We start from the raw sequence: 56,589 nt of genomic DNA on the forward strand, positions 1-56,589 counted from the left end.
AGGGCACCCGGCGTGCCGATCCGGTCAACCAGCCACGAGGCGTGGAAGTGCCGGAGGTCGTAGAACCTCACGGACGACGGCAAGCTTGCGCTGATACGGAGGTTCGCCCAGTAGCGCATCGTGAACCAGCCGTGGCGTAGCGGCCGGTCGAACTCAAGCCAGTCGACGTCCGTACCGATCTTGCGCTGGCGTTGCCCGCGCTTGAACTCCCCCACCCCAGCGATCAAGGGGAGGAGGTCGGGGTTCGTGGGCATGCGGGCGGGCTGCGCCTTGAAGAACACGTCTGCCCGGGCCTGCTGCGTTCGAAGATGAGCCCGCAACGCGTCGGCGGTGTAGTCGTCTAGGTCGATGGTTCGCCGCGACCTTCGCGTCTTCGGCATGTCCTCGTAGATCCAGCGTTCGTCCTCGCGCTTGGCCTGGCGGTTCTTGACCAGCACTCGCCGCACCGTGATCTGGTCGCCGTCGGGCGACACGTCACCGAGTTGCAGCGCGCAGAGCTCTTCTGGCCGCATCCCGGTCGCAGCAGCGATCCGGATATAGATGCCCCACGGCTCAGGCGTTGCCGCGACCAGCGCGTGCACCTGCTCGACGGTTGGAATGATCCGCTCCGCCTGCTGCGCGTTCACGTCGCGCTGTTCGGGCATGTCGAGTCCGGTGGTCGGGTCGCGCAGAATGAGGCCGTTGGCGAGCGCGTACCGGATCACCTTGCGGAACGTGTAGAAGTTGTGGCGCACGGTGCTCGGACTACGTCGGCTCGTGACGTCCTTGAGCCATGCCGCGACCTCGCCGTGGCTGATGTCGCCGATCCTGCGGTGCCCAAAGCTTGTGCGCACGAGCGACCGCTCTCCCCTGGTGATCCGCGCATGCTGGTCGTACCCGCTGACCTTGCCGCTCTTGGTCCGGTACGTCGCCAGCCATTCCTCGGCAACCTCTTGGAACAGCCGATCGCCGCGCACCGGATCGGCCCACGGCTGATTGGCGTTGTGCTTGGCCGCTGGGCTGTCCTCATCCCGCCAGCGCTCGGCGTCACCCTTGCTCGTGAAGCCGCCCTTGGTCCGCTTCTTAAGTGGTGGGTCGGCGTGCGGGTCCTCATACAGAACCTCCCAACGGCGCTTGCTCGTAGGTAGATCCTTGGTGCGGTGGCTCACGCGCACCCACGCGCGCGGCCCTGTCTTCCTTCTGGCCATCAGTCGTCCTCCTTCTTGGGCTTGCGCCCGAGCACTTGCGTCGGGTTGAACTCATGACGTAGCGGGTAGCCGAGGATCTTCTTCCGGTCTCCGAGTGGGATGGGAGAGGGCTGGTGCGTGCTCCTGCTCCGGGCATCGCCCTTGCGCCTGGCCTTGATCGCACGGTCGTACTCGTCGGGATCCCAAGGAGGCAGGGCACTCATGCCGCGCTCCGCTTGCAGATGCGCTCAACCGTGGACGGGTACCACCGCACCCCACCCCCAGGAGTAGGGGTACTTCGGTCGAGTGCGCGTGCGATCGCGGCGAACGTCGCACCCTTGGCCCGGAGCCGGAGGATGTGCTTGACCGTTGCAGCGTCGGCCTGTTGCTGGAATCCGAACGCCTCACCCTTGGCGCGCTTGGCGGCGTGGATCGCCTTCATGCCCGCACTCGTGCGCTCACTGTTCATGCGGGACTCCCAGCGAGCAACAGCGCCGAGGATGTGAGCGACCAACTCACCGTTGGCGGTTGTGGTGTTCAGGTCGAAGTCGAGCGCGACGATGCCCCAGCGATCCTCGGCGTCCTCGATGAGGACTGCCAGATCCTTAAGCGAGCGCGTCAGCCGGTCGAGCCGCGACACCACGAGGGCATCGGGTCGGTTCCGCTTGGCGAGCATCGCTCGTGCCCGTTGGAGTGCTGGGCGCTCGTCGTTGCGGCCGGTGTAGCCGTCGTCCTCGAAGACCTCGAACAGTTCCCAGCCGCGTGCCGAGCAAGCTTGCTCGATGGCCTTGCGTTGCGTGTCGAGCGAAAGCCCGTCCGTGCTCTGTTCCGAGTCGCTGATCCGCGTGTAGCCGATCACCCTCATGAGTCCTCCAATGTTTGGCATAACCTCAACCTCGCTTGAGGTTCGGAGCGGGCGGCGACCCTACTCCTGTAGCGCGCGGCTCGCTGCGGGCTACGGAAACCCGCACGTCACTTGGGTTTGCGGCCCTCGTCGCCGTGGGGGTGCGGCCCGGCCCAGCGCTCGGCCCGGCCGCACCCTCAGGTGTGTTTGCGGTCGCCGTAGGGCCACGTCGTCGGGTGTCGGTCGTGCTCGCTCGGCACGCCTCGGGTATCCGGAGGCGGAGGCAAGATGCTGTCCTGCACGACCTCGCCGTGCACCGTGTTGCCGTCGTACGGGTTGAGGCGCGTTGTGTAGGGCTTCTCGTCCTCGGCGTCGTACTCCGCCCACGATTCGATCTGAGCGTCCTGCTGGAACTGGTCGACGTCCTCCCATGTGTGATCCCCGCCCCCACCGGAAGGGAGGGCAGCAGGTCCATCCATGTCGCGGTCGAGTGGCACCGCCTTCATGCCCTCCATCAACTCGTCCCACTTGCTCACGCCGATGTCGATCTTCTGTCCTGGTCCGTGGCCGGTCCTGTCGAGAATCCCCAACGCCGCGCGGACCTTGGTCGAGTCGTCGGCGTCGGGATCGGTCAGAACCTTGTGCAAGCTTGCGAGCGCCGGGTCGAGTAGTTCTAGGAGCCGTTCCTTGGCCGACCTCTTGACCTGCGGCGCTGCCCCGCCGTGGACCCGGCAGACCTGACTCCCTTTGATCGCGGGGGCTTTGCAACGTTCACCTGTGCGGTGGGCCGTTGCAGAGCAGCGCCGCGAGTCGTTCACAGACCCAGGCATGCCCGGTTTTGCCGGCTGTTCGGTTCGTGCGCCTCGCGCCGCTTTCCGTGCGCTCGCTGCTGCCCGGTCGCGTTTCGGCTTTGTCGGCAGTGCCTCTGAGAGGTCCTTGACCGATTCCTCAGCCGCAGAGGGCTTCTTCTTGTTGGCCATCACGGCCTCCCTTCACCCCGTCCCGGTAACGGGTAGTAACGGGTCTACGGGGGATCAACACGTAACTCCCCCTAACTAACTAGGTTCACTTCATTAGGGGGTAACAAAAGGCGATACCTCCGTTCCTCGGGTAGCCGTTACCAGCCGTTACCACCGCACGCACGTGTGCGGTCTCAGCGCGCATCGGGATCAACCGCCGTCTCGTCGGCTCCCAGATACCTGAGCCACACCTCAGCGAGCCCGACGTCTTCACCGTGTTGGTTGCGCCGGTAGCCGCGTCGCCGCTCACCCTTCACATTCACCAGGCGGGGGTGGAGGCCGTACTGGCGCAGCAGGTCGGCAATGTCCTTCGCCTCCAGGCCCCGGCCGTAGTACGTCGACCACGGTGATTCCTCGAACCCATGCAGGCGGTCGATCAGGGCATCGGTGCTCATGAAGCGACGCGCCTTGCCGGTGCGTCGGTACTCGACCGCGAAGATCAGCCGAAGGTCTGTTAGGAGCCGCATCCGCATCGTCTGCTGAGCGTCGAGGCGGTCTCCGGTGAGGATCTCTTCGAGCGCCTTGCGCAGATCCTCACCGGCGCCCAGGAGATCGGCGATCGAGAACAGCGAGAAGCACCCTTCCTTCATGTGGTCGCTGATCGACTCGGGGATGCCGGTCGGTCTGGTCGTGGCTGCGGTCTCGCCGTGCTCATCGACCCACGCGCCGATCCGAGCTTGAAGCGCTTCTGCGTCCGGCTCGACGTCGATCAGGATGAACTCATCCACGGGCTCATCCGGTGCGCGCCGCTTGAGACTGATCGGGATGGATCGGCGCGACAACGTGTCGGGCAGAGTGCCGATGCCCGCAAACACCTTCGGGCAATAGACCCGGAACTCGGTGACCTTGTCCCCGATGAACCTCGGCACCCGACCGTGGCGCCGGTGGCCCTGGTCGAGCATCCCGCGTTGCTCCTCGTGGAACTGTGCCGACTTGGGCGCGAACACGGCGTCGATCTCATCCCAAAGGAGTGTTGGCATGTCGGCATGAACCTTGCGGAACAGCACCGCGTCGGACGGATTGACGATCATCCAAGGCCGCACTACCAGCAGTTCCAGCACTTCCATCAGCCGCGACTTGCCACACTCGGGCTCCGGGCTGTGAATGAAGATGTACGGCGTCTGCTGGCAGTACTGGGCGATGTGGGTATGCATCACGTACGTCGCGAGCACGACCTTCTGGGCTTCCGTCATCACCACGTAACTCCCAATGAACCGCATCAGGTCCGGGATCAAGTCGTGATCAGTGCGTCTCGTCTTCTTCTTGGCCATTGGCCTGCTCCTTCACTGCTTGGCCCGGCTCAGAGGGGCGACGGGAGCCGGGCCAGACACCGCCACCCCTCTGAGGTTCATTGCGGCTCGTGTAAGCCGCTGGGTGCCTCATGGCGGACTACTCGGTTTCCGGAGGGGCGGGGGACGCGTACGCCGCGTACCTCACTGCCCTCGTGGCCGTGTAGCGCGCTGCGCAGGCTTCGAGGCGGTCGAGCCGCACGACCCGCACGGCATCGAGCGAGCCCGTCGCCTCGATGACGTCAGTGACGTCTTTGTGGAGAGGCGACCGTGGCGCGATCACCGTGATTCGTCGCGGGTCCACCCCCACCCGAATCAGGGCCGTGTACCGCTCCCAGCCCCACCAGCCGCCGTGCTCGTCTTGGTCGCAGACGACGATGACCTCGGACTGCGAGCGGTATCGCGTGAACCAGCGCGCTTGGTCGTCCCAGAGGTCACTCGGGTTAGGCGTGGTGGTCGCTGTGAGGCCGAGCGCGATCAGGGATTCTGTGTCCTTCTCGCCCTCGCACCACCAGACCGTCGCATCGACACGCAAGGCGGCCACGACTTCGGGAAGCTTGTAGAGCGCCCGGATCCAGAGGTTGAACTTCTCATCAGGAACCCCATCGCGGTAGTGCCAAACGCCCTTGCTGTCTTGCCAGCAGGCGCACCGCATCTGGAACCGCTTGCCCTCGCGGCGAATCTTGCGGAAGGTCGGGTTGCCCTTGCTGTCTGTGTAGTCGTACCGAGCAACGATGCGGCCCATGTCAGGCCACCAGCGGGAGGCGGCGGGTCATGAACTCGGTGACGTCGACCAGATCGGTCACGTGGTCCCACGGCAGCGTGACGATCCAGCCCTCTTGGCCGGCCTCGGTGATGCTCAGGGTGAAGGACCCGTTACCGGTTCCGATCACCCAGCCGAGCAGATCTTGTCCACTGCTGGTCTCGACACGGACCATCAGGTCAATCGGCGAACTAGGCTTAGCGTGCGACATTGGAATTCCTTTCGCAGAGGGTTGTGTCGCTGTAGACAGCGCGGGTGAGGCGGCTCGCATCGACGACGGTGACCCCACCCGCGCTGCGGATCTTGGTCAGCCCTCTCCGGGCTGGTACTGCCTCCCCAGCCAGCGCTCGACACTCGCCGGGTTGACGCGGATCTTGCCGAGCTTGATGGCCTCGACCTCGCCCTCCGTCACCAGACGGCGCACCGTCCGGAACGGCAGTCGGTAGTCGTCGGCGACCTCTTGAATGGAGGGCCAGAACGCTGCATCGCGGGCGATCTGCTTCATGTCAGGCATGGCTAGCTCCGGTCTGTAGCAGGGACTCCGGGTTCAGTTCTTCGACGCACGCCCAGCACAGGACGAGCGGCACGAGGTTGCGCGGCACCGCGACCACTGCAACGCCGGCCAGCGTGGTCACACATCGGCACCGGTCGCACTCACCTCCGGTGGGAGCGGTGTTGAGAGCCGTCGCGGTGATGACCATCGAATTGGCGAGAGGCAACTCGACCATCCGACCGTGTCCCCACAGCAGGTAGCACCGGTCAGCGCGCATGCCCTCCCACGTGTCACCGAGCCGCTCGAGAACCACGCGCTCGCACTCGCTGTCGGCTATTAGGGCCTCGTTGTAGGGCCACTCGCGCTCGACGTCACGGATCAGGGCGACGACCTGGTCAACGTGGGCGGTTTCACCAACCGTCAGATCGCGGCGCATCAGCCGACACCCGCGAACTGCGTCGGAGCGGTGTACGTCCCGCTGGCCGTGACCTGCAGGACCGCAGCCGCGCCACGGTGCCGGACACCGGTTCCGAAGCCGCGCACGTAGAACGAGTTGGTCAGCGGGTAGTCACCGTTCTCCCCACCGACGATTCGAAGGCCGCGCAGGTTCTGGGTCGAGTGCTCCCGGAAGCCCACGGGATTGAACGACGAGTTGGCCCCACCGCTCGCCACGCAGAGCACGTAGCCAGCGGGGATCAGGGAGTTCTCCCCGACCCATGCCGGTCCGTACGCGCCGATGAGCGGCTGGTCACCGACCTCGGCCGGGGGCGTGTCGCCGACCACCGACTCATTCGTGATGCGTGCCGGAGCACCCGCACCCGGGATGAAGTCGTAGGAGCCGTTGATACCGGAGCGGAAGCCGCGGATGACGTTGCCCTGTGCTCGGTTCACGAGCAACACCAGCTGTCCGCCGTTGCCCTCGCCGTACCCGTGCTCTAGGACGAGTTCCATCAGCGCGTCCACGCTGATCTGAGTCAGTGCGGCGTTGCCGGTGGTCACGTAGTGGTTGTGGCTCGGCCCGAAGGTCTTGCTGTTGTACTCGGGCGACACCATCGCGTCGCCGTTCCAGAGCGGCAGAACCGGCTGACCCTCCTTGTTCGTACGCTGGGCGTTGTTGAAGAGTGCGCCCATCACCGACTGGAACACCTGCTTGTTGTCGGCTTCCATGACCGAGTTGGTCACGGCGTCGGTCTGCTCTTTGGTGGCGTCTGCAAGGAACTGCCAGGTAAATCTGGTCGCCGCGTCACGCCACCGGAACATGTAGCCGAGAGCGGCGTTCGTCACCGCAGGGCGCGAGCCGACCGGCTGGCCGTACTCGGACGCATCCTCGAAGTCAGCGCCGGTGAACGACTGGAGCACCGCATCGACTGCGAGGGTGGTCTTGAACGAGAGAAGACCTACGAGCGTGTCGCGGCGGGCGTTGTACTCCGCGACAGCATCGCTGTAGTCATTCCATAGCTTGTTGAGATCGGTGCCGTCGGCGAGTGCGGTTAGCAGGTCACCAGCGGCGTTGTAGCCACGAGGCATGACGTCCCCTTCCGGGAGTGAGTGAACTTTCAACCAACGACGCTAGGTTGCGCGACCGACCTGTCTGTGCGCGTTTGTGCGCCCTGTGCGAGGCATGGGCCTCTGTTGAGTTGTCAAAGAGCGACGCGATACGGAGCGCTGCGGCTCACTGATCTGTGCTGACCACCCCCACCGGCGAGTGAGCCGCATGGCGCCAGGAGAGAGTGCTGATCAGTGGTTCAGGCCGGAGCCTTCGTGCGAGGCGCGCGACCGGCCTTCTTGCCCGGTGGAACCTTGGCCTTCTCCATGAGAGAGTCAAGGTCGGCAGTCTTGAAGAAGCACGGCCCGGTCGGGCCACCGGGATAGAAGCGATTCAGACGCCCTTCGTAGGACCAGCGCTTGATTTGTCGTTCGGAGATGCCATACACGGCTGGAACGTCTTGCTTGCGGATGAAGAGCGGGCTGGACATCGGTCTCCCCAATGGGTGTGGGCAGGCGTCAGCCGAGCGAGAAGCGCTCAAACGCAAGAAGACCGCCAGCCCGACCGACTCCCACCCGAAGCGGATGGAGTCTGAGCGGGTTATGGCGGCTGCCTAGGGAGATGTCGCGCGCTAGACGAGCCGCTTCACCTACATGCCCTACACGGAACCTGCTACGAGCATTGGCTCGTGCCCTCCGGTGCCCGTTCGCTCGTACACCGGTGATTCGGCGCCAACTGTACGCCAGCCCACGAGGTCGCGCTGCCGATGCGCGGTCGTTTTCGACTGCATCCGACCGCGGTGGACCGGCGTGCGCCCGGCGTAATGCCGGAGCGCGAGAGGAGCGCCGAACTTGTGCGCCGGATGGGCTCTGCCAGCCTCTCCCCGCGTTTTTGCAGGTAGGGATGGGAACGCTGAGTGCCCCGGGTGGGGGTCGAACCCACACTGAACGGCTTTTAAGGCCGCTTCCTCTGCCGGTTGGGATACCGGGGCGCACCGGTCCGCCCGACTATAGGTAGGTCCTGCGGGGATGTACGGCGCGCGCGTCCGCGACCCGGTCGAGGAAGAGCAGTCCGTCGCAGTGGTCCAGCTCGTGCTGGAGGGCGCGAGCCTCGAACGCGTTGGCCTCGAGCACGACGTGCTCCCCCGTGCCCGGCAGCTGGCCGCGGACGACGACCCGCGTCGCCCGCTTCACGTCACCGGTGAAGTCCGGGACGCTCATGCAGCCCTCGCGGGCCCTCTCGTTGCGGCTGGCGTCGACGACCTCGGCGTTGCACAGCACGAACGTGCCGTGGTGGTCGCGGGTCTTGGGGTGGCCGGAGACGTCGACGCAGAAGACCCGGTCGCTCACGCCGACCTGGGGCGCGGCCAGCCCGACGCAGCCCGGCGACACGCGCATGGTGGCGACCAGGTCGGCGGCGAGCCGTACGACGTGTGGCGAGGCCGGGTCGACGAGCGCGGCGGGGGCCGACAGCACTGGAGCGGGGGCGCGGACGACGTCGAGCACTTGGCCCTCCCCGCCCAGCTCGGTCGCGCTCCACGCGACCAGCCGGTGGTTGAGCGTCACAGGTCATCGACCTCGGTCGGGTGCAGGGTGGCCCCCACTCCGAGCTCGTCGGCGGCCCGGGCCAGTGCGCCGCGCAGGGCCTCCACATCGGCGGCGGCGGGCAGCTCGACCTCGGCCACGACGAGGTAGAGGTCGCCGGCGAGCCGGGTGGTGAGGTCGGTGATGTTCCCGCCGACGCGCGCGATCTCGCCGACGAGGGTGGACACGATGCCCGGCCGGTCACCCCCGTGCACGGACAGCACCCAGGAGCTGCCCTCGCCGGCCGTCTCGTGCTCGTCGGCCACTTCGCGGACGGTCACGGTCAGGCTGCCGTCGGCGGTGAGCGCTGCCAGTGCATCCTCGATCTCGGCGCCCGACGCGGGGCCGGCGCAGATCAGGGTCATCGCGAAGTGCCCGCGCAGCAGCGTCATCGAGGAGTCCTCGAGGTTGAGCCCGAGCCCGGCGAGCCGGCCGGTGGTCTCGGCGATGATGCCGGGTCGGTCGTGGCCGAGGACGGTGATGGCGTGAAGGGTCACCGACTCATCCTGCCAGCGCCCGCGCCCGTCCCAGGACGTCGTCCAGCATCGCCGGGGTCAGCCGGCCGGTGAAGGTGTTGTGCTGGCTGGGGTGGTAGCAGCCGATCAGGGTGACGTGACCGATCGGGACCTCGACGCCGTGGCCGAACCGGGGCTTCGGTCGCGGCACCTCAAGGCCGGCCCCGGCCAGCGCGCGCAGGGCACCGTCCCAGCCGTAGGCCCCCAGCGCCACGACGGCGCGCAGTCCGGGCGCCAGCAGCCCGACCTCGCGGTTGATCCAGGGCGCACACGCGTCGCGCTCGTCCGGGGTGGGCTTGTTGGCGGGCGGCGCGCAGCGCACGGTGGCGACCATCCGCGCTCCCACCAGGCGCTGGCCGTCGCCGGCGTGCACGCTCGTCGGCTGGGTGGCCAGGCCGACCCGGTGGAGGCTCGCGAAGAGCCAGTCGCCGCTGCTGTCGCCGGTGAACACCCGTCCCGTCCGGTTGCCGCCGTTGGCGGCCGGCGCCAGGCCGACCACCAGCACCCGCGGGTCGGCGGCTCCCCAGCCGGCGATCGGCCGACCCCAGTAGGGCTGGTCGGCGAACGACGCCCGCTTGTCCCGCGCGACGTCCTCGCGCCAGCGCACCAGCCGCGGGCAGGCCGAGCACACGCTGACCCGGGCGTCGAGCTCGGCGAGGTCCGGGGTGGCCGCCAGCCGTCGTACGCCGGCTGCCGTGCGGGCCACCGGGGTGCCGGGGGCGGCCGGGTCCTCGGGCCAGCCCGTGCCGGGCGGCACCGGCGAGCCGAAGAGCTGTCCCGTGATCGGGTGGGGCAGGTCGACGGTCATCGGCCGAGGTGCGCGACGTACAGGACCGGCGGGCGGGGTTGCGTCTGCTGGCACCCGTCCTTGGTAGCAGGTGGCAGCCCCCGCTCGCACATGTAACGGTGCGGCGGGGAGGTGGTGGGCCGGCGTCAGCCGCTGATCGACCAGGCGATGCCGTCGAGGATGTCGGCCTCGGAGACGACCAACGTCGGCACGCGGGTACGCCGCAGCACCCGGTCGAGCACCAGGGCGCCCGCGTCGATCACGTCGGCGCGGCCAGGGTGCATCCACGGCAGTGCCAGGCGCTCGGCCACCGGCATCGCCACCAGCCGGGCGACGAAGGCGTGCACCTCGGCCACCGGCAGCTCCGTCTGGTCGACCGCCTCCACGGAGTACGCCGGCAGGTCGAGCACACCGGCCGCGACCGAGGTCACGGTGCCGGCGACGCCGACGACCGCGTCGGCGGAGCCAAGGTCGACACCGGCCGCACGCGCCGCGTCGAGGGCCGCGTCGATGTCGGCGACACAGGCCGCGACCTCGGCCGCGGTCGCGGGGTCGGAGTGCAGCCGGCGCTCGTGCAGTCGCACCGACCCGACGTCCATCGAGTACGCCGCCTCGGGCGCACCGGCCCCGAGGATCAGCTCGGTCGAGCCGCCCCCGATGTCGACGACCAGCACCCGCCCGGTGAGCGGGGCGCGCAGGTTGCGGACGGCGCCGTCGTAGGACAGCGCGGCCTCCTCCTCACCCGTCAGCACCTCGGGCCACACGCCGAGCCGCGCGTGCACCCCCTCGGCGAACTCCTGCGCGTTGGCACTGTCGCGCGTCGCCGAGGTGGCGCAGAACCTGAGCCGGGTCACGGGGTGGGCGGCGATCAGGACGGCGTAGTCGTCGATGGCGGCGAAGGCCCGCGCGAGCGCGTCGTCGGCCAGCCGGCCGGTCGCGTCGACACCCTGGCCGAGCCGCACCATCCGGGTCTCGCGCACGGCGACCTCCGGGAGGTCGCCGATGAGCAGCTTGATGGTGTTGGTGCCGCAGTCGATCGCGGCGATCATGCGTCGGGTGGGGTCACGCACGGCCCCTCGGCCCACCACTCGCCCAGCAGGTCGAGGACCTCGTCGCCGAGCGGGTTGACGCCGCGGCCCTGGGCGAGCGCCTGGCCGGCCAGCACGTGCAGGCACTTGACCCGGTCGGGCATGCCCCCGGCGGAGATGCCGTCGATCTCGGGCACATCGCCAAGCTCGGCCCGCGCCGCGAGATAGCGCTCGTGCGCCCCGCGGTAGGCGGCGGCGAGATCGGCGTCCTCGCCGAGCCGGGCCTGCATCTGCTTCATCGTCCCGCCGCCCTCGAGGGTGCCGATGAGCGACGCTGCGCGGGGGCAGGTGAGGTAGTAGGTGGTGGGGAACGGCGTGCCGTCGGGCAGCCGCGGCTCGGTGGTGACGACGTCGGGGAGGCCGCAGGGGCAGCGGTGGCCGACCGCGTGGACGGCCCGCGGCGCCCGGCCGAGCTGTGCTTCGATCGCCGCCTCGTCGGCGGGGTCGATCACCCGCGTCCGCCGATCTTGTCGGCGGGCCCGTCGGTCGGGTCGGGCGGGTGCCCGGCCAGCTCCATCGACGCCCACCCGTCGTCCCACCAGGCCTTCGGCTCGATCTTCACGACCTCGTCGGGGTCGCTCAGCTCGGCGCCGGAGTCGAGCGGGTTGCCATGGGCGTCGAGCACGACGAAGCCGGTCTCCCCCGGCATCAGGTAGCCGAAGTGCGCGCGCGCCTGCGTCTCGACGTACGCCGGGTCCTGCCAGCGCCGCTTCTCGCGCTCGAGGTCGTTGATGCTCGTCTCGCGCTCGGCGATGTCGGACTTGAGCTCGCTGATGTGCGCGCGCTGCTGGAGGTAGGCGCGCATCGAGGACGCGTAGGACACCGTGAGCACGGCCAGCACCAGCACCAGCACGGCCGCCCGACCGGTCAGCCGCGGCCGTCTGCCTGTCGGCCGGGCGGTCGGACCCGAAGCCTGGGCCGAGGTCGGGTCGGCCGACGGGCTCGCCGCAGGCCCGGCGCTCGCGGGAGCAGCGGCACGGGCGCGCGGGTTGCCCCGCTGCCCGGGTCGCCTGCTGCCGCCGGGGCCGCCGCGGGGAGTACGTCGTTGCTGTGCCATGTCAGGTCAAGGATGACCGACTCAGCGGGTGAATCGCGGGAAGGCGCCTGCTCCGGCGTAGCGCGCCGCGTCGCCGAGGGTGTCCTCGATGCGCAGCAGCTGGTTGTACTTCGCGACCCGGTCGGAGCGCGCGGGCGCCCCGGACTTGATCTGCCCGCAGTTGGTCGCGACGGCCAGGTCGGCGATCGTCGTGTCCTCGGTCTCTCCCGAACGGTGGCTCATCATGCAGGTGAAGCCGCTCCGCTGGGCCAGCGCGACGGAGTCGAGGGTCTCGGTCAGGGTGCCGATCTGGTTGACCTTCACCAGCAGCGAGTTGGCCTGGCCGCCGGAGATGCCGCGCTGCAGCCGCTCGACGTTGGTGACGAAGAGGTCGTCGCCGACGAGCTGGGTGGCACCGCCGAGCCGCTCCGTGATCGTCTTCCAGCCGTCCCAGTCGTCCTCGTCGAGGGGGTCCTCGATGGAGACGATCGGGTACGCCGAGACGAGCTCGGCGTAGTAGTCGATCATCTCGGCCGAGGTCTTCTTCTTGCCCTCGAACGCGTACTTCTTCTTGTCGTGGAACTCCGACGCCGCCACGTCGAGCGCGAAGACGATGTCCTTGCCGACGGTGAGCCCGGCACCCTTCACGGCCTGGGAGATCAGGTCGAGGGCGTCGCGGTTGGAGGGCAGGTCGGGGGCGAAGCCGCCCTCGTCGCCGACCCCGGTGGAGAGGCCCTTCTTCTTCAGGACCGACTTCAGCGAGTGGTAGACCTCGGCGCCCTGCTGCAGCGCCTCGCCGAACGTCGCGGCGCCGATCGGCGCGATCATGAACTCCTGCACGTCGACGTTGGTGTCGGCGTGCGCGCCGCCGTTGAGGATGTTGAGCATCGGCACGGGCAGCACGTGGGCGTTGGGGCCACCGACGTAGCGGAAGAGCGGCAGGCCGGCCGACTCGGCGGCCGCCTTCGCGACGGCGAGCGAGACCCCCAGGATCGCGTTGGCGCCGAGCCTGGCCTTGTTGGGCGTCGCGTCGAGGTCGAGCATCGCCTGGTCGACCAGGCGCTGGTCGTCTGCCTCGATGCCGAGCAGCGCGGGGCCGATCTTCTCGACGACGCCGGCGACGGCCTTGGCGACGCCCTTGCCGGCGTACCGCTTGCCCCCGTCACGCAGCTCGACGGCCTCGAACGCGCCCGTGGAGGCGCCCGAGGGCACCGCGGCCCGGCCGAACGCGCCGTCGTCGAGCAGCACCTCGACCTCGACGGTGGGGTTGCCGCGCGAGTCGAGGATCTCGCGTGCGCCGACTGCTTCGATGGATGCCACGGTGTGCTCCTGGGGGTTCACGGGATGTCACGGACGAGCCCAGCCAGCCTATCGGCCGGTCGGCTCCCGCTTCCGCGGGGAGGTCGTGCGGCCCGCCGCCGGACCGCGCCGGCACGACGTCCGGGAGACGACGGGCGTTCACGCAGGGATCACCGATCGGCCACCCGCTGCCGGCACTGTGCCCCCGACCTTGCTCGTCTCGGGTCCACCCGTCGAAAGGCCGTCCGTGTCCGCACGATCCCTGCGCGGGGTGGCGATGCTCGCCACTGCCGCACTGCCCCTCTCCCTCCTGGCCGTCTCCGGCCCGACCGCCGGCGCGGTCGACGCCGGAGCCGCCGGCGGCTTCGAGCGACTGGCGACCTACCCCGTCTTCCAGAACGTCCCGGCCGGTGTCGACCCGGCGGAGCCGACGGTCGCCGAGATCTCGGCGGTCACCGAGGACGGCCGGACCGTGGTCTACACCGACGCCCTGGGCAAGCGGGTCGGCTTCGTGGACATCAGCGACCCGGGCAACCCGCGCGGCACCGGCACGATCGACCTGGCGGAGGTCGGCGACGCCGACGACCAGCCCACCTCGGTCGCCGTCGTGGGCGACCACCTTCTCGTCGTCGTCGACACCAGTGGCGGCGACTTCGCCAACCCCTCGGGCCGGCTCGACGTCTTCCGGCTCGCCGACCGCACCCGCGTCGCCTCGATCGACCTCGGCGGCCAGCCCGACTCGATCGCGATCAGCAAGGACCGGGCGTACGCCGCCATCGCGATGGAGAACCAGCGCGACGAGGACGCCGCGCCGCCGGGCGGCGACGACGGCGACCTGCCGCAGCTCCCGGCCGGCTTCGTTCAGCTGGTGGACCTCGCCGGCACGCCCGGCGCCTGGGCCGCGGAGCCGCTGCTGCTGACGAACCCCGACGGCTCAGCTCTTCAGTCGCTCGTCGACGCCGGCCTGGACACCCCGGTCGATCCCGAGCCGGAGTACGTCGCCTTCAACGACGACAACCAGCTCGCCCTCACGCTCCAGGAGAACAACGGCATCGCGATCATCGACGTGCCGACCGCCACGATCACCCACGTGTTCTCGGCCGGCTCGCCGACCATCACCGACGTCGACACCACCGACGACGGGATCTTCAACCCAACCGACTCGGTGACCGGACCGCGCGAGCCCGACGCCATCGCCTGGGTCGACGGCACCCACGTCGCCACGGCCAACGAGGGCGACTGGAAGGGCGGCTCCCGCGGCTGGACGGTCTTCGACGCCACGAGCGGCTCGGTCGTCTGGGACGCCGGCAGCTCCTTCGAGGACATCGCCACCGCTCACGGGCTCTTCAACGACGACCGGGCGGACAACAAGGGCGCCGAGCCCGAGGGCATCTCCGTCGCCACGATCGGCGGCAGGCGCCGGGCCTTCATCGGCTCCGAGCGCAGCAACTTCGTCGCGGTCTACGACCTCACCGACCCGGCCGACCCACGCTTCGAGCAGGTGCTGCCGGCGACCAACGGTCCCGAGGGTCTGCTGCCCGTCCCTGGCACCGACCTGTTCGTCGTGTCGTCGGAGGAGGACGACGCCGGGGTCGGCGTGCGCGCCTCGGTCGGGATCTACCGGTGGCAGGCCACCCAGCCGGCATTCCCGTCGGTGGTCTCGCAGGAGGAGTCGTCGGGCCGCCCCATCGGCTGGGGCGCCCTCGGCGCCCTGAGCGCCGTGCCGGGAGTCAGCGGCCAGCTCTGGGCCGCAAGCGACGCGGCGTACAAGACGGGCCGGATCTACCGCCTCGACACCACGGGTGCTCCCGCAGTGATCCGGCAGGTCATCGAGGTCACCGGCTCCAGCGGCGCCAAGCCCGCGGTGGACATCGAAGGTCTCTTCGCCCGGCCGGAGGGTGGCTTCTGGGCTGCCGTCGAGGGCAGCACCGGCGCCGGCAACCAGCTGCTGCGCCTCAGCGACGCCGGACGCATCCAGGAGACCGTCGGCCTGCCCGCCGGCGTCACCGCGCACATCGGCAAGTGGGGCCTCGAGGGCGTCACGGCGACCGGGGCGGGCGCCAGCGAGGTCGTGTACGTCGCGGTGCAGCGCCCGCTGTGGACCAACCCCGCCAACCAGGGCGGCGGCATGGTCGACGGCACCGACGTGACCCGCATCGGCCGCTACCAGGTGGCGACCGGCACCTGGACCTGGTTCGGCTACCAGCTGGAGCCGACGGCCGCACCCGGTGACTGGATGGGCCTCTCGGAGATCGCCGCCGTCGACGACGACACCCTCGCGGTGATCGAGCGCGACAAGCTCAACGGGACCGCAGCCCGCGTCAAGCGCGTCTACACCGTCGACGTGCCCGCGACGGGCGGCGTCACCGCACCGGTGATGCTGACGAAGAAGCTCGCCGTCGACGTGCTGCCGGCACTCCGAGCGACGCACGGCTGGACGCAGGAGAAGCTGGAGGGGCTGACGATCGGCGCCGACCGGCAGGTCTACGCCGTCACCGACAACGACGGGCTCAGCGACGCCACGGGCGAGACCGTGCTCCTTCGGCTCGGCTCCGCCTCCGGGCTGTTCGGCGGACCGGTCACGCCGCCGACGCAGCCCACCACGCCGGTGCCGCCGGCGACGCCGCCCGCCAGTCAGCCGGCGCCGCCGGCGACCCCCGGCACCGTCGCGCCGGACCGGGCGACGACCACGACCCTGTCCGTAAAGCGGGTCCGGGGCCACGTCTACCGCCTGGTCGTGCGGGTCGCACCCGGCACAGCCAGCGGAGCGGTGGTCGTGCGCGACCGTCGTGCCCTCCTGGGTGTCGTGCGCCTCCACGACGGCGTAGCCCGGCTCAAGGTGCGGCTGGACCGCGGTGTGCACAAGCTCCGCGCGTCCTACCTCGGCGGCCCGGGCCACGACGCCTCGCGCACGGGGATCAAGCAGATCCGCCGACGGTGAATCGGAGGCGCGGGCCGGAGGTCGCGACCGGCGAGAATGCGGTGGTGACCTCCGGCCCCCCTCCCTCCCTGGCCCGCCGCCTCGGCACCGGCGACGCGGTCGTGGTCGGACTCTGCGCGATGGTCGGCGCCGGGGTGTTCGTGGCCTTCGCGCCCGCCGCCGAGGCAGCAGGCGCCGGCCTGCTCATCGGGTTGGCGGTGGCTGCGTTCGTGGCGCTGTGCAACGCCGTCGCCTCTGCCCAGCTCGCGATGACCTACCCGACCTCCGGCGGCACGTACGTCTACGGGCGCGAGGTGCTCGGGCCCTGGTGGGGCTTCCTGGCCGGCTGGGGCTTCGTGGTCGGCAAGACCGCGTCGTGCGCGGCGATGGCGATGACCTTCGCGGCCTACGCCTTCCCGGGTACGCCGTGGCTCCAGCGCGCCGCGGCGGTGGCGGCCGTCGTCGTCCTCACCGTCGCGAACCTGCGCGGCGTCACCCGCACCGCCCTGGTGGCTCGCATCCTGCTGGGCGCCACGCTGCTCACCCTCGCCGTCGCCCTGGTGGTGGCGTTCGGCGGCGGCGAGCGCGCGACCGACCCCTGGGTCGCCGACGGCGGCGCGCTGGGCGTGCTCCAGGCGGCCGGGCTGCTCTTCTTCGCGTTCGCCGGCTATGCCCGGATCGCCACCCTGGCCGAGGAGGTGCGCAGGCCCGAGTCGCTCGGGCGGGCGATCCTGGTCGCGCTCGGCGTCGCGGTGGCGGTCTACGTCGCCGTCGCCGTCGCGCTGCTCCTCGTGCTCGGCGCCGACCTGCCCGCAACGACCACGCCGATCGCCGACGCGATGGCGGCCTCCGGAGCCGAGTGGGCCGTGCCCGTGGTCCGGGTCGGTGCGGCCGCCGCCAGCCTGGGCGCGCTGCTGGCCCTCCTGGCCGGCGTCGGCCGGACGACCCTGGCGATGGCGCGCGAGCGCGACCTGCCGAGGTGGCTGGCCTCGGTCCATCCCGTCCACCGGGTGCCCGACCACGCCCAGGTCGCCATCGGCGCCGCCATCGTCGTGCTCGTGGCCTTCTTCGACCTGCGCGGGGCGATCGGCTTCTCCAGCTGCGGGGTGCTCGTCTACTACGCCGTCGCCAACGCCGCCGCCTTCCGCCAGCCGGCGTCGCAGCGGCGCTGGCCGCGGGCGCTCAACGTGGTGGGCCTGGTCGGCTGCCTCGTGCTCGTGGCGACCCTGCCGCTCGGGTCCGTGGTCGCCGGGGTCGTCGTGCTGCTCGTGGGCCTGGCGGGCCGGCTGGTGCGGGTGGGCACGGCCGGGTAGCCCGACCGCTCCGCCGGCTACCCCAACCTGCGGCGTACGGCGTCGCGCAGGGCCTGCTCGGGGTCGACCCCGTCGTCATGCGCCTCGGCCACCAGGGCGAGCAACCGCTCACCGAGGTCGGAGGACGCGGCGACCGTCACCGGGGCGCCTGCGCGCGCGAGCCGGTCGAGCACCTTGTCGGCGTAGAGCAGGGCCGGCAGCCCGGGCGGGATGCCGTCGGTGACCGCGTCGCGCTGCTTCTCGGTCGCCTTGACCGACTCCCACAGCTCGTTGACCTCGGCGGGCGTCATGGCGCCCTCGCGCTCGGTGCCGAAGACGTGGGGGTTGCGCCGGCGCATCTTCTCGGTGATGCCGGCGGCGACGTCGTCGATGGTGAAGTCGCCCGACTCCTCGGCGATGACGGCGTGGAAGTAGACCTGCAGCAGCAGGTCGCCGAGCTCCTCGCGCAGATGGTCGGGGTCTCCGCTGTCGATCGCCTCGAGCGTCTCGTGCGACTCCTCGAGGAGGTAGCGGGCCAGGGACCGGTGCGTCTGGGAGCGCTTCCACTCGCACTCGGCGCGCAGCCGGCGCATCACGTCGAGGAACTCGACGAGCGACTCGCCGGAGGCGGCCATGACTCGTGACCAGCCGGACCGGTCAGTTGCAGCGCTGGCCGGTGGGCAGCGTGCGGGCGTAGACCGGGTCGGGCTCGGTGGCCATCGCGTCCTTCGCGGTGTCGCCCACGGCGACCGAGAGGTTGGTGTCGGCCGGGACGACCTGCCCGTCGACGACCTCGAGCCCGTAGCGCGGGTCGATGTCGACGGGGTGCTGGTCGGGCCACGACTCGAAGAGGTCCTGGCCGCGCTGCGCGACCTCCTCGACGCTCGGGTCGGTGACGCCGTCGCGGGAGAGCGACTCGCGCCCGATCGCGTCGACCACGGCGTTGACCAGGGCCTCGGTCGACATCACCTCGACGTAGTCGTGGCGGGCGTCCTGGGGGAAGGCCTGCGCGGTCAGGCGCAGCTGGTCGACCTGGCGGGCATACGCGGCGCCGGGCTCGACGTCGTACTCCGCTGCGAGCTGGCGGGCCTGGGCCGACGCGGTGAGCAGGCTGACCACGAACTGGCGCACGTTGCCCAGGGCCACGGTGGTCTCGGAGCCGCGGAGGTCGGGCTCGACCGACGTGCAGACCGCGGAGGTGGCGCGGTCGACCTGGGCGACGGTGATCGTGTCCCCGTCGACGTCGACCGCCACGCCGGGCGAGGCACCGCCCGTGCAGCCGGAGAGCAGGGCACCTGCGGAGACAGCTGCCACGGCGGCGACGAGGTGGCGGCGGAACGAGCTCACGATTTCTCCTTGACTGGGGTTGCTTCGGGCGGGTCGAGGATCGTGTCGATCACCGCACGTGCCCATTCAAGCAGGGCCCGACCGGTGCCCGTAGCCGCCCCGACCGGGCGCGGCACGAGCATGGCGCCCTGCTGGCCCAGCACCCGGCTGCCCGGGTAGAGCCGCTGGAGGCGTACGACGCGGGAGTCGGGCAGGTCGACCGGGGCGAACCGCATGTTCTTGCCGGCCAGGCCGATCTCGGACAGCTCGGCCTGCCGGGCGCGGGCGCGGAAGCGCGACACCAGGAGCAGGGTCTCGACGACCTCGGGCGGCTCGCCGTACCGGTCGACGAGCTCCTCGCGGATCGCGTCGACGTCGTCGTCGCCGCGGGCCTCGGACAGGCGCTTGTACATCTCAAGGCGCAGCCGCTCGCTGGAGACGTACTCGTGCGGCAGGTGGGCGTCGACGGGCAGCTCGATGCGCACCTCGCCGGCCTCGTCCTCCTCCTCGCCGCGGAACTGCGAGACCGCCTCGCCGACCAGCCGGACGTAGAGGTCGAAGCCGACGTCGGCGATGTGGCCCGACTGCTCGCCGCCGAGCAGGTTGCCGGCGCCGCGGATCTCCAGGTCCTTCATCGCGATGGCCATGCCGCCGCCGAGGTCGGAGTGCTGGGCAAGCGTCGCCAGTCGCTCGTGCGCGGTCTCGGTGAGCGGCTTCTCCGCCGGGTAGAGGAAGTAGGCGTAGGCGCGCTCGCGGGAGCGGCCGACCCGGCCGCGCAGCTGGTGCAGCTGCGAGAGGCCGAGCGTGTCGGAGCGCTCGATGATCATGGTGTTGGCGTTGGAGACGTCGAGACCGGACTCGACGATGGTCGTGCACACCAGCACGTCGAAGCGCTTCTCCCAGAAGTCGAGCATCACCTGCTCGAGCTGGTGCTCCCCCATCTGACCGTGCGCCGTGGCGACCCGCGCCTCCGGCACCAGCTCACGCAGCTTGGCCGCGGCCTTCTCGATGCTCTGCACCCGGTTGTGGATGTAGAACACCTGACCCTCGCGCAGCAGCTCGCGCCGCACCGCGGCGACGACCTGCCGGTCCTCGTAGGCGCCGACGTAGGTGAGCACCGGGTGCCGCTCCTCGGGAGGCGTGGTGATGGTCGACATCTCGCGGATGCCGGTCACCGCCATCTCCAGGGTCCGCGGGATCGGCGTCGCGCTCATCGCGAGCACGTCGACGGAGGTGCGCAGCCGCTTCATCTGCTCCTTGTGCTCGACACCGAAGCGCTGCTCCTCGTCGACCACGATCAGCCCGAGGTCCTTCATCTTGATGTCCGGGTTGAGCAGCCGGTGGGTGCCGATCACGATGTCGACCTCGCCCGAGGCGAGTCCGGCGATCACCTCGCGCGCCTCCTTGTCGGTCTGGAAGCGGCTCAGGCCCTTGAGTACGACGGGGAATCCGCTCATCCGCTCGGAGAACGTCGAGAAGTGCTGGGTCACCAGCAGCGTCGTCGGCACGAGGACGGCGACCTGCTTCCCGTCCTGGACGGCCTTGAACGCCGCCCGCACCGCGATCTCGGTCTTGCCGTAGCCGACGTCGCCGCACACCAGCCGGTCCATCGGGACGGTGCGGCGCATGTCGGCCTTCACCTCGTCGACGGTGGTCAGCTGGTCCGGGGTCTCGTGGAACGGGAAGGCGTCCTCGAGCTCGCGCTGCCAGGGGGTGTCGGGGCCGAAGGCGTAGCCCTGGGTGGCCTGCCGGGCGGCGTACAGCTTGATCAGCTCGGCCGCGATCTCCCGCACCGCCTTGCGGGCGCGTGCCTTGCGCTTGCCCCAGTCGGCGCCACCGAGGCGGTCGAGGCTCGGCGCCTCACCACCGACGTAGCGGGTGACCTGGTCGAGGGTGTCGGCGGGCACGAAGAGCCGGTCGGGCGGCGCACCACGCTTCGCGGCGCCGTACTCGAGGACGAGGTACTCGCGGATCGCGCCCTGGATCTCGCGCTGCCGCATCTCCACGAATCGGCCCACGCCGTGCTTCTCGTGCACGACGTAGTCGCCGGCCGACAGCTCCAGCGGGTCGATCTGCTTCTTGCGGCGAGCCGGCATCTTGCGCATGTCGCGCGTGGACGCCCGCTGGCCCGACAGGTCGTCGCCGGTGACCACGGCGACGCCGGTGCGGGCGTCGACGAAGCCGTGCTCGAGGCAGCCGGTCGCGACGGTGACCACGCCGGGCGTGTGGTCACCGTCCTCGGCGAGCCGGGCCGCGATGTCGTGCTCCCCCAGCACCTCGACCAGGCGCTGGGCCGGACCGTGGCCCTGGTGCACGACCACGACGCGGAAGCCGTCGGCCAGCCATCCGCGGATGTCGGCGACGGCGCGCTCGAGGTCGCCCCGGTAGGCCTCGGCGGGCAGCGCTGCGATGGTGCGCGACTCCACGGCGCCGACCCGCACGTCGACGTCGAGCTCGGCCAGGTCGGAGGTGTCGCCCAGCCCGAACGGGCTCATCGACCACCAGGCCTTGCCCTGGCCGATGGCGTGCTCACGCACGTCGGCGATGGAGTGGTACGACGCGGCGCCCAGGTCGATCGGAGCCGTGCCGCCGCCCGCGGCCGCTGCCCAGCTGGCGCCCAGGAACTCCTCGCTGGTCGCGACCAGGTCGTGGGCCCGGGTGCGGACCCGCTCCGGGTCGAGCACCAGCACATGGGTCTGCTCGGGCAGGAGGTCGACCAGCATCTCCATGTCGTCGACGAGCACGGGCGCGAGCGACTCCATGCCCTCGACGGCGATGCCGGCGGCCATCTTGTCGGTCAGCTCGAGCAGCTGCGGGTGGCTGCGGCCCAGCTCGGCCGCTCGTCGGCGTACCTCGTCGGTCAGCAGCAACTCACGGCACGGCGGCGCCCACAGCCGGTCGACGGTCTCCAGGGTGCGCTGGTCGGCGACCGAGAACGCCCGGATCTCCTCGACGTCGTCGCCCCAGAACTCCACGCGCAGCGGGTGCTCCTCGGTCGGCGCGAAGACGTCGACGATGCCGCCGCGCACCGCGAACTCGCCGCGCTTCTCGACCAGGTCGACCCGGGAGTACGCCGCGTCGGCCAGTCCGCGGACGACCTCCTCGAGCGGCAGCGTCTGTCCGGGCACCAGCTCGACCGGGACCAGGTCGGCCAGCCCCTTCACCTGCGGCTGGAGGATGGAGCGCACCGGCGCGACGACGACCTGCAGCGGCCCGTTGGATGGGTCGCTGCCAGGGTGCTTCAAGCGGCGGAGGACGGCCAGGCGGCGACCGACGGTGTCACTGCGCGGGCTGAGGCGCTCGTGCGGCAGGGTCTCCCAGCTCGGGTAGTGGCCGATCGTCGCGGGGTCGACCAGGTCGCCGAGCTCGACGACCAGGTCCTCGGCCTCTCGGGTGGTCGCGGTCACGACCAGCACCAGCCGGCCGGTGTCGACGAGGCCCCGGACGACGAACGAGCGCAGCGCGGAGGGACCCGTCAGGTCGAGGGCGGAGACGCTGCCCTCGCGGGCGTCGGTGACGGACTCGGCCAGGGCGGGGTCGGCGAGCACGGCAGGGACCAGCGCCTCCAGGGCGGGGCTCGGGCTCACGGGCTCACTCTCGACTGGACGACAACACGACAGCCCCCGGCCACGAGCGGCAGGGGGTGAGGCTCCAGTCTACGGAGGCGCGTCGAGCGGTCCTACCCGGCGCTGCGGGTCAGACCGTGACGAGCGTGGACCGCGTCGAGGGCAGTCCGGGTGCCAGCTGCGGGGTGCAGGCGCACGAGTCGGAGCAGGGCAGGTAGAAGTGCATCGCGTGGCCGCACGCCGAGCAGGGACGGTCGTGCGACAGGTGACGAGCTGCGCTCGCCGCCTCGGTCCTGGTCTCGGTGCTGGTCTCGGCCGTTTCCCACATGTCTCCATGTTCGGCTGCCGAGGGGGCCGGCTGACGTGTTCGACACGGATGTGGTCCGAATCTGGCCCGAACGGGCTATACGGAACCACCCGTATGGACGACGGGTCGCGGCAGCTCGACGCTGTCCTGCCATCGGGCCCACAGCCTGGTCGGTTCGTGCGGTCCGTGATTGCGTGGTCCCTACACCGTTACCTAGGCTCACGTCGATGAACAGCGCCGAGACCGCCCCGGGCTCGCCGAGCCCGCCCGATCCGCCACCAGGTGGCGCAGACCTCGGCCCCCAGGTCCCCGAGCCCCTCGCCGAGGAGCTCGCCCAAGACGACAACGACGGCTTCACGTTGGGCCTGCTCAGCATCCGGGAGGACAGTTGGCCTCACCTGGCACTGCTCAGTGTCGGTGAGGTGGTGATGACGGCCGAAGACGGCCTCCGGATCGGGCTATGGCCGGCCAGCAGCGCGGCGCGCAACATCCAGGCGCGGCCGCGAGCGACGCTGACCGCGGTCACCCACAGCACCCTCTACTCGCTCGCCCTCCAGGCGCGTCACCGCGGTCGCCTCGAGGTCGGCGACAGCGAACTCGAGGTCTTCGACTGCGAGGTCTCCGCGTGCCGCACGAGCGTGGCGCCGTATGCGGAGCTGACGCACGGCGTCGGCTTTCGTCTGTTCGACCCTGTGCCCACCAGGGCTCGCTGGGCCGCGACGCGAGAGCGCCTGCGCTCGATGCCCGCCCGGTAGCGACGGGAGGCCGAGCCGGGCTGCACTCTCCCACCGCGACGTAGCCTCGACGAATGAGGTCCCGTCGACTGCTGCCCGCGGCCGCGCTCTGCGCCGCGCTCACGGTGCAGGCGTGCAGCGACGCCGCTCCCGCCGACCCACCAAGCGCCGCCGCCGAACCTTCCGCGTCGACCTCCCCGGCATCGCCTGCCACGGCCGCCGAGCTGCCGGACGTCGCACCTGCCCGGTCGGCGCGTGAGGTCGCCCGCCAGATCGTCGCTGCGGAGGACGCGATCGCCTCGGCCACCACCCCGGCCGGCGTACTCGCCGGTGCCGGTCACCTCCAACAGCTCGCCTACCGGGAGCTGGCCGCGCACCCGCGCTGGGACGCCCGGGTCCGCTCCCTCGTCCCGCGGCGGCTCCTGGGACTGGTGCGCGACAACGTGGCGTCCCGTCGGGAGTTCCGCTCGATGCACCCGACCGACCGCGCCGACCTGAGCGACGAGCTGCCTGCGTGGCGGATCGTCCCACCCGCGCCGATGCGCCGGCTGCGTGCCTTCTACGGCGAAGCGGAACGACGCTTCGGCGTCGACCGGGAGTACCTCGCCGCGATCAACCTCGTGGAGACCGGGCTGGGCCGGATCCGGGGCACGTCCTCGGCGGGCGCCCAGGGCCCGATGCAGTTCCTGCCCAGCACCTGGTCGGCGTACGGCGCCGGCGGAGACATCCACTCGGCGCACGACTCGATCCTGGCGGCCGGGCGGTTCCTCGCCGCGCACGGCTTCAACCGGCCCGGAGGCCGGCCGGGGGCGTTGTACCGCTACAACAACTCCACGTCGTACGTGCGAGGCGTGACCCTGCTCGCCGAGGTGATGAAGCGACGCCCGACCGCCTTCCGTGGCTACTACCACTGGCAGGTCTACTACCTCACCGACCGCGGCAGCATCCTGCTCCCCGAGGGCTATGCGGCCCGGAAGCCGATCCCGGTGGATGAGTGGCTCGAGAAGCACCCTCAGTAGGTGGGTGCTCAGTGACGCAGGGTAGAGGCCGAGTCCTCCTCTTGAACGGTCCCTCCAGCTCGGGCAAGAGCACCGTCGGAGTGGCTCTTCAACGGCTGCTTCCCGGTCCGTGGTTCCTGGTTCCGGTGGACTCGATCAGCGGCATGCGTTCGACGGTGAAGGGTGAGCCAAGCGACGAGGCCGCCATCGCCGACATGCTGACCCGGACGCGGCTGGGCTACCACCGCGCCGTAGCAGGGCTGGCCGCCGTCGGCAATGACGTCATCATGGACTATCCGCTCAGTGAGGCCTGGCGGCTCGAGGACCTGCTCGACGTCCTCGACGGGTACGACGTCACTCTTATCGAGGTCCGCTGCGCCCCAGAGGAGCTGGACCGACGCGAGCGAGAGCGTGGCGACCGCCCTGCTGGCTTGGCCAGGTCTCAGACGGCCGTCTACGACCATGGAGCGTTCGACATCACCGTGGACACGACCCATGAGTCGGCCGAGGCCTGTGCCGCAGCGATCGTCCACGCGCTGGCGAGCGTGCCGAGCCCGAAGGCGTTCGAGCGGCTGCGCCACAGATGAGGGTGAGACCGCGACTCATCCCCCGCCGACAGCATGCTCGGCGGGGTGTGGGGCGTGGTGGTCAACCCGGTTCGGTGCCAGCGGGGTCGCGGTCGTAGGTGTGGCCGTGGGGGCTGGTCCAGGTGTACGCCGCGGGGCCGGTGCGTTGATAGGTCCAGGCCGAATGAGTCTTCAGGCGGTGATGTCGCCGGCACAGGGCGGCGAGGTTGGTGGTGTCGGTGGGTCCGCCGGTCTCCCAGGGGACGATGTGGTCGAGGTCACAGGCTCGGGCGGGTCTCGTGCACCAGGGGAACACGCACGTGCGGTCGCGGAGGATCACCTGCTCGCGGAGCCGGGCCGAGGGCTGGTAGCCGTCGCACTCGATCGGCTGGTGGAGGTCGAGGACGGGTTTCACCACCACCTGGGTGTGCGAGCGGGTGCACCAGTGCCGGACCTGGTCGAGGGTGGTCAGGGTGCCGGGCTCGAGGCGGGCGACGGGGTCGTCCTCGGTCAGGTGCACGTGCAGGACCACCTGCCGGGCCGGTGGTGGGGTGCCTTGGTTTCGAGACGGTTGCACCGCAGGCTCCTCAACCAGCGGCAGAGCGAGCTGGGCCCGAGCGAGCTCTCCGACCGCGGCGGCCCGCCGGGCGTCCAGGGACTCTTCGGACCCGAGTGTCTTGAGGGTCTCGGCGCCGTGGGTGACGGCGGCACCGAAGTCGAGGGCGTCGGCGAGGTCGAGCTCGGCGGTGACCCGCATGGTGCCCGCGAACGACACCTGCTGGTCCTCGATGGTCACGTGCCGGCTATCCGCGGCGCGAGCCGCTTCCAGATCGGCGCGGGCGGGTTCGTACCGGGCGATGGCCGCATCGACCAACCGGTCGACGGCCGAAACCGTGGTGCGGTGCGCGAACGGGGCCAGCTGGGCGTCGACGTACGCCGCCGCCTGGGGTGACAACCCGGCGTGGATGGTGGTCTCCGCGACCCGCCTGGCCCGCCACGCCGGGAGGTCACCGGCCTGGACCCGCCGCCACAACCTGGGCAGCCGGTGCCGCAGCTCGACGGCTTGGCCGATCAGCTGCTTCGCCGCGGTGGTGGACAGGCCGAGGACGGCACCGAACTCGGGAATGCAGAACTCCGCGACCAGTGGTGCGCCCGGGCCGGCGACCGGCTCCTCGTGCTCACCCCCACCCGGCATCGTGAATGCGGCCGCATCCGACACCGACTCGGGAGGGTGCAGGTCGGCCCACTCACAGGCTGCGACCAGCAGCTCCGCCTCCGCCCGGTCGGCCACCTGGCGGCGGGAGTGTGCGAACACCAGCACCGCGGATGCGGTGTCGGGGAGCTCGCTGGTGGTGATCGCCATACGAGAAGCCAACCAGGGACCACCGACATTTCGGCGCCCCGATTCGGGTGCCTGTGCATACTCGGGGGTCTTGGTTTCGAGGCTCGTCGCCGAGGGCTCCTCGCACCTCAACCAGCGACCTCCTCGCACCTCAACCAGCGACCGCGGTGCTCGCACCTCGACCAGCGACACCTGCCAGACAGACCCTTGCGCGGCGCGCGAACCATCCGATTGGATCTCATCGTTCGGATCCGTCCAACGGGGGAGCTTTCGTGCGCGTACGTGCCTGTGTCGTGTCCATTCTCGGGCTCGTCGGCGGCCTGCTGCTCACCGTGGCGCCCACGGCTCCGGCCCAGGCGGCTGTCACGGTCTATCCGGTGCCGACTAGCAACGCCGAGCTCGGCCGGATCGTCACCGCGCCCGACGGCAACCTGTGGTTCCTCATGGAGGACGCCAACAAGGTCGGTCGGATCACGCCCGGAGGCCAGATCCAGGAGTTCTCGCTACCCCCCACCGACTCGGACGTCGAAGGCCCCGCAATCGACCTGGACGTCTCCCCCGACGGGACGGTCTGGGTCACCACCGAGCACGGCAGCAACCTGACAAGGCTCTCCAGCAACGGCGCGGTTCTCAACAACTGGGTCTTCCCCTACGACGACGGCTGCCCAAGCTCCTGCCCGTACGGCGGTGACGTGCGCGTCGGCCCCGACGGAGCGGCCTGGGTGACCATGAACTTCGGAGACTCCTTCATCGTCAAGGTGACGCCCAGCGGCCAGCTCATCGATCCACTCAACGCCCCGGCCTGCGACGACGTCCTCGGCGAGGCCGCCGACGGGTCGATGTGGTGCCAGGGTGGCGAGGCGGATGAGCAGGACACCATCGTGCACGTGAACGGCGACGCCGCCGGCGGCGTGACCTACCCACTGCCGCAGGATGCGACGTACCCGCGGGCACTGACGGCCGGGCCGGTCGGCTCGATCTGGTTCACGCGCAACAGCGGCGGCACGTGGTTCACCAGCGCCGACAGCGGCTCCGTCGGCTACCTCGACCAGGCCACCGGTGCGACGCACATCTGGAGCACGGGCAGCCGCTCGGCGCCCGAGGACCTCGTGCGCGGGCCTGACGACAACATGTGGTTCACCAACGTCGGCGCGGAGCCCGGCATCGGCCACATCTCCGCCGGCGGGGTCGGCGTCATCAGCAAGGTGGGGAACTACCAGCCCACGTCGCTGACGTTCGGGCCCGACGGTGCGGTGTGGTTCACCGACAACGTGACCAACTCGATCGTGCGCGTGACCACCGACCAGCTCCAGACGAACACGGTCGATCTGGGCGGCGGCGTCACGATGACCCCACCGAACACGGCGGTCCCACCGCCGCCCGGGACTGCCGACGGCGGAGCGGCCGGCACGCTCACGAAGATCAAGAAGCCGCTCGCGGTGAAGAGGAACGCCTTCCGCGTGCCCATCGCCTGCCCGGCCACGATGACGGCGGGCTGCGCAGGTCGCCTCTCGGTGGAGACCGCGAAGAAGGTGCGCAAGCCTGGCGCCAAGAAGGGGAAGAAGGCGACCAGAGCGGTCGTCAGGCAGGTGGGCTACAAGGTCCCGGCCGGTACGTCGTCCACGGTCAAGGTGAAGCTGACCAAGACAGGCAGGGCGCTGGTCCGCGGCCGCACCAAGGTGCGCGCCGAGCTCACGGCCGTCGGCGCCACCAAGCCGTCTGCCTCACGCACGCTGACGGTTCGCCGCTGAGGCCGTACCTGTCAGGGATCGTCAGGGACCGGCCAGGCCGAGCGCGGCGACGACGTGCGGCCAGGCCAGCGCTCCCAGCGCCGCGTCAGCCTCTGGCGTCCCGCCCCGTCGCAACCGGGCGTCGGTCACACCGCTCGCCGCCTCCCCCGGCAGGAGGGTGCGGTGCCCCGCATCGGGATGGGTGACGACGGTGGTCGTGAGGCGGTACGACGTGCGCCGGGCGGCGATCTGCTCGGCGAAGTCCTGCGCAGGCCACACCTGGTCGTCGCCTCCAGCCACCAGCAGGACCTCCCCCTCGATGCGCTCGACGGGGATCGCTGCCACCTCGGCCGCACGCTCGTCTGCGGCGAGGCTCCTGGCATAGAGATCGCGGTACGCCGGCGGATCGTCCCTCGGCGTCCACCCCTCGACGAACGGCATCCAGGGCACCGGGGATCCGTCGCGCGTCCAGTGCGACGTCCAGCGACCGCCGTCGTACCCCGCCCACACGACAGGCGACGGTGCGAAGGCGACGGTGGCCCGGACCCGGTGGTCTCGTGCGGCGGTCAGGAGCGCCGCCTCGGCCCCGAACGACGTCCCCACGATCGCCAGCCGGTCCGTCTCGGCGGCGAGGTGGTCCAACGCGTCGGTGAAGAGCTCCAGCGGAACCTCGAACGGGCCGGGCTGCTGCCCGGGTCCGCCGAACCAGCGGATCGCCAGGGCGAGGGCTCCGTGCCGGCGAAGCAGCTCTGCTCGCTCGACGTCCACCCGGCCGCTCGAGCCCGCGAGCACCAGGACCCCGGTGCCGCAGGGCACCTCGGGACGGAGGACACGCCACAGCGGGTCGGCGAACGGCATGGCCGAGATCCTAGGCGGGACTGCGATCGCGCCCATGTCTCCGGCGATCCTGGCGTCGGCAGAATAGTGTGGGAGCCGTGGCTGTGACACGGGTGGGCATCCTCGGCGCGAGGCGACGCCGGTGACCACTGATATCGGGCGCGTCGACTCGTCGCGGCCCAAGGACCGCCGGGCGCTCATCATCTCGCGGGCCACCGAGCTGTTCTGGGAGCGCGGGTACGACGGCGTCACGGTCGCCGAGGTGGCGGCCGCGGTCGGGGTGACCGCCGGTGCGGTCTACAAGCACGTGCCGGACAAGCAGTACCTGCTCAGTGCACCGATCCGCGACATGGTGATGGCGTGGTACGCCAGCGCCCTCGTGGCCACGGACGGAGCCGCCGATGCGGCCGATGCGATCGACCGACTGATCGCTGCGGTGGTCTCGGTCGCCATCGACCGTCCTGCCGTGGTCGCCCTGTGGCACCGCGAGTCGCGCCATCTGCCCAAGGAGGCGCGCGACGAGCTCGTGGCGCTGCGCGGCCGCACGGTGGAGGTGTGGGCCGACAGCCTGACCAGGCTTCGTCCGGACCTGGCGCGGACGACGGCCGAGTTCCGCATCCGCGCCGCGCTCGGGATCCTCAACAGCGTCGCGATCATCCCGTCGGGGGTCAGCCGCGAACGCGTCATGGCGCACTTCAGGTCGCTGCTCACCGCGGTCCTGTTCGCGCCCCTCGACGATCCTCGGATCCGGCACGGTGCCGCGGCCCCGCTCGAGCACGACACCACCGGGCCCACCACGGTCGCCCAGGCTCGCCGCGAAGAGCTCCTGGAGTGCGGGGCTACGCTGTTTCGCAGCCGGGGCTACCACCGCGTCGGAATCGACGAGATCGGCGAGGCGGCGGGCATGCGCGGGCCCTCGGTCTACGGCTACTTCGACAGCAAGACCGACCTGCTCTTCGAGCTTCTGCTGCGGATGGCCGACCGGCTCGACGTCGCTCTCGACACCGACACCATGACGCCCTCGACCCCCATCGAGGTCATCGAGTCGCTCGCCGACCGCTACGTCCAGCTGGCCCTGCAGAACCGCGACCTCATCGCCGTGTACGCCGCGGAGCTGCAGCACCTGCCCGGACCTCAGCTGCGGGCCCTGCAGAAGCGTCGCCAGATGCGGACCCGCACCTGGACGACGCTGCTGCGCGAGGCCCGGCCGGACGTTCCGGCACGGATGGCTCAGATCACGGCCCTCGCCACGTTGGAGATGGTGTTCGCGATCGCCCGGTCGCACCGGTACGAGAACATGCCGCGGCTCGCCGAGACGACCGAGGGCCTGATGCTCGCGGCGCTGCTCGACTCCTGACTCCGAGTCAGGCGGTCGGTGCCTCCGGACGCTCCCAGCCGGCCTTGCCCTTGCGGGCGAAGGACCACATCTGGGGCGCGCGCTCCACCTGCACCGCTGCCTTCCACGGCAGCGCGGGCGGTCCCGTCTCGGTGACGAAGCTGGCCTTGGCAGCACGAGCGAGGTCGGGGTCGGCGGCGGCGTACCGTGCCAGCTCGACCGCCCGGCCCTCGACGTCGGCGTCGGCACACGCCTCCAGCGCGAAGCCCAGCTCGACCGCACGCGCGCCGGTGACGCTGTGCCCGAGCAGCCCGAGCGCAGCCGCCCCCTCGACGCCCATGGCCTGGCTGAGCAGGCCGTAGTGACCACCGCCCGGGTGCACCCCGAGCCGGGTGAACCCGGACGCCACCACCGCATCCCGCGCCACGACGCGGACGTCTGTCGCCAGCGCGAGGTTGATCCCCGCGCCGAGAGCACCGCCGCGCACGGCCGCGATGGTGGGCGGTGCGAGCTCGCCCACCCGGAGGAACGCCGCGTAGATCCGGGAGGTCATGTCGATGTGCTCGGGGCTCGTGGGGTCGCCGCAGATCTCGGCGAGCTCGTCCCGATCCCCACCCGAGCAGAAGAAGCCACCGGCGCCACGCAGGACGACGGCACCGATCGCCCGGTCTGAGTCGACCTCCGCACAGGCCCGCACGAGCTCGTCCGCGAGGTGCACGTTGATGGCGTTGCGACGGCGTTCGTTCTGCAGGGTGATCGTCGCGAGTCCGTCAGCGACGTCGAGGTCAATCCAGCTCACAGGCGTTCGCCTTCTGCTCGGTGGTGGGGCGTAGCTCGCGGAGGTCGACGACGTCGTCGCCCACTCCCCGCAGCTCCCCCACACGGATCTTCTGGGTGGGCGTCTTGGGGAGCTCGGTGCGCAGCTCGACGTACCGGGGCCAGGCGAATCGTGGAAGCCGGTCCTCCAGGAAGGAGAGCAGCGTGCCCACCTCGAACCCGGCATGCGGGACGATGACCACCTTCACCTCCTGGCCCATGGTCTCGTCGTCCACGCCGACGACCGCCACCTCGGCGATGCCCGGGTGGCGACTCAGCTCGAACTCGATGCCGGTCGGGGAGATGTTCTCACCCGCGCGCCTGATGATGTCGTCAGCCCTGCCGTGGAAGTAGAGGAAGCCGTCCTCGTCGAAGCGGCCGAGGTCCCCGGTGTGGAACCACGCGTTCGTGTAGCGCGCCATCGTCAGGTCCGGCCGGCCGTGGTAGCCGTCGAAGAGCACGCCGGGCGACGAGGGGCGGACGGCGATCTGCCCCATCTCGCCGGCCGGCAGGATCACGTCGTCGGAGTCGAGGATCACGCACTCCATGTCCGGCCGGACCATGCCACACGTGCCCGGTCGCCGGTCCCGGGTCCTGGTCGCGGTCACCCAGCCGCCGGTCTCGGTCATTCCGTACAGCTCGTGCACGGGGACGTGGAGCCGCTCCTCGACCTCGCGCCAGAGGCGTTCGGGGGCTCCGCCGCCGACACAGAAGCGCAGCGAGTGGTCCGGGACGACCTCGGTCTTCGCGGTCAGCAGGGACAGCACGGTGCCGACGTAGGTGAAGCCCGTCGCGTCGTACCTCACCGCCTCGGCGAGGAACTCCCGCGGGACGAACTCGCGCAGCAGTGCGATGGAGCAGCCGGAGTCGAGCGCCGACATGATGCCGTAGACCTGCGGGTTCGTGTGGAAGAGCGGCAGCGCCAGGAGGATGCGGTCGTCGCGGGTGATCTCGAGCGCGGCCACGAGCTCCCGGCCGCCGGCGAGCATCGACTCGTTGGAGAGTACGACGCCCTTCGGAGGCCCGGTCGTACCCGACGTGTAGAGGATGTTGCACTCGTCGTAGCGGCTCGTCCGAGCCGGTTCGACCGGCTCGCAGGCCCGCGCGGCCCGCTCCAGCTCCTCGTGGTCGCCGAACATCACCGCCCGGTCCGCGAGTCGAGGAGCGGCCTTCAGGACCCGATCGAGCAGGGCTGCGTCGCCGACGACGTGCGACAGGCCTGCGTCGTCGACCATCCGGGTGATCGCGGTCGTCGTGGCCGCCGTGTGCAGCGGCACGCAGGTGGCGCCCAGCCACCTCAGGGCGAACCACAGGTACAGGAACGTCGGGCTGTTCTCCGCGGCGAGGAGCACCCGGTCCCCCCGGCCGACGCCGCGTGCGCGCAGCAGAGCCGCCGTCCGGGCGACGACGTCCTCGACCGTCCGCCACGAGATCGTGGTGTCCTCGAAGAGCAGGAACGATCGATCCCCTTGCGCTGCGGCCTGCTCTCGAAGGCGCTCGGCGAGCATCAACCCTCCTCGTTCGCGCGGGTCTTGATCAGTGCCTTCGCGATGGTGTTCTTCAGGATCTCACTTGAGCCGCCGGCCACCTCGTAGGCCTTGGCGTCGCGGAAGTAGCGCCCGAAGGGCGCCGACTCCATGGTCCCGCGGGCGCCGCACACCTGCACCGCCATCGACGCCGTCCGGGTGGCCAGGGCCGCGGAGAGCAGCTTCGCCGCCGACGAGGACCGCTGGTACTCGCGGCCGGCGTCGAGATCCTGGGCCGCCTGGTAGGTCACCAGACGGGCCGCGTCGAGCTCGGCCGCATGCTCGGCGAAGTACCACTGGATGCCCTGGAAGTCGATGATCTTGCCCCCGAAGGCCCCGCGCCCGGACGCGTGGTCGAAGGCGCCGTCGAAGGCCGCCCGCGCGATCCCCAGCGAGATCCCAGCGGCCAGCGTGCGGGAGTTCGACAGCGTGACGAGTGCTTGCTTCAGCCCCCGGCCCTCCTCGCCGATCAGGGCGTCCTCGGGCACCTCGACGTCCTCGAGGACCAGGTTCACGTGCGGACCGTTGCGCAGCCCGAAGGTCTCGGCGTCGCCGGTCTCATGGGTCGAGACCCCCTCGGTGTCCCTGGGGACCGCGAACGTGGACACCCCGACCGGCGTCTCAGCGAGGACGACGAAGAACTGGGCGGCCGAGCCGGAGGTGATGAAGGCCTTCTCACCGTTGATGACCCACCCGTTGTCGGTCCGGTTGGCCTTGGTGTCCAGGGAGCGGATGTCGCTGCCGTGGGCGCCCTCGGTGAGCGCGTACGACGCCCGCAGCCCCTCGGCGTACCTCGGCAGCCACCGCTCCTTGAGCGACTCCTGGCCGTAGAGCTCGATGATCTTCTGGCTCTGGAAGATCGTGATCAGGGAGATGCCGAGACTGGCGGAGCCGACGGCGAGCTCCTCGAAGACCGCGAGCGCGTGCTCGATCGGAGCCCCGCCGCCGCCGTACCTCTCCGGCAGCGTCATCGCGTTCCAGCCCCGGGCGGCGGTCTGGCTGACCAGGTCGACCGGGTACACGTCGTCCGCGTCGATCTGGGTCGCCACCGGGACGACCTTCTCGAGGGCGAAGTCCCGTGCGGGCTGTGCGATGGCGGGGTCGACCAGATGACGCCAGAAGTTCATGCTGCTCCCTGTGGTGAGGTCACGGTTCATTCGGCGGCGGTGATGAGGCGACCTCGACGGTCGGTCAGGAGGCAGGCGAAGCCCATCATCACGAGCACCGCCAGCAGGCCCGTGCTGATCCCGCCGCCGAGGCCGTAGTCGGCTGCCAGGTAGCCGACGATGAACGGCCCGAAGCTCGCGAACCCGCGGCCGACCGAGTAGCAGAAGCTCGAGCCCGTCGCCCGGATCGGGGTCGCGAACAGCTCGCCGAACCACGCCCCGAAGATCGCGAAGTAGCCGAGGCCGAACGAGATCACGAAGTACGACGCGATGATCAACGGGGTGGCGCCGTCGAGCGCGTTCAGGGCGGCGAAGACGATGAACGCGGCGAGCTGGATCGTCGCGAAGAGCAGGAGGCTCCGCCGCCTTCCGAACGAGTCGCTCAGTGCACCGGCGCTGACGTAGGAGACCAGGGCGATGGCGGCACTGACGTAGAGCACCGTCTGCGCGGTGTCGGGCGCGATGCCGAGGTCCCCCTTGAGGTACGTCGGCATCCACGAGGAGTAGACGTAGTAGGAGTACTGCGCACCGAAGACCACGATGGTGCCGACCAGCAGGGTCTTGAGGTTGTCTCCGCTGAAGAGCTCCGCCAGCGGGCTCGACTTCTGCCTCTCGCTGAGCTGTCGAGCCGACCCCTCTCCGCGCTGGAGGGCCAGCCACTGCTTGGACTCCGGGCACGACTGGCGCACCCAGATGGCGGCCAGGACGGGGAAGATGCCGATGGCGAAGGCATGGCGCCAGTCCGACACGGCTCCGGTCACGAAGATCGCGACGGCGTACGCCGGCCAGATCGCCGCCTGGACGGCTCCGCCCGCGAGCCCGCGGCGCTTCGGGCTCCACGCCTCGTTGAGAAGGGCGAACCCGACGGCCCACTCACCGCCGACGCCGAGGCCGGTGATCACCCTGAGCACGAGGAACACAGCGAGGTTGGGCGCGAGCGCACAGGCGGCGGTGGCCAGCCCGAACACCCAGATGGTCCAGGTCAGGACGCGCTTGCGGCCGTAGAGGTCCGCGAGCCGGCCGAAGACCACGCCACCGAGCGCCGTGGCGATCAGCTGGGCGGTGAAGACGCTGCCCAGCTGAGCGAGGCTGATGTCGAAGTCGTCACTGATCTGCTTGGCGAGCAGCGCGACGAGGGTGAGGTCGAAGAACTCGAGCCCCCAGCCGAGGCCGCTCGCGGCGATGACCTTCCGTCGCTCGGCAGACGTGTACGTCGCCTCCGACGGCTCAACTACCTGACCTTGTACCACTTCGGACACCGGCTCTCTCGATGGGCTGACGCCGCCAAAAGTAAATGGTGGTTAGGCTGGCGTCAACAGTTCTGCCGCATTGTGCAAACGGTGAGACAACCGCCGCCGGCATGCCCGGCTGCCGGATGTAATGCGGGGATCGTCGATCAGGTTCTCGCTCGCTGCGGAGGCCGCTCGCCGCCGCGCGGGTCGGGGCCCGCCGAGGCGGAACCTGTCCCTCAGTCGTGGCGTGACATGAATTCGCCACGTGGCCAGTTCAAGCCAGACACGTGCGCTGCGGCCCGCAGCCCTGTCACGCTCCTACCGGCCGCGATCGCCGCGACCGCCCGCGGCGTCAGCCGCAGGTGCACGACGTCTGCACGGGGCGCCCTCTCGGGGTCGCCCCGTCACTGGAGGTTCACGTGAGTCATCTGTCATTACGTCAACGCCTGGCCCTGACGGCCGGAGCGGCGCTCGCCTTCGCGACGCTCGCGTCGTCGGCGGGCGGTCCGGCACAGGCGGTGGCCGTCGGCCGCGGCCCGGCCGACTTCGCTCCCAACGCCACGGGCGAGGTCACCAACCTGCCCACCTTCCTTCCGGGCCACTACATCGTGGTGCTGGACGAGAAGCCGGTGGCCACCTACGCCGGCGAGACGGCGGGCCTGACCCGGACCAAGCCGGCGAAGGGTGAGCAGATCGACCTCGGGAGCGCGGCCGCTCGCGCGTACCGCGGTCATCTCAAGGACCGGCAGCAGCGGGTCGCCGCGCGGGTCGGGGCCACACCCGACCAGCACTACTCGACGGCGCTCAACGGCTTCACCGCGGAGCTCACGGGCGACCAGGCGCGCGAGCTGGCGCAGGCCCCGGGCGTCCTCTCGGTCACGCCGGACGTGCTGCAGCAGCCCCTGGACGACAGGTCGCCCACCGACTTCCTCCAGCTGTCGGGCAAGACCGGCGTCTGGTCCGAGCTCGGCGGCACCAAGCACGCCGGCGAGGGCGTGGTGGTCGGGATCATCGACACCGGCGTCTGGCCCGAGAGCGAGTCGTTCGCCGGTAAGAAGCTGCCGACGAAGCAGCCGAAGGCCGGCCAGGGCTACCAGCCCTACCGCACCGGCACGACGACCGTGATGCAGAAGGCCGACGGCACCACCTTCACCGGGACCTGCCAGACCGGCGAGGACTTCACCGCCGCCGACTGCAACAGCAAGCTCATCAGCGCGCGCTACTACGGCGACGCCTGGCTCGAGGCGGTCCCGCCGGAGGCGCGTGCCGACTACGTCTCGCCACGCGACGGCAACGGGCACGGGTCGCACACGGCGTCCACGAGCGCCGGTCGCTCGGGTGTCGAGGCCACGGCCGGCGGCATCGACTTCGGCAAGATCTCCGGCGTCGCGCCCGAGGCCAAGATCGCGGTCTACAAGGCGCTGTGGGAGGGCAAGGGCGGTGTCTCCTCAGGGGGCGCGACGTCCGACATCCTCTCTGCGATCGACCAGGCGGTGGCCGACAACGTCGACGTCATCAACTACTCGGTCGGTTCGATCTTCGAGTCGGCGCACACCGACCCGATCCAGCTCGCGTTCCTCTCCGCCGCCTCCAGCGGGATCTTCGTCGCCGCGGCGGCCGGCAACTCCGGTCCCTACCCGTCGACGCTCGACAACACCTCCCCGTGGGTGACCACGGTGGCCGCCAGCACCGTCGCGTCGTACAGCGCGACCGTCACCTTGGGCAACGGCCAGCGCTACACCGGCACCAGCACCAGCATCGACTCCCGGGTGGGTCCCGCCCCACTGGTCACCGGAGCCGCCGTCAGGACGGCCTCGGCGACCGAGTACGACGCCAACTCGTGCCTGCCCGGCACGCTCGACCCCGCCAAGACCGCCGGTGCGATCGTCACCTGCGAGCGTGGCGTGGGCGCCCGGGTGGCGAAGTCGGAGGAGGTGGAGCGTGCCGGCGGTGCCGGCATGGTGCTGCTCAACCTCACCCCGATGGACGAGCTGGCCGACTCGCACGCCGTCCCGACCGTGCACCTCAACGCTCCCGGCGCCGTGCAGGTCAAGGAGTACGCCGGCCAGCCGTCGGCGACCGCCACCCTGGCCCCGTCCACGGAGACCGCGCCGTACCCCCAGATCGCGGACTTCTCCTCGCGGGGGCCGTCGCTGTCCAGCAGCGGCGACCTTCTCAAGCCGGACCTCGCGGCACCGGGCGTCAACGTCCTGGCAGCGGTGGCTCCGCCCACCAACGGCGACCAGGACTTCGCCTTCTACTCCGGCACCTCCATGGCGTCCCCCCACATCGCGGGCCTCGCGGCGCTCTACTTGGCCGTGCACCCGTCATGGAGCCCGATGGCCGTCAAGTCCGCGCTGATGACCACGGCCGGTGACGTCAAGGACGCCGAGGGCGGCGTCGACGGCGACCCCTTCGCACGCGGCGCCGGAGAGGTCCGGCCGACCCGGATGCTCGAGCCGGGCCTCGTCTACGACGCGGGCGCCCAGGACTGGCTCGGCTACCTCGAGGGGATCGGCAAGCCCACCGGCACCGGCGTCCCCGCGATCGACCCGAGCGACTACAACACCCCCTCGATCGCGGTCGGGCAGCTGCTCGGGCCGCAGACGGTCAAGCGTCGCGTCACGGCGGTCACCCCGGGCATCTACCGGGCGACCGTCGACCTGCCGGGCATCGACGCGGTCGTCTCACCCTCGATCCTGAGCTTCTCCAAGGCCGGGGAGACCAAGGCGTTCACGGTCCGGCTCACCCAGGACACCGCGCCGTCGCACGTGTCGACCAGCGGCTGGCTCACCTGGCAGGGGGCCGGCACGACGGTTCGCAGCCCGATCGCGATCATGCCCACGTCGGTGATCGCCCCGACCGAGGTGAGCGGGACCGGCGCCGACGGCCAGGTCAGCTTCGAGGTGACCTCCGGCAGCGCCGGAGCCCCGATCAGGGCGTACGGCGCCGTGTCCGGCCCCGAGGTGACCGGCTCGACGTCGGCCAGCCTGCCCGACAAGGACCTGCCGGACTTCCCGGCCACGGTCACGGAGTCCACCAAGGCGCTGCAGTGGACGGTGCAGGCGGACGACCCGTCGGCCAGCCTGTGGGCGGTCCTCTACAAGGTGATCGACGGTCAGAAGTACGCCGTGTCCTGGTACGGCAACGGCTCCGACAGGGTGACTACCGCGCTGGCGGGACCGGCGCCGGGCGACTACGGGATCCTGGTGATGAGCTCGGGTGAGGTGCCGGGGACGACCTCGACGCCGTTCACCGTGCAGACCAACCTCATCGGTCCGGACGCGGGCACCGACCTCACGGTCACGCCCACCGAGTCGCCGGTGGCGGGCAAGCCCTACCAGGTGACCGCCTCGTGGACCGGGGTGCCGACCGACCGGCACTCCGTCGGCTACGTCGAGTTCCCGAACCGCGGCGGCACGGTGATCAGCCTCAACTGACACCCGCTGGGTCTGGACCGCCACCGAGGTGGCGGTTCAGATCCAGCGTCGTCGTACTGCCTGGACACCGGCTTGGAAGCGGGTCTGCGCGCCGAGTGCCTCCATCAGCGCGCGGACCCGCCGCTGGGTCGTGCGGGAGCTGATGCCCAGGTGCCGGCTGATCTTGTCGTCGGTGGCCCCACCCGCAAGGAGCAGCAGCACGTCCCGGTCGGGTGAGCGCAGGCCGGAGAAGTCCCCGTCCGGAGGGAGCACCGGCATCGGGATGGCCAGCGCCCACAGCATCTCGAACGTGGCGATGAGCCCGTCCAGCAGGCCCGACGAGCGGATCAGCAGGTTCGACTCGGCCGGCGCGCGCTTGGTGAGACCGATCAGCGCGGTGTGGTCGTCGACCAGCGCCATCTTGATCGGGACCTGGGCCAGGACCCGGCTCCGCTCCCCCGCAGCCTGCAGCTCGGGGAGCACCCGCATGGTGTCCTCGTGCTCGAAGACCGCGGTGCCGTAGATCGCGCGGTAGGTGATCCCCGCTCGCAGCCGATCGAGCTCGAGTGACTGCTGCTCCGAGGGCGGGGTGACGTACGGCGGCCGGTCGAGCACCCGGATCTGCTGGCGAGCACTCCGCTGCAGCCTCTCGTAGACGCCCAGCAGGCGCGGACCGTCCTCGATCAGCTCGACCTGGTCGCCGGGCAGCGCCGGCCGATCGCGGGATCCCCGCAGCTCGTCGGCCACGCTGCGGAGCCGGTTCAGCTGAGCGTCCAGCTCGTCGAGGGGATCGGAGCCCGCCTCGGGTCCGATCCGGGCCTCGTCGTCGTCGCGCAACGGCAACCCTTCCATTCCATGCCGCCCACGGGTCGGCGTCGCCGCGCGGGGGCGCCTCGCGATCGTCCGCCCTGCGGTTTCGGCCCCTCAGATTAGCCCTACGAATCCCTGGCACTTTCGGCGGCTGACCGCGCGCGTGGCGCGGCGCCGTGCGGAATGGAGCGAGATGGAAGGCCGGTCAGGATGTCGCGGCCAGGTCCGCTTCCGACCGCAGGATGCAGAACTCGTTGCCCTCGGGGTCGGCGAAGACCACCCAGCCCGTGCCGGGACCGTGCTTGTCACGCAGGTCGGCGAGCTCGGTGGCCCCGAGTCCGCGCACCCGCTCGACCTCGTCGTCGCGGGTGCCGGTGCGTGGCCGGAGGTCGAAGTGGATCCGGTTCTTGACGGACTTCGACTCCGGCACCTCGATGAAGAGGACCGTGTGGTGCGTCTCGGGGTCGCGGACCATGCACTCCTCATGGCCGGGCTCGTTCGGGTCGTCGGGGATGTCGACGTACCCCAGCAGCTGCTTCCACCACTCGGAGAGCTCGTAGGCGTTGCGGCAGTCGACGGTGGTGTGTGAGACGAAGGAGGTCATCACCCCAGCGTGACACCGCACGCGGCGAGGAGCGAGCGGATTGCGGCCGGTCCGTCGGCGACGGTCCAGACCTCGGCGTGCATGCCCGCCTCGCGCGCAGCGGCCACGTTGGTGCGGCTGTCGTCGACGAACACCACGTCGCCGGTCGGGACCCCGAGCGACTCGGCGACGCCCGCGAAGAACGCGACGTCGGGCTTGGCGAGCCCGAGGTCGCACGAGTAGAAGCAGGAGTCGAAGAGGTCGTCGTACCCCAGCTCGGTCTTCATGTACGACGCGCGCCGGGCGTGCTGGTTGGTGGCGAGGTGCACGCCGTGACCGGCGGCACGCAGCGACCGCACGAGCGCGACCGAGTCGGGCACGACCTCGATCGCGAGCCACAGCCTGGCGTAGAGCTCCTCGACGGGCGTGTCGATGCCGCGTACGGAGAGCTCGGCGGTCAGTGCTGCCGTGAAGTCGCCGGTGCCGGTCAGGGTGGGGGTCTCGATCTCCGAGAGGACGTGCTGCAGGTCCTCGGCGTGATCGCCGAGGACGCGTGCCAGCGTCTCCCGCCAGCCGCCGGGCACCCGCTGCATGACCCCGTCGGCGTCGAGCAGGACGTGCGGGACCATCGGCAGGGTCAGTCGGTGCCGTGGGTGCGGACGAAGCCGACGATCGCGTCGGCCAGCTCCGGGCGGCACACGATGAGGTCGGGCAGCGAGACGTCATCCTTGTTGTAGACGAGCTCGGATCCGTCGACGCGCGAGCAGAAGAGGCCGGCGGCGCGGGCCACGGCGACCGGCGCCGCGTTGTCCCACTCGTACTGCCCGCCGGCGTGGACGTAGGCGTCGGCCACGTCGCGCACCACGCTCATCACCTTCACGCCGGCGCTCCCCAGCGGCACCAGGTCGGCGCCCAGCTCGGCGGCGAGGGCCGCGACGAAGGCAGGGGGGCGGCTGCGGGACACGGCGATGCGCGGGCGCTCGGAGGTGCGCGCGGGGACGGTCCGGGGCTCAGCGGTGCTGAAGGTCTCGCCGAGCGCAGGCTGCGCCACGGCGCCGGCCGTGAGCTCGCCGGACTCCCACAGCGCCACGTGCACGGCCCAGTCGTCGCGCGGCGGCTCGGAGAACTCGCGGGTGCCGTCGAGCGGGTCGATGATCCAGACGCGGCTCGCGGTCAGCCGGGACCTGTCGTCGGCGGCCTCCTCGGAGAGCACGCTGTCGTCGGGGCGGTACTCCGCGAGCAGCCGGGCGAGGAGCTCCTGCGCCGCAGCGTCGCCGGCGTCCTTGAGCTCCCGGCCCTCGCGTCCCTCGGCCCGGACCTCGAGGAGCCTGGCACCGGCCTGCTCGGCGGCCCAGACGGCGAAGACGTGGTCGTCGGACAGGTCGACAGTGGGGATCTCGATGGTCACGGCGAGCAGCCTCTCACGTGGGTCGACCGACGCGGACGACGCCCGAACCGGTGAGTTTGGAGGGCATCGCGACGGGGTACGTTCCGCCCGTCAGCAGCACCGCCCACCACTTGCACGGGGCCTCGGCCTCACGAAAGGACATCGCACACATGCGTATGCCCCGCCTCATCACCGGTCTCGTCGCCGCCGGCCTCCTCGGCGTCACCCCGTTCGCCGTCGGTGCGCCCGCGCAGGCCACCGCCGTCGTCCCCACCGCCTCGGCGATCGCGGTCGACGAGCCCCTCGTCTCCTACGGCGACGAGGTCTCGATCACGGCCAGCGTCAAGGAGCCTGACGGCAGCAGCGTCTACGACGGCACGGTCGCCCTGCAGGTCTCCACCGCCGCGGCCCCGGCCTGGACCACCGTCGCCACCGACGACGCGTCCGGCTACATCTACTTCAACGACATCAAGCCGACGGCCAACGCGTCGTACAAGCTGGTCTACAGCGGCTACACCGCGCAGAGCACGTACCAGGACACCTACGTCGCGAGCGAGTCGACGCCCGTCACGGTCGGCGTCTCCCGGGCCATCAAGGCCAAGACTCCCGGTCTGCGCGTGGTCGGCAAGGTCACCCCCGACTACAAGAAGGGCAAGGTCAAGGTCTTCCGCAAGGTCGGCAAGAAGTACAAGCCCTTCAAGACGGTGAAGACCGACAAGAAGAGCAAGTTCAGCGTCAAGCTGCCCGCCGCCAAGCGCGGCAAGAAGCTCTTCTTCCGCCTCTACATCCCCGCCGACGCGAGCTTCACCGCGACGGTCGACGACTACTACACCTACAGCTACTGACCCAGCGTCACCGGTTCAGCAGCCACGAGGCCCCGCCGCTCATCACCGAGCAGGTGGGGCCTCGTGCCGTTCATCCAGGGTGGCCGGATGACGGCGTGTCCCGATGCGATCTACTGTTCTCCCACGGAGGGGGGCCGGGAGATGACCAGGACCGCACGAAGCATCTCGGCTCTGGCGGCATGCGCCGCCCTGCTCGTCGGCTGCAGCTCCGCCGGAGACGACCCCAGCGGCGGCGACAGCGCCGGCCAGGGAGCGGACCCCGGGGCCGACTCGAGCCCGCCACCCGTCTCCTCGAGCCCGTCGGGGACCGACGCCGCGTCCTCCAGCCCGGCCGGCGAGGACGCGTCCGGTGCGGGCGGCTCGCCGCCTGCGTCGGACGCACCGCTGGAGGTGCTGCCCAGCGACCCCGCCCCGAGCGGCCTGCCCGGCCTGTCCCCCGCCCCGAGACCCGGCACGCCACTGCTGAGGCGACCTCTGCCCGCCGGCGCGTCGGCCGACGACGCGCTCGTCGAGGGCTATCCCGACGACGTGCTCCCAGCCACGCCCGACAGCACCATCGAGAGCAGCAGCCTCTCCCCGCACGGCCGGCGCCTGCAGGTCGCCCTCTCGGCGAGCACGACCAGCGGGCCGGGCGCGGTGCTGCTGTTCTACCGCCAGCAGCTCGCGTCCCTCGGCTTCACCGAGGAGTCCGTCCCGGCCGCGGCCGGCACCCGGGCCGCCGGCTTCCGGCGCGGGCAGAACGCAGCCACCGTCACCGTCGAGCGGGCCGGCGACACGTCGTCGTACACCCTCTTCGCCACGTTGTACGCCGGCTGAGCGGGGGACGCGTGTACCTCAGCATGAGCGACCGCCCGGGCGGCAAGGACCGGACGGGCACCCGGGGGCCGATCCCGCGCATCGTGATCACTCTGGGCTTCGTCAGCCTGCTGACGGACGTCTCCTCCGAGGCGGTGTCGGCGGTGCTGCCGCTCTACCTCACCGCTGTGCTGGGGCTCTCGACCATCGCCTACGGCTTCGTCGACGGCCTCTACCAGGGCGTGAGCGCGCTGGTCCGCATCGCCGGCGGCTGGGCGGCCGACCGCAGCGACCACCCGAAGTGGGTGGCGGTGGTCGGCTACGGGCTCTCCTGCGTGGCCAGGGTCGCGCTGCTCTTCGCGAGCGGGCTGGGCGCGATCTCGGCCGTCGTCACCGCCGACCGCATCGGCAAGGGCCTGCGCACGGCGCCGCGTGACGCGATGATCTCGGCGGCCACCCCGACCGCCGACCTGGGCCGCGCCTTCGGCGTGCACCGCACCCTCGACACGGTGGGCGCAGCGCTCGGACCGCTGATCGCCTTCACGATCCTCTGGCTGATCCCCGACGGCTACCTCACGGTCTTCATCGTCTCGCTGGCGTTCGCCGTCCTCGGCGTCGCGCTGCTCGGTCTCCTGGTGCCCGACGAGCGACCACGAGAACGGCTCGAGGTCGCGCCCGCGCGCCGGTTCCGCTGGGCCGACGTCGCCGACCCGCGCCTGACTCGCCTGCTCCTCGTCGCCGGCCTGCTGGGGCTCCTCACCGTCGGCGACGGCTTCCTCTACCTGGCACTGATCGACCAGCAGGACTTCGACGCCACCTGGTTCCCGCTGCTCTACGTCGGCACCAACACCGCCTTCCTCATCCTGGCGACGCCACTGGGCGCGCTCGCCGACCGGATCGGCCGGGCGCGGATGCTGGTCCTCGGCCACGCCGCGCTGCTCGGCGCCTACGCGAGCGTGGCCCTGGCGTCGGGAGGCACCACGTTCACCCTGCTCGCCCTGGTGCTGCTCGGCACGTTCTACGCCGCGACCGACGGTGTCATCGCCGCGCTGGCCGGCCGGCTGGTCGCCCCGACGGTGCGCGCCAGCGGCATCGCCTCCGCGCAGACGGTGGTGGCGCTGGCCAGGCTGCTGTCGTCGTTCGGCTTCGGGGTCCTCTGGTACGCCGTGGGGCCGCAGACCGCGCTCCTGGTCGTGGGAGCCGCCCTGGTGGTCGCCGTGCCGGTCGCGCTGCGGCTGATGAACGGCCTCGACGCCTCGGCGGACACGGCATGAGCCGCCGCGTCATCGCCTTCGTCGTGGTCACGGTGCTGGCCATCGGCGGCGCCGTGGCCTTCGTGCTGCGCGACTACGACCGCTACCGCGACCGGATCGACAGCGCGCCACCCGTGGCCCAGACCAGCCTCGACGAGGTCGCCGCCGGGCCCCGCGTGGTGTTCCGCAACACCGCCATCGGCAACGACTACGGGCTGGTGGCCGTGGTGCCGCTCGACGACCCGACCGGGCCGCGGGCGATCACTGACGTCTCCTGCGACCGGGTCGACGCCACCGACACCGGAGGCTCGTGCCTCCAGACCAGGCGGGGCGTGGTCACCCGCTACGCCTGGCTCGACCTGGGCCCCGACCTCGACGTCGAGGACGAGCACGGCCTCGCCGGGCTGCCCTCGCGCACCAGGCTCTCCCCCGACGGCAGCCTGGCCGCCAGCACCGTCTTCGTCGCGGGGCACACCTACATGCAGACCGGCTTCTCCACGGCCACCCGGATCCGCGAGGTGGGAGGCACCGACTACGGCAACCTCGAGCGGTTCGACCTCGTGGTCGGCGGGAAGCGGGTGGCGCCCGCCGACCGCAACGTGTGGGGGGTGACCTTCGCCGACGACAACACGTTCTACGCGACCGTGGCGACCGGCGGCACGCCGTACCTCGTGCAGGGCGACCTGGCTGCCCGCACCCTCACCGAGATCCGCGCCGGAGCCGAGTGCCCGGCGCTGTCGCCGGACGGCGAGCACATCGCCTACAAGAAGAACGTCGGCGACGGGCAGACCCACTGGACCATCGCGGTCCTCGACCTGGGCACCGGCGAGGAGGTGCTGCTCGACGGCGAGACCGCCAACGTCGACGACCAGGTGCAGTGGCTCGACGACGACACGGTGCTCTACGGCCTCCCCCGGACCGACGAGCCGGGAGTCACCGACGTCTGGCAGCTCGACCTGACGCCCGGCGCGACGCCCGAGCTGTTCCTCGAGCAGGCCTGGTCACCCGCGGTGATCCCCTGACCGGGTGCGGTTCCTGATGAACGAGCGGGTGGTTGCCTCGTCGTCGAGGTCGACGTAGCTGCGGCCCTGGTCGTCGGCTGCGGCCGATGCCGCTGCCAGCGCCGGGGGCTGCGTCTCCACGCCGAAGATCCGGTCGTAGACCCCGACGTACGCCGCGGCCTGGGGCCGCCAGTCGAGCAGCTCGGCGACCCGCTGCCGGGCCCGCCAGCCCATCTCCGCCCGCAGGTCGTCGTCGTCGAGGAGGCGCTCGACCGCGTCTGCGAACGCGGCCACGTCGCCGGACTCGACGTACAGCACGGTGTCGCCGCCGGAGACCCGCGTCTCGACGAGGTCGAAGGACACCGAGGGCAGGCCGTAGGCCATGTACTCCATGGTCTTGTTCATGGTCGAGACGTCGTTCAGCGGCGACTTCAGGTCGGGGCACAGGCCGACGTCGGCGGCGCTGAGGTGGTCGGCGATCGCGACCTTGTCGACGCGCCCGGTGAACGTCACGACGCCGCCGAGCCCTCTCTCGACCGACGACTTCTCGAGGTCGGAGAGGCAGTCGCCGAAGCCCATCAGCACCGCGCGCACGTCGGTGCGGCCCCGACGCTGGACCAGCTCCTGCATCACGTCGAGCACCAGGTCGACGCCGTCCTGCGGGCCCATGATGCCGAGATAGGCGAGCGTGTAGCCGTCGGCGCGGGGGGCCGGCCGGATCGGGCGCATCTGCCGGGTGTCCGGCCCGCTGCGCACCACCGTGACGTCCTCGGGTCGGTGACCACCGCGCTCGATGGCCACCCGCCGGTAGGACTCGTTGGTCGAGATGACCTGCTCCGCGGCGCGGAAGGTACGGCGCTCCAGCCAGGTGAGCGCCCGCAGCTCGAGCCGCTCCTTCAGCCCGGACGGCTGCCCGAACCGGGACAGGAACAGCTCGGGGTTGAGGTCGTGGTGGTCGAAGACGAAGCGCACGCCGCGCGAGCGCCACAGCCGGCCGAGCAGCCAGTAGGTGTCGGGAGGGTTGCACGCCTGGATGACCTGGAAGGGCCGCTCCCGCCACACCCGGGCGGAGAGCCACGCCGTGCGCAGCCACGAGTAGACGAACTCGAGGGCGTACCCCGCGAGCCCCTCGGCCTCGGGCGCGGGCCGGTACTTGTAGATGCGTACGCCGTCGATGGTCTGCCGCGCCGGGTCGCCGGGACCCTTCGGGCAGATCACGCTCACGTCGTAGCCGCGTGCGCGGAGCGCCTGGCACTCCAGCCACACCCGTCGGTCGAGGGGCACCGGCAGGTTCTGGACGATGATCAGGACGTGGCGTCCGGACATGGCGCTACCCCTCTGCCTTGCCGTGTGCGGTCACCATCAGCCTCATCCTTGCCTTCATCCTTGCGTAGCGTTCCTTGCCGAGGAGTCGCAGGGCGCCGGAGCGCAGGCCCGCCCGGACGCCGTCACGGACGGCCCGCACCGGGCTCCGGACCAGCAGGTCTCGCGCCAGGTCGGCCCGGGTCGGCTCCGCCTCGTCCAGGGCGCCCTCGGCGAAGAGCCGCCGGTAGCCGCGCGGCGACACCAGCCGGCCCCGGACCCGGTTGCTCACGTTGCTCCCGTGCACGATCTGCAGCCAGCCGGGTGCGGCCCCCAGCAGGACTGCGGGCATCGTCCGCGGCAGCTCGTTGTGGTACGCCGACCAAGCCGTCACCGGGTCGCCCCACCCCTCCCGGACCGAGCAGAACGCGTTGTGGCGGTCCGTACGCCGGTAGAGCCCGGCCGGGCTTTTGATCAGCCCGTGAGTGAGGTAGACCGCGCACCTCTCGTGGCTGACGTCGAGCCCGGTGAGCCGGGAGGAGAAGTCGAGCGCGAGGCCGTCGTCGTTGTCGAGGTTGGTCGTGACCAGCACGTCCCCGGGGTCGTCGACGACCGAGCGCAGGTCGGAGACGAGCTCCTCGCGGCTCACCGCCTCGCGCAGGACCGGCGTCAGCAGTCCGGCGGAGCGCCAGCCCTCCATCCGCTCCAGCAGCCACGACGGGCTCTGCGGGTCGACATAGACGATCCACGAGGGACGGCGGCCCAGCTGTCCCTCGACCGAGGGCAGGCAGTAGCGCTCGAAGAGGTCGACCCGCTCGCGCAGCCAGCCCTCGCGGGCACGGATCAGGCTCTCCACGCCCTGGGAGGGCAGGTTGAACCGGGTCAGCAACACGTGGTCGACGCGCATCAGGCGGCCCTCCTCCGACGCGCCAGCCACCGGTCGAGGAACACCACGAGGATCGTCGTCGACGAGGCGCCCAGCAGCGCGATCGAGAGCGCGGCGCGGGTGCGGCTGCCGCCGACCTGGTAGATCACGGGGTCGGCGGGCGAGGCTCGCAGCGTCATCCGGGACTCGGGCCGGACGCCGAGGTCGACCTGACGGCCGCGCAGGATCTCGCCCAGCTCGTCGGTCAGGCGGCGGGCCGTGCCGGTCACCGTGTCGGGGTCGGAGTCGACGACCTGGACGTCGATGACCGGAGCGTCGTAGACAGGCTGCCACTGGGTCCCGATGTTGCGCAGCCGCACCCGGTAGCCCTCACGCTGCCCCTCGCCGTACAGGGTCGTGCTCGACGAGCCGAACTGACGGGGCTGCCGGCCGTCGTTGAGCTCGGTGACGAGCAGTCCCGCCATCGGGGTCATGCCGTAGGAGGCGTCCTGCAGGTTGTTCGGGTTGCTCGACTCCACCGGCGGGAGCACGACCACCTCGAACTGGGTCCAGAAGATCGGCGGCTGCTGCACCGAGACGACGAGGGCTCCGACGGACACCGCCGCCCCGAGGGCCATCAGGTACCACCGTCGCAGCAGCAGGGACGCGAGGTCACGCGCCGTCATCGCTCTGCCCAGTGCACGCCATCATGGTGACACGGTCCACGCTGAATTCGTCCCCGTTTCGAGAACAGTGTTGACTGATTGTGGGACGATAACGTTCGACTGTCGTCGTGAGCAGCCGGGCGGGGAGCACTCGAAGGGGCGGGGCATGGAGCTGAACGCGTTTGCCGCTGCCCTCGCCCGTCGGTGGTACCTCGTGCTGGTCGCCCTGGTCCTGACTGCGGGGGTGACCTACCTCGTCGTCGAGCGGGTCGGCCCCTCCTACGTCTCCAAGGGCACGGTGCTCCTGTTCCCCCCGAAGACGACCATCGCGGAGTCGGACCAGTCGGTCACCCAGGGGAACCCGTACCTCTACCTCGGCGGCCTCAACCCGGCCCGCGACATCCTGATCCGGACCATGACGTCGACCTCGGCCCGAGACGCCATCGAGGAGCAGTACCCCGGCGCCGGCTACGAGATGTCCTCCGACCCCGGCAGCGACGGGCCGATCATCGCCATCGAGGTGAGCGGCACGTCGGCCGCCGAGACGCTCGACGCGCTCGGGACGCTGCTCGACGAGGTCGACGAGAGCCTCGCCGACCTCCAGGCGGGCCTGGACATCGACGACTCGGCGTACATCTCATCGCGCACCCTGACCGCGGACGAGCGCCCCGAGGTGGTGCGCAAGGGCCAGATCCGCTCGGGCATCGTCGCCGGGGCGAGCGTCCTGACGCTCTCCCTCCTCGCCATCGGCCTGCTCGATGGTCTGGTGGCCGGCCGCGGCCGCAACGATCGGACGTCCGGCACGCAGCCGGTGTCCCTGCTGCGCCGGCGCGAGCGTGACGGTGACGAACCCGAGGAACGCGACACGGGCGACGTCGCTGTCGAGGAGTCGCAGCCCGGTCAGCCGGCGCCCAAGGCGGGCAAGCCCGGTCAGCCGGCGCCCAAGGAGGCCAAGCCCGGCTCGGCCGACCCGAAGCCGCCCAACAAGCGGGAGACCAGGCGCCGGCCGGCCGGCTCCAGGCCGGGTCAGGGCGGCTCGCGCGGCAAGTCCCCCACGGGCAGCTGAGCCATGAGCCCGCTCCGCGCGCTGCACCAGCGCGTCGACGCCTCGACGATCCTGACGGTCTACCTCGTCGTCCTGCTGGCGGTGCCTGCGGTGCTCGGGGTGGGAGCGCTCGGCACCGCCGGGTCGCCGGCCACCCTGGTCGCGATCGCAGCCTTCATGTGGTGGCTCTGGTACCACCTCCAGCGCGACTACCGGGTCGTGACCGGCCGGCAGCCGGTGCGCGCTGCCGTGCTGGCGCTGATGCTGGTCATCCTGGCCGCCTACGCCCACGCGATGTCCTCTCCTCTGCCCGTCGACGAGCTGACGCCCGCTGACAGCGGGGTCCTCAAGCTCATCGGCCTGGCCGGCGTCGTCCTGGTGGCCAACGACGGCATCGCGCGCTTCGACCGGCACCGCATCGTCGTACGCCGCACGGTGATCGCCGTCGGTCTCGTGGCGATGCTGGGAGTGCTCCAGTACGCCACCGGAGATCTCTTCGTCGACCGGATCAGCATCCCCGGCCTCAGCGGCAACGTCTCCGAGCTCACCCTGGCCTCGCGCAGCGGGCTGGCCCGGCCCAGCGGAACCTCGACCCACCCCATCGAGTTCGGCGTCGTGCTGACGATGGTCCTGCCGCTGGCCATCGTGTTCGCCACCCGCTCGCCGAGCCGGCGCTGGCTCTACCGCGTCCTGCTGGCGGCCATCGCCTTCAGCGTCTTCCTCGCCATCTCCCGCTCCGCCATGATCTGCGCCTGCGTGGCGCTGGTGACCCTGGCCGCCTCGTGGAGCTCGGCCGCCCGCTGGCGGGCCCTCGCGGTGATGCTGGTGCTCTTCGTCAGCGTCTACCTCACGGTGCCCGGCCTGCTGGGCACACTGGGCAACCTGTTCACCGGCGCCTCCGAGGACACCAGCATCGCGTCCCGCACCGGAAGCTACGAGATCGCCGCCGTCTTCATCGAGCGCAACCCCTTGCTGGGCCGGGGCTTCGGGACGTTCCTGCCGCAGTACTGGATCCTCGACAACCAGTACCTGGGGCTGCTCATCGAGACCGGGATCTTCGGACTGCTCACGTTCCTCGTCTTCGTCGGCACCGGTGCCCTGGTCGCGCGGCGGGCCTGGAAGCTGGCCGAGGACGAGTTCGACCGGCAGATCGCACGCGCGCTCTTCGCCTCCATCACTGCCGGCGCGGTCGGGCTGGCCTTCTTCGACACCCTCGGCTTCCCGCAGTCGGCGGGCATGCTCTTCCTGCTGATCGGGCTGAGCGGCGCCAGCCTCCGCCTCGCGCGGCATCCCCGGACCCGCGCCGCCGCGACCGACCACGAAGAGGAGGCTCCGCGATTCTCACCGTCGTCGTCGTGACCCACAACAGCGCAGCCCACCTGCCCGCCTTCGCAGCCAGCCTGCCGGGCGGGCTGTCCGGCGTACCCCACTGGCAGCTCGTCGTCGTCGACAACGACTCCGCCGACGGCACACCCCAGCTGGTCGAGCAGCTCCTGCCCGACGCCAGGGTGGTCAGGAGCGGCCGGAACGCCGGCTATGCCGCCGGGATCAACGCCGGCGCCGCCCTCGCGCCCGAGGACGGACCGATCCTCGTGCTCAATCCCGACGTGCGACTGCACGACGGGTGCGCGGCCCGGCTGCTGGCCGCCCTCGACCAGGACCGCGTGGGCATCGCCGCGCCGCGGCTGCTCGACGACGACGGAGCGCTGGCCCCCTCGTTGCGACAGGAGCCCTCGCTGCGGCGAGTGTGGGCGGAGGCCCTGCTCGGTGGCCGTCGCGCGGCCCGGCTCGGGCTGTCCGAGACGGTCGCCGACCCGGCGGCCTACGAGTCCGGGCACGACGTCGAGTGGGCGACCGGCGCCGTACTCGCTGTGTCCGCCGAGTGCCGCCGCACGATCGGTCCGTGGGACGAGTCGTTCTTCCTCTACTCCGAGGAGGTCGACTACTGCCGCCGAGCCCGGTCGGCCGGCTTCACCGTCCGCTACGTCCCGGAGGCGGTCGCGTCGCACACGAGCGGGGAGTACGGCGGCAACGTCGACCTGTGGCGCATCCTGGTGCGCAACCGGGCGCGCGACTACGCCCGGCACCACGGGCGCGTCCGCACCACGCTCTTCCGCGCCGGTCTGGCGACCGGCGAGGCGATCAGGTCGCGCGGGCCCGCGCACCGGGCCGGACTCCGGGCCGCCCTGGCGCCGGCTCCACCCGAGCCCGGTGCGCCGCCCACGCCGGGCCAGGAGCGCGGCTTCGTCTGGTTCGCCGCGCAGGACTGGTGGTACCACAACCGGGCGCACTCCGACTTCCAGCTGATGCGGGAGGTGGCGCGCGACCGGCCGGTCCTGGTCGTGAACAGCCTGGGCCTGCGCCTGCCGACGCGCGGCACGAGCACCCACTCGGGTCGGCGGATCCTGCGCAAGCTGCGCAGCACCGCCAAGCTGGTGCGCCGCCCGCTGCCCGACAACCCCGGCTTCCACGTGATGACCCCGCTGCTCCTCCCCCTGTACGGCGACACGATGGGCGCCCGCCTCAATGCCTGGCTGGTCCGCCAGCAGGTCCGCGTCGTGGCCCGCTCGCTCGGCCTCGGCGCCGCGCCCGACATCGGCGTGACCATCCCGACCGCCTGGCCGGTGGTCCGCCGGATGCGGAGGTCGTCGCTGCTCTTCAACCGGTCCGACCTGCACTCGGCCTTCCCCGAGGCCGACAGCACCTGGGTCGCCTCCCTGGAGGACGCGCTGCTGGCGAACGCCGACTCCGTGCTCTACGTCAGCCACGAGCTGATGCGCCGCGACGCGGCCCTGATCGGGGACCGCGGCTTCTTCCTCGACCACGGCGTCGACGTCGACCACTTCAGGCCGGACCCCGGCGGCATCGATCCCGAGATCGCCGGGATCCCGCAGCCCCGGGTGGGCTTCTTCGGCGGACTCGACGACTACGTCGTGGACATGGACCTGCTGCGCCTGACCGCGGTCGAGAACCCCGACGTCAGCCTCGTGCTGATCGGCGACGCCACGTGTCCGATGGACGACCTGACGTCGCTGCCCAACGTGCACTGGCTGGGGTTCCGGCCCTACGAGCGCATCCCCGGGCTCGGACGCGGCTTCGACGTCGCGCTGATGCCGTGGCTCGACAACGAGTGGATCCGCTTCGCCAACCCGATCAAGCTCAAGGAGTACCTCGCCCTGGGGCTGCCTGTCGTCACCACCGAGTATCCCGAGGTCGACGACTACCGTGACCGGGTGCGGGTGGCGGGTGAGCGGTCGGAGTTCCCGACGCTGGTGCGGGCCGCGCTCGCCGAGCCGGTCGACCGTGACGAGCTCCGCGCCTCGATCCTCGACTACAGCTGGGCGGCGCGGGCCCGGGCGCTCGTGCGGCTCACCGACCACGCCGGGAGGCACTGATGTGCGGCATCGCCGGCGTACGCCGGTTCGACGGCGCGGGCGTGGACGACGCCATGCTGCGCGCGATGGCCGCGACGCTGACGCACCGGGGACCCGACGAGTCGGCGGTGTGGCACGGCCCGGGCCTGGGCCTGGCCCACACCCGCCTGTCGATCATCGACCTGGCCGACTCGCACCAGCCGATGCACTCGGTCGACGGCCGCTGGGTGCTCGTCTTCAACGGCGAGATCTTCAACTACCGGCAGCTGCGCGCCGATCTCGACTACCCCTTCGGCACGAGCGGCGACACCGAGGTCGTCCTCGCCGGCCTGGCGACCGAGGGGATCGGGTTCGTCGACCGGCTCCGCGGCCAGTTCGCCCTGGTCGCTCACGACGCGGAGACCGGCACCACGCACCTGGTGCGCGACCGCCTCGGGGTCCTGCCGCTCTACTACCGGCTCGACGCGGGCTCGCTGGTCTTCGGCTCCGAGATCAAGGCTCTCCACGCGGGCGGGGTGCCGCGCCGGGTGGACGCGGCCAGCCTGGACGCCTACCTGACCGCCCGGGCCGTGCCGTCCCCGGACACGCTCTTCGACGGCATCAAGAAGCTCCCCCCGGCCCACCGGGCGGCGCTCTCCTCCGACGGCACCCTCGAGGTGACCCGCTACTGGGCGCTCCCCACCCAGGACTCCCCCGGCACCTGGACCCCGGAGCGGGCCGTCGACGCGGTGGACGGCGCCGTGCGCGAGGCCGTCGGAGCCGCGCTCGTGGCCGACGTCCCGGTCGGTTCCTACCTCAGCGGCGGCATCGACAGCAGCCTGATCGCCGCCGTCGCCCAGGCGACCCGGTCGTCGGGGCGGATCAAGACCTTCGCCGCCGGCTTCGGCGACCCGCGCCACGACGAGCTGCCGTGGGCCCGCCGGGTCAGCGAGCACGTCGGGACCGACCATCACGAGGTCCACCTGCGCGCCGACGACTTCGAGGACCTCTGGCCCGTGCTGACCTGGCACCGGGACGCACCCGTCTCCGAGCCCGCCGACATCGCGGTGTTCGGGCTCGCGAAGGCGGCCCGCGAGCAGGTCCGCGTCGTCCTCTCCGGGGAGGGTGGCGACGAGCTCTTCGCGGGCTACCCCAAGTACCGCTACGCCCGGGCGGTCGCTGCGGCCGGCATCGTCCCGGCCGGCGTACGCCGCTCGGTCGTCGACCGCGTCGAGCCACGGCTCGGCACCCGTCTGGCCCGGGCGCGGGTCGCCCTGCGCGCAGCGGGCGGGGCCGACGAGACCGAGCGGCTGCGCACCTGGTTCGCACCCTTCACGACCGCCGAGCGACGTGCCCTGCTCGGGGGTGACGCACCTGTCCGGCCGCACGACGCCAGCCCGCCCGGAGCCGACACCGTCGACCGGATGCTGCGCCACGACCTGCGGGCGTGGCTGCCCGACAACCTCCTCGAGCGTGGCGACCGGATGTCGATGGCCGCCTCGCTCGAGCTGAGGCCGCCCCTGCTCGACCACCACCTGGTCGAGCTGGCCTTCCGGCTGCCGTCGAGCGTCAAGGTGCGGCGCGGGGTGACCAAGTGGGTCCTCAAGGAGGTCGCCCGCCGCTACCTGCCCGACGAGGTCGTCGACCGTCGCAAGGTGGGCTTCCGGGTCCCGCTGGACCACTGGTTCCGCACCGGCCTGCGCGACTCCATGTGGGACCGGCTCACCGGCACCGACTCCTTCGTGGCCCAGACCTTCGACCGCGCGGCGGTGCGCACGCTCCTGGAACGCCATGAGCGTGGCACCGCCAGCGAGGAGAGCCGGATCTGGACCCTGATGTGCCTCGAGGTGTGGCACGAGCAGTTCTTCAGGGCCCAGACCTGAGCCGAAGGGCTACTGCCGGACGGGTCGGCCCGCCGACTTCTTGGCGCTCGGGTCGAACAGGTAGTTCTTCCGCCAGGTGTCCCAACCGTCGCCCTCGTCGACGACGGAGGGGCCCCAGCCGGTTGACCGGAAGCGGTTGTTGATCGAGGACAGGTCGTCGTACGAGCCGCCGCCACCGGAGACGAACAGGTTGTAGCCGTCGCCCTCGATGTAGTTGCCGATGACGTCGACGTTGTAGATCGACTCCCAGGTGGGCTGGATGAACAGCCCGCCGGTGACGTTGCCGCTGGTGCACTCCAGACGGTTGTTCAAGAAGGTCGCGGACCGGCCGCCGGCCTTCTCGAAGTCACGGATGGTGGCGGCCTCGTTGTGCGAGTCGCCGTAGGAGCGCAGGCCGGTCACGTAGTTGTTCTCCGCCAGCGCGTCGAACTTGTCGCCGGTCTCGAAGAAGCAGATGCCCGAGCCCATGCCGTGCATGAGGTTGCGCTTCAGGGTGCCGATGCCGAGGAACGCGCACGAGGTGGAGATCTCCTCGGGATCCATGGCGAGGCCACTGATCTCCGAGTCCCGGATCACGACGTGACCGCGTGCGGGGGCCGAGCAGCTGTCGTCGCACCTGGTCGTGGTGACGAGGAACTCGTTGTGGTAGCCCGTGCTCGTCGGCCGGATGCACGACTTGGTCACGACGATGTCGCCGTTGGAGAGGTCGAGCGGCTCGGTCACCAGCCTGCGCTTGATCTTGGTGCCGGCGGGCGGCCGGGCGGGGCCGGTGTACTCCTTCAGGGAGTCACACGACAGACCGAACGGCGCCAAGCCGACCTTCCGCTCGTTGAGCTGCCAGCCGCGAAGGGTCTTCTTGTGCTTCGGGGCGGCGGCCCGGAGCTGGGGGTCCTGCTCCGCAGCGGGGCCTGTCTGCTGGGCCTGGCTGGGCCGGCTCGAGCTCGGCGCGTCGCGCCAGGGGCCGGCGGCAGACGCGGACGGAGCGAGGAGCAGGGCGGCCATCAGGGCGGCCAGGAGAACAGGCACTGGGGTGCCTCGGGATCGAGCTCGGAACATGCGACACACCTCTCGGGGGCGAGGTAGGGAGCAGACCGGGCCAAGGCCCGATCGGGACAATGTGCTACGCGTCGGTCCAACACCATGCCCCAGGCCCGCGACCATCGCAAACCGGCGCTCAGGCCGGTGCCGCCCCCGCGGTGCCGTCCGCTGGGCCGTACAGCACCCCGTCGAGGAGCTCGACGAGCCGGTCCTGGGTGTCCGACCAGCTGCCCGTCACGCTCCGGCTGGCAGTCGCCGCACGAGCCTGGAGGTCGGGGTGCGCGACCACCTCGGCGAGCGCCTGACCAAGGGCACGCGGGGTCGGGTCGGCCCAGACGACGTGGTCGTTGTCGAGTCCCCCGTGGGCGTAGGGACTGCGGTTCGCCACCGGGATGTTGCCGGCGGCGAGCATCTCCCCGCCGACCAGGGTGACGTTGGTGAACGAGAGGGCCAGGCCGCCGATCGTGCGGTTGTAGAGCGCGTTGAGCTCGACGGCGGAGAGCCGCCCGTGGTTGGTCACCGGGAAGCCGAGGTCGCTGACGTGGTCGCCGTAGACCTGGATCTCCTGGTCGGGTCGGATCCGGTGGAACTCGGCGAGGGCGCGCACCCCGATGTCGTAGCCGCGGCGAGGCACGTGGCGGCGGGCGAAGAACACCACTCCCGACCGCTCCTGTGCCGGGTTGTCGATGCGGTAGGCCTCGGTGTCGCAGCCGAACGGCACCACCACGGAGGCGGCCCCGGCCTGGATGGCCAGCATGTCGGCCACGGCCGCGCCCAGCGCGACGTTGACGAACCCGAAGCGGTAGGTGTCCTCGGCCAGCGAGTGGAGCGAGCCCCGCGGGAAGAAGAACGGCTCGTAGTCCTGGACGAAGTAGAGCCGGTGCATCGCCGAGGTGCCGCGAAGGGCCAGGATCTGCGCCGACTCCCACGAGCTGGCGACACAGGCGTCGACTCCGTCGATCGGTCCCGTCGCGTCGCGATACTCGACGTCGAGGCCGGGCCAGCCGGCGCGCATCCGAGCAACGTTGCGGTCGAAGTCGCCGCCGTAGACGTCGTACAGGAACACCACGCACCGGTGCCCACGCTCGCGGACGCCTCGGACCATGCGGAAGAGCGTGGTGTGCCCGCCGGAGGCCGGACCGGCGGGGGTGCACACCCACCCGACCGTCGCGGCGGCACCCTCGGGAAGGACGACCCCTGGGGTCAGGCGCAGCTGCCCCGGATCGGCGAGATCGCCCTCGAGCAGGTGCACCGCGAGGTCGTCGGAGCGGTACCGGTCGTGG

At 71.1% G+C, this 56,589-nt stretch carries 53 protein-coding genes and 1 tRNA gene (2 of these 54 cut by a window edge); 16 read left to right on the forward strand and 38 right to left on the reverse strand.

Annotated features, from left to right (window positions below; all coding sequences use genetic code 11):
• The 19 genes from ACP7BP_RS01620 to eno form a co-directional block, all read right to left on the reverse strand.
• Window positions 1-1,187: the 5' portion of a tyrosine-type recombinase/integrase gene (locus tag ACP7BP_RS01620; protein ID WP_426241851.1), read on the reverse strand. Its footprint begins 157 nt before the window's first position; the window shows 1,187 of its 1,344 coding nt (coding positions 1-1,187); it begins with the start codon at window positions 1,185-1,187; the stop codon falls past the left edge of the window.
• Window positions 1,187-1,390 carry a hypothetical protein gene (locus tag ACP7BP_RS01625; RefSeq protein WP_426241852.1) on the reverse strand — a complete coding sequence of 68 codons (204 nt, stop codon included), beginning with the start codon at window positions 1,388-1,390 and terminating at the stop codon, window positions 1,187-1,189. Before ACP7BP_RS01625 ends, ACP7BP_RS01620 begins: the two co-directional genes overlap by 1 nt.
• Window positions 1,387-2,025, reverse strand: coding sequence for a recombinase family protein (locus ACP7BP_RS01630; protein ID WP_426241854.1), 639 nt, complete (start codon window positions 2,023-2,025; stop codon window positions 1,387-1,389). Before ACP7BP_RS01630 ends, ACP7BP_RS01625 begins: the two co-directional genes overlap by 4 nt.
• Window positions 2,026-2,207: 182 nt before the next feature.
• Window positions 2,208-2,990 carry a hypothetical protein gene (locus ACP7BP_RS01635; protein ID WP_426241856.1) on the reverse strand — a complete coding sequence of 261 codons (783 nt, stop codon included), beginning with the start codon at window positions 2,988-2,990 and terminating at the stop codon, window positions 2,208-2,210.
• 173 nt (window positions 2,991-3,163) lie between these two features.
• Complete coding sequence (locus ACP7BP_RS01640) at window positions 3,164-4,300, reverse strand: DUF3631 domain-containing protein (protein WP_426241858.1); 1,137 nt, start codon at window positions 4,298-4,300, stop codon at window positions 3,164-3,166.
• A 118-nt stretch (window positions 4,301-4,418) separates the two neighbouring features.
• Complete coding sequence (locus ACP7BP_RS01645) at window positions 4,419-5,063, reverse strand: hypothetical protein (RefSeq protein ID WP_426241860.1); 645 nt, start codon at window positions 5,061-5,063, stop codon at window positions 4,419-4,421.
• Window position 5,064: 1 nt separating this feature from the next.
• Window positions 5,065-5,211, reverse strand: a complete 147-nt coding sequence (locus ACP7BP_RS01650; RefSeq protein WP_426241862.1) for a hypothetical protein — start codon at window positions 5,209-5,211, stop codon at window positions 5,065-5,067.
• A gap of 177 nt (window positions 5,212-5,388) precedes the next feature.
• Window positions 5,389-5,595: a helix-turn-helix domain-containing protein gene (locus ACP7BP_RS01655; RefSeq protein WP_426241863.1), complete on the reverse strand. Its 207-nt coding sequence runs from the start codon at window positions 5,593-5,595 to the stop codon at window positions 5,389-5,391.
• Window positions 5,588-6,010, reverse strand: a complete 423-nt coding sequence (locus ACP7BP_RS01660; protein ID WP_426241865.1) for a hypothetical protein — start codon at window positions 6,008-6,010, stop codon at window positions 5,588-5,590. Before ACP7BP_RS01660 ends, ACP7BP_RS01655 begins: the two co-directional genes overlap by 8 nt.
• A complete protein-coding gene (locus ACP7BP_RS01665) occupies window positions 6,010-7,101 on the reverse strand; it encodes a hypothetical protein (protein ID WP_426241866.1) in 1,092 nt (363 codons plus the stop codon). The genes ACP7BP_RS01660 and ACP7BP_RS01665 overlap by 1 nt, the downstream gene beginning before the upstream one ends.
• 218 nt (window positions 7,102-7,319) lie before the next feature.
• Entirely contained in the window at window positions 7,320-7,550 is a 231-nt protein-coding gene (locus ACP7BP_RS01670; RefSeq protein WP_426241867.1) for a hypothetical protein, read from the reverse strand.
• 427 nt (window positions 7,551-7,977) lie between these two features.
• A tRNA-Leu gene (locus ACP7BP_RS01675) sits at window positions 7,978-8,051 on the reverse strand.
• Window positions 8,052-8,067: 16 nt separating this feature from the next.
• Window positions 8,068-8,625 (reverse strand): peptide deformylase, encoded by a 558-nt coding sequence (gene def / locus ACP7BP_RS01680; RefSeq protein ID WP_426241869.1) that lies wholly within the window; start codon window positions 8,623-8,625, stop codon window positions 8,068-8,070.
• Complete coding sequence (locus ACP7BP_RS01685; protein WP_426241871.1) at window positions 8,622-9,140, reverse strand: glycine cleavage system protein R; 519 nt, start codon at window positions 9,138-9,140, stop codon at window positions 8,622-8,624. The genes def and ACP7BP_RS01685 overlap by 4 nt, the downstream gene beginning before the upstream one ends.
• 4 nt (window positions 9,141-9,144) lie before the next feature.
• Entirely contained in the window at window positions 9,145-9,966 is an 822-nt protein-coding gene (locus ACP7BP_RS01690; protein ID WP_426241873.1) for a uracil-DNA glycosylase, read from the reverse strand.
• 125 nt (window positions 9,967-10,091) lie between these two features.
• Window positions 10,092-11,015: an exopolyphosphatase gene (locus ACP7BP_RS01695; protein ID WP_426241874.1), complete on the reverse strand. Its 924-nt coding sequence runs from the start codon at window positions 11,013-11,015 to the stop codon at window positions 10,092-10,094.
• Window positions 10,991-11,485: a DUF501 domain-containing protein gene (locus ACP7BP_RS01700; protein ID WP_426241876.1), complete on the reverse strand. Its 495-nt coding sequence runs from the start codon at window positions 11,483-11,485 to the stop codon at window positions 10,991-10,993. Before ACP7BP_RS01700 ends, ACP7BP_RS01695 begins: the two co-directional genes overlap by 25 nt.
• Entirely contained in the window at window positions 11,482-12,090 is a 609-nt protein-coding gene (locus ACP7BP_RS01705) for an FtsB family cell division protein (RefSeq protein ID WP_426241878.1), read from the reverse strand. The genes ACP7BP_RS01700 and ACP7BP_RS01705 overlap by 4 nt, the downstream gene beginning before the upstream one ends.
• A gap of 21 nt (window positions 12,091-12,111) precedes the next feature.
• Window positions 12,112-13,389, reverse strand: coding sequence for a phosphopyruvate hydratase (eno, locus tag ACP7BP_RS01710; RefSeq protein ID WP_426241880.1), 1,278 nt, complete (start codon window positions 13,387-13,389; stop codon window positions 12,112-12,114).
• A 226-nt stretch (window positions 13,390-13,615) separates the two neighbouring features.
• On the opposite strand from eno, the gene ACP7BP_RS01715 reads away from it, so the two are divergent.
• Complete coding sequence (locus tag ACP7BP_RS01715) at window positions 13,616-16,309, forward strand: esterase-like activity of phytase family protein (protein ID WP_426241882.1); 2,694 nt, start codon at window positions 13,616-13,618, stop codon at window positions 16,307-16,309.
• A 44-nt stretch (window positions 16,310-16,353) separates the two neighbouring features.
• Window positions 16,354-17,601 carry an APC family permease gene (locus tag ACP7BP_RS01720; protein ID WP_426241884.1) on the forward strand — a complete coding sequence of 416 codons (1,248 nt, stop codon included), beginning with the start codon at window positions 16,354-16,356 and terminating at the stop codon, window positions 17,599-17,601.
• 17 nt (window positions 17,602-17,618) lie between these two features.
• On the opposite strand, the gene ACP7BP_RS01725 is transcribed toward ACP7BP_RS01720, so the two are convergent.
• From ACP7BP_RS01725 to ACP7BP_RS01740, 4 genes are all read right to left on the reverse strand, one after another.
• The gene (locus tag ACP7BP_RS01725) at window positions 17,619-18,215 is read right to left on the reverse strand and encodes a MazG family protein (protein WP_426241886.1); all 597 of its coding nucleotides are present in this window, start codon (window positions 18,213-18,215) and stop codon (window positions 17,619-17,621) included.
• 22 nt (window positions 18,216-18,237) lie between these two features.
• Complete coding sequence (locus tag ACP7BP_RS01730; protein WP_426241887.1) at window positions 18,238-18,927, reverse strand: hypothetical protein; 690 nt, start codon at window positions 18,925-18,927, stop codon at window positions 18,238-18,240.
• Window positions 18,924-22,493, reverse strand: a complete 3,570-nt coding sequence (gene mfd / locus ACP7BP_RS01735; protein ID WP_426241889.1) for a transcription-repair coupling factor — start codon at window positions 22,491-22,493, stop codon at window positions 18,924-18,926. Before mfd ends, ACP7BP_RS01730 begins: the two co-directional genes overlap by 4 nt.
• Window positions 22,494-22,602: 109 nt before the next feature.
• Window positions 22,603-22,800 carry a hypothetical protein gene (locus ACP7BP_RS01740; RefSeq protein ID WP_426241890.1) on the reverse strand — a complete coding sequence of 66 codons (198 nt, stop codon included), beginning with the start codon at window positions 22,798-22,800 and terminating at the stop codon, window positions 22,603-22,605.
• A 206-nt stretch (window positions 22,801-23,006) separates the two neighbouring features.
• Here ACP7BP_RS01740 and ACP7BP_RS01745 point away from each other — a divergent pair, with 206 nt between their 5' ends.
• Genes ACP7BP_RS01745 through ACP7BP_RS01755 form a run of 3 tightly spaced genes read left to right on the forward strand, consistent with a single transcriptional unit; the run spans window position 23,007 to window position 25,098 of the window.
• Window positions 23,007-23,534, forward strand: coding sequence for a hypothetical protein (locus ACP7BP_RS01745; RefSeq protein ID WP_426241892.1), 528 nt, complete (start codon window positions 23,007-23,009; stop codon window positions 23,532-23,534).
• Window positions 23,535-23,587: 53 nt separating this feature from the next.
• On the forward strand, window positions 23,588-24,532 hold the full coding sequence (locus tag ACP7BP_RS01750) for a hypothetical protein (protein ID WP_426241894.1): 945 nt from the start codon (window positions 23,588-23,590) through the stop codon (window positions 24,530-24,532).
• 11 nt (window positions 24,533-24,543) lie between these two features.
• Window positions 24,544-25,098 (forward strand): chloramphenicol phosphotransferase CPT family protein, encoded by a 555-nt coding sequence (locus ACP7BP_RS01755; protein WP_426241896.1) that lies wholly within the window; start codon window positions 24,544-24,546, stop codon window positions 25,096-25,098.
• Between the two features lie 61 nt (window positions 25,099-25,159).
• Here the strand turns inward: ACP7BP_RS01755 and ACP7BP_RS01760 are convergent, their stop codons facing one another.
• The gene (locus ACP7BP_RS01760; RefSeq protein WP_426241898.1) at window positions 25,160-26,440 is read right to left on the reverse strand and encodes an HNH endonuclease; all 1,281 of its coding nucleotides are present in this window, start codon (window positions 26,438-26,440) and stop codon (window positions 25,160-25,162) included.
• Window positions 26,441-26,712: 272 nt separating this feature from the next.
• On the opposite strand from ACP7BP_RS01760, the gene ACP7BP_RS01765 reads away from it, so the two are divergent.
• Window positions 26,713-28,170 (forward strand): virginiamycin B lyase family protein, encoded by a 1,458-nt coding sequence (locus ACP7BP_RS01765; RefSeq protein WP_426241900.1) that lies wholly within the window; start codon window positions 26,713-26,715, stop codon window positions 28,168-28,170.
• A gap of 21 nt (window positions 28,171-28,191) precedes the next feature.
• Here the strand turns inward: ACP7BP_RS01765 and ACP7BP_RS01770 are convergent, their stop codons facing one another.
• Window positions 28,192-29,007, reverse strand: coding sequence for an acyl-CoA thioester hydrolase/BAAT C-terminal domain-containing protein (locus ACP7BP_RS01770; protein ID WP_426241902.1), 816 nt, complete (start codon window positions 29,005-29,007; stop codon window positions 28,192-28,194).
• Window positions 29,008-29,128: 121 nt separating this feature from the next.
• On the opposite strand from ACP7BP_RS01770, the gene ACP7BP_RS01775 reads away from it, so the two are divergent.
• A complete protein-coding gene (locus tag ACP7BP_RS01775; protein ID WP_426241904.1) occupies window positions 29,129-30,343 on the forward strand; it encodes a TetR family transcriptional regulator in 1,215 nt (404 codons plus the stop codon).
• 7 nt (window positions 30,344-30,350) lie between these two features.
• Here ACP7BP_RS01775 and ACP7BP_RS01780 read toward each other — a convergent pair whose 3' ends face one another.
• From ACP7BP_RS01780 to ACP7BP_RS01795, 4 genes are read right to left on the reverse strand one after another with little or no spacing between them, the layout of a single operon-like run.
• On the reverse strand, window positions 30,351-31,121 hold the full coding sequence (locus ACP7BP_RS01780) for an enoyl-CoA hydratase-related protein (RefSeq protein ID WP_426241906.1): 771 nt from the start codon (window positions 31,119-31,121) through the stop codon (window positions 30,351-30,353).
• On the reverse strand, window positions 31,108-32,646 hold the full coding sequence (locus ACP7BP_RS01785) for a class I adenylate-forming enzyme family protein (protein ID WP_426241908.1): 1,539 nt from the start codon (window positions 32,644-32,646) through the stop codon (window positions 31,108-31,110). Before ACP7BP_RS01785 ends, ACP7BP_RS01780 begins: the two co-directional genes overlap by 14 nt.
• A complete protein-coding gene (locus ACP7BP_RS01790) occupies window positions 32,646-33,791 on the reverse strand; it encodes an acyl-CoA dehydrogenase family protein (protein ID WP_426241910.1) in 1,146 nt (381 codons plus the stop codon). The genes ACP7BP_RS01785 and ACP7BP_RS01790 overlap by 1 nt, the downstream gene beginning before the upstream one ends.
• A gap of 26 nt (window positions 33,792-33,817) precedes the next feature.
• Window positions 33,818-35,089: an MFS transporter gene (locus ACP7BP_RS01795; RefSeq protein WP_426241912.1), complete on the reverse strand. Its 1,272-nt coding sequence runs from the start codon at window positions 35,087-35,089 to the stop codon at window positions 33,818-33,820.
• A gap of 392 nt (window positions 35,090-35,481) precedes the next feature.
• Here ACP7BP_RS01795 and ACP7BP_RS01800 point away from each other — a divergent pair, with 392 nt between their 5' ends.
• Window positions 35,482-38,502, forward strand: a complete 3,021-nt coding sequence (locus ACP7BP_RS01800; protein WP_426241914.1) for a S8 family peptidase — start codon at window positions 35,482-35,484, stop codon at window positions 38,500-38,502.
• A 36-nt stretch (window positions 38,503-38,538) separates the two neighbouring features.
• On the opposite strand, the gene ACP7BP_RS01805 is transcribed toward ACP7BP_RS01800, so the two are convergent.
• The 4 genes from ACP7BP_RS01805 to ACP7BP_RS01820 all read right to left on the reverse strand — a co-directional run bounded on the left by ACP7BP_RS01805 (window position 38,539) and on the right by ACP7BP_RS01820 (window position 41,282).
• Window positions 38,539-39,318: a hypothetical protein gene (locus tag ACP7BP_RS01805; RefSeq protein WP_426241916.1), complete on the reverse strand. Its 780-nt coding sequence runs from the start codon at window positions 39,316-39,318 to the stop codon at window positions 38,539-38,541.
• A 178-nt stretch (window positions 39,319-39,496) separates the two neighbouring features.
• Window positions 39,497-39,895: a VOC family protein gene (locus tag ACP7BP_RS01810; protein WP_426241918.1), complete on the reverse strand. Its 399-nt coding sequence runs from the start codon at window positions 39,893-39,895 to the stop codon at window positions 39,497-39,499.
• Window positions 39,895-40,503 (reverse strand): HAD family hydrolase, encoded by a 609-nt coding sequence (locus ACP7BP_RS01815; protein ID WP_426241920.1) that lies wholly within the window; start codon window positions 40,501-40,503, stop codon window positions 39,895-39,897. Before ACP7BP_RS01815 ends, ACP7BP_RS01810 begins: the two co-directional genes overlap by 1 nt.
• An 8-nt stretch (window positions 40,504-40,511) precedes the next feature.
• Complete coding sequence (locus tag ACP7BP_RS01820; protein ID WP_426241922.1) at window positions 40,512-41,282, reverse strand: 3'(2'),5'-bisphosphate nucleotidase CysQ; 771 nt, start codon at window positions 41,280-41,282, stop codon at window positions 40,512-40,514.
• 149 nt (window positions 41,283-41,431) lie between these two features.
• On the opposite strand from ACP7BP_RS01820, the gene ACP7BP_RS01825 reads away from it, so the two are divergent.
• The 4 genes from ACP7BP_RS01825 to ACP7BP_RS01840 all read left to right on the forward strand — a co-directional run bounded on the left by ACP7BP_RS01825 (window position 41,432) and on the right by ACP7BP_RS01840 (window position 45,176).
• The gene (locus ACP7BP_RS01825; protein WP_426241924.1) at window positions 41,432-42,106 is read left to right on the forward strand and encodes a hypothetical protein; all 675 of its coding nucleotides are present in this window, start codon (window positions 41,432-41,434) and stop codon (window positions 42,104-42,106) included.
• A 141-nt stretch (window positions 42,107-42,247) separates the two neighbouring features.
• A complete protein-coding gene (locus ACP7BP_RS01830) occupies window positions 42,248-42,922 on the forward strand; it encodes a hypothetical protein (RefSeq protein ID WP_426241926.1) in 675 nt (224 codons plus the stop codon).
• A gap of 23 nt (window positions 42,923-42,945) precedes the next feature.
• Entirely contained in the window at window positions 42,946-44,175 is a 1,230-nt protein-coding gene (locus tag ACP7BP_RS01835; protein WP_426241928.1) for an MFS transporter, read from the forward strand.
• Window positions 44,172-45,176, forward strand: a complete 1,005-nt coding sequence (locus tag ACP7BP_RS01840; protein ID WP_426241930.1) for a hypothetical protein — start codon at window positions 44,172-44,174, stop codon at window positions 45,174-45,176. Before ACP7BP_RS01835 ends, ACP7BP_RS01840 begins: the two co-directional genes overlap by 4 nt.
• Here the strand turns inward: ACP7BP_RS01840 and ACP7BP_RS01845 are convergent.
• Genes ACP7BP_RS01845 through ACP7BP_RS01855 form a run of 3 tightly spaced genes read right to left on the reverse strand, consistent with a single transcriptional unit; the run spans window position 45,156 to window position 48,008 of the window.
• Complete coding sequence (locus ACP7BP_RS01845; protein WP_426241932.1) at window positions 45,156-46,481, reverse strand: glycosyltransferase family 4 protein; 1,326 nt, start codon at window positions 46,479-46,481, stop codon at window positions 45,156-45,158. The genes ACP7BP_RS01840 and ACP7BP_RS01845 overlap by 21 nt on opposite strands.
• Window positions 46,482-46,485: 4 nt before the next feature.
• Window positions 46,486-47,364: a glycosyltransferase gene (locus ACP7BP_RS01850; protein WP_426241934.1), complete on the reverse strand. Its 879-nt coding sequence runs from the start codon at window positions 47,362-47,364 to the stop codon at window positions 46,486-46,488.
• Window positions 47,364-48,008, reverse strand: a complete 645-nt coding sequence (locus tag ACP7BP_RS01855; RefSeq protein WP_426241936.1) for a hypothetical protein — start codon at window positions 48,006-48,008, stop codon at window positions 47,364-47,366. Before ACP7BP_RS01855 ends, ACP7BP_RS01850 begins: the two co-directional genes overlap by 1 nt.
• Window positions 48,009-48,153: 145 nt before the next feature.
• On the opposite strand from ACP7BP_RS01855, the gene ACP7BP_RS01860 reads away from it, so the two are divergent.
• The 4 genes from ACP7BP_RS01860 to asnB are packed head-to-tail and all read left to right on the forward strand — an operon-like array spanning window position 48,154 to window position 54,268.
• Window positions 48,154-49,053, forward strand: a complete 900-nt coding sequence (locus tag ACP7BP_RS01860) for a hypothetical protein (protein ID WP_426241938.1) — start codon at window positions 48,154-48,156, stop codon at window positions 49,051-49,053.
• Between the two features lie 3 nt (window positions 49,054-49,056).
• The gene (locus ACP7BP_RS01865) at window positions 49,057-50,391 is read left to right on the forward strand and encodes an O-antigen ligase family protein (protein WP_426241940.1); all 1,335 of its coding nucleotides are present in this window, start codon (window positions 49,057-49,059) and stop codon (window positions 50,389-50,391) included.
• Window positions 50,388-52,427, forward strand: coding sequence for a glycosyltransferase (locus ACP7BP_RS01870; RefSeq protein ID WP_426241942.1), 2,040 nt, complete (start codon window positions 50,388-50,390; stop codon window positions 52,425-52,427). The genes ACP7BP_RS01865 and ACP7BP_RS01870 overlap by 4 nt, the downstream gene beginning before the upstream one ends.
• A complete protein-coding gene (asnB, locus tag ACP7BP_RS01875; protein ID WP_426241944.1) occupies window positions 52,427-54,268 on the forward strand; it encodes an asparagine synthase (glutamine-hydrolyzing) in 1,842 nt (613 codons plus the stop codon). The genes ACP7BP_RS01870 and asnB overlap by 1 nt, the downstream gene beginning before the upstream one ends.
• 9 nt (window positions 54,269-54,277) lie before the next feature.
• Here the strand turns inward: asnB and ACP7BP_RS01880 are convergent, their stop codons facing one another.
• Window positions 54,278-55,294 (reverse strand): hypothetical protein, encoded by a 1,017-nt coding sequence (locus ACP7BP_RS01880; RefSeq protein ID WP_426241946.1) that lies wholly within the window; start codon window positions 55,292-55,294, stop codon window positions 54,278-54,280.
• Window positions 55,295-55,442: 148 nt separating this feature from the next.
• On the reverse strand, window positions 55,443-56,589 hold the 3' portion of the coding sequence (locus ACP7BP_RS01885; protein ID WP_426241948.1) for a glycosyltransferase family 1 protein. Its footprint extends 104 nt past the window's final position; only the last 1,147 of its 1,251 coding nucleotides appear in the window; its start codon lies beyond the right edge, outside the window — the gene reads right to left on this strand; it ends in the stop codon at window positions 55,443-55,445.

Source organism: Nocardioides sp. LHG3406-4, assembly GCF_049897745.1.
GTDB lineage: Bacteria > Actinomycetota > Actinomycetes > Propionibacteriales > Nocardioidaceae > Nocardioides.

Excerpts from the sequence above, each read along its gene's own strand:
- ACP7BP_RS01785 (WP_426241908.1), bottom strand. The coding sequence starts at position 32,646 with ATGCTCGCCGAGCGCCTTCGAGAGCAGGCCGCAGCGCAAGGGGATCGA.
- ACP7BP_RS01750 (WP_426241894.1), top strand. The coding sequence starts at position 23,588 with ATGAGGTCCCGTCGACTGCTGCCCGCGGCCGCGCTCTGCGCCGCGCTC.
- ACP7BP_RS01865 (WP_426241940.1), top strand. The coding sequence starts at position 49,057 with ATGAGCCCGCTCCGCGCGCTGCACCAGCGCGTCGACGCCTCGACGATC.
- ACP7BP_RS01790 (WP_426241910.1), bottom strand. The coding sequence starts at position 33,791 with ATGAACTTCTGGCGTCATCTGGTCGACCCCGCCATCGCACAGCCCGCA.
- ACP7BP_RS01760 (WP_426241898.1), bottom strand. The coding sequence starts at position 26,440 with ATGGCGATCACCACCAGCGAGCTCCCCGACACCGCATCCGCGGTGCTG.
- ACP7BP_RS01725 (WP_426241886.1), bottom strand. The coding sequence starts at position 18,215 with ATGGCCGCCTCCGGCGAGTCGCTCGTCGAGTTCCTCGACGTGATGCGC.
- ACP7BP_RS01635 (WP_426241856.1), bottom strand. The coding sequence starts at position 2,990 with ATGGCCAACAAGAAGAAGCCCTCTGCGGCTGAGGAATCGGTCAAGGAC.
- ACP7BP_RS01670 (WP_426241867.1), bottom strand. The coding sequence starts at position 7,550 with ATGTCCAGCCCGCTCTTCATCCGCAAGCAAGACGTTCCAGCCGTGTAT.
- ACP7BP_RS01860 (WP_426241938.1), top strand. The coding sequence starts at position 48,154 with ATGGAGCTGAACGCGTTTGCCGCTGCCCTCGCCCGTCGGTGGTACCTC.
- ACP7BP_RS01745 (WP_426241892.1), top strand. The coding sequence starts at position 23,007 with ATGAACAGCGCCGAGACCGCCCCGGGCTCGCCGAGCCCGCCCGATCCG.
- ACP7BP_RS01810 (WP_426241918.1), bottom strand. The coding sequence starts at position 39,895 with ATGACCTCCTTCGTCTCACACACCACCGTCGACTGCCGCAACGCCTAC.
- ACP7BP_RS01665 (WP_426241866.1), bottom strand. The coding sequence starts at position 7,101 with ATGCCTCGTGGCTACAACGCCGCTGGTGACCTGCTAACCGCACTCGCC.
- ACP7BP_RS01845 (WP_426241932.1), bottom strand. The coding sequence starts at position 46,481 with ATGTCCGGACGCCACGTCCTGATCATCGTCCAGAACCTGCCGGTGCCC.
- ACP7BP_RS01625 (WP_426241852.1), bottom strand. The coding sequence starts at position 1,390 with ATGAGTGCCCTGCCTCCTTGGGATCCCGACGAGTACGACCGTGCGATC.
- ACP7BP_RS01740 (WP_426241890.1), bottom strand. The coding sequence starts at position 22,800 with ATGTGGGAAACGGCCGAGACCAGCACCGAGACCAGGACCGAGGCGGCG.
- ACP7BP_RS01770 (WP_426241902.1), bottom strand. The coding sequence starts at position 29,007 with ATGCCGTTCGCCGACCCGCTGTGGCGTGTCCTCCGTCCCGAGGTGCCC.
- ACP7BP_RS01690 (WP_426241873.1), bottom strand. The coding sequence starts at position 9,966 with ATGACCGTCGACCTGCCCCACCCGATCACGGGACAGCTCTTCGGCTCG.
- ACP7BP_RS01640 (WP_426241858.1), bottom strand. The coding sequence starts at position 4,300 with ATGGCCAAGAAGAAGACGAGACGCACTGATCACGACTTGATCCCGGAC.
- ACP7BP_RS01850 (WP_426241934.1), bottom strand. The coding sequence starts at position 47,364 with ATGCGCGTCGACCACGTGTTGCTGACCCGGTTCAACCTGCCCTCCCAG.
- ACP7BP_RS01825 (WP_426241924.1), top strand. The coding sequence starts at position 41,432 with ATGCGTATGCCCCGCCTCATCACCGGTCTCGTCGCCGCCGGCCTCCTC.
- asnB (WP_426241944.1), top strand. The coding sequence starts at position 52,427 with ATGTGCGGCATCGCCGGCGTACGCCGGTTCGACGGCGCGGGCGTGGAC.
- ACP7BP_RS01660 (WP_426241865.1), bottom strand. The coding sequence starts at position 6,010 with ATGCGCCGCGATCTGACGGTTGGTGAAACCGCCCACGTTGACCAGGTC.
- ACP7BP_RS01830 (WP_426241926.1), top strand. The coding sequence starts at position 42,248 with ATGACCAGGACCGCACGAAGCATCTCGGCTCTGGCGGCATGCGCCGCC.
- ACP7BP_RS01855 (WP_426241936.1), bottom strand. The coding sequence starts at position 48,008 with ATGACGGCGCGTGACCTCGCGTCCCTGCTGCTGCGACGGTGGTACCTG.
- ACP7BP_RS01655 (WP_426241863.1), bottom strand. The coding sequence starts at position 5,595 with ATGCCTGACATGAAGCAGATCGCCCGCGATGCAGCGTTCTGGCCCTCC.
- ACP7BP_RS01835 (WP_426241928.1), top strand. The coding sequence starts at position 42,946 with ATGAGCGACCGCCCGGGCGGCAAGGACCGGACGGGCACCCGGGGGCCG.
- ACP7BP_RS01705 (WP_426241878.1), bottom strand. The coding sequence starts at position 12,090 with ATGGCACAGCAACGACGTACTCCCCGCGGCGGCCCCGGCGGCAGCAGG.
- ACP7BP_RS01645 (WP_426241860.1), bottom strand. The coding sequence starts at position 5,063 with ATGGGCCGCATCGTTGCTCGGTACGACTACACAGACAGCAAGGGCAAC.
- ACP7BP_RS01840 (WP_426241930.1), top strand. The coding sequence starts at position 44,172 with ATGAGCCGCCGCGTCATCGCCTTCGTCGTGGTCACGGTGCTGGCCATC.
- ACP7BP_RS01815 (WP_426241920.1), bottom strand. The coding sequence starts at position 40,503 with ATGGTCCCGCACGTCCTGCTCGACGCCGACGGGGTCATGCAGCGGGTG.